The organism is Streptomyces sp. AC1-42W, from assembly GCF_003248355.1.
Lineage (GTDB): Bacteria > Actinomycetota > Actinomycetes > Streptomycetales > Streptomycetaceae > Streptomyces.
This window is the reverse complement of record NZ_QKWY01000001.1, coordinates 3,023,668-3,081,338: the sequence shown is the minus strand read 5'-3', so window position 1 is coordinate 3,081,338 and position 57,671 is coordinate 3,023,668. Positions and strand designations below refer to the sequence as shown.

43 protein-coding genes and 3 rRNA genes (1 of these 46 running past the window's edge) are annotated in these 57,671 nt (G+C 71.7%); 13 read left to right on the top strand and 33 right to left on the bottom strand.

The window, feature by feature from the left end:
- The 13 genes from DNK56_RS14250 to DNK56_RS14190 form a co-directional block, all read right to left on the bottom strand.
- On the bottom strand, positions 1-809 hold the 5' portion of the coding sequence (locus DNK56_RS14250; protein ID WP_111334051.1) for a DNA polymerase IV. 640 nt of this gene lie to the left of the window's left edge; only the first 809 of its 1,449 coding nucleotides appear in the window; its start codon is at positions 807-809; the stop codon falls past the left edge of the window.
- A gap of 81 nt (positions 810-890) precedes the next feature.
- Positions 891-1,511 (bottom strand): MerR family transcriptional regulator, encoded by a 621-nt coding sequence (locus DNK56_RS14245; RefSeq protein ID WP_111334049.1) that lies wholly within the window; start codon positions 1,509-1,511, stop codon positions 891-893.
- 170 nt (positions 1,512-1,681) lie between these two features.
- Positions 1,682-2,158: a bifunctional nuclease family protein gene (locus DNK56_RS14240; RefSeq protein ID WP_026171779.1), complete on the bottom strand. Its 477-nt coding sequence runs from the start codon at positions 2,156-2,158 to the stop codon at positions 1,682-1,684.
- Between the two features lie 53 nt (positions 2,159-2,211).
- Positions 2,212-2,952 (bottom strand): transcriptional regulator FtsR, encoded by a 741-nt coding sequence (ftsR, locus tag DNK56_RS14235; protein WP_111334047.1) that lies wholly within the window; start codon positions 2,950-2,952, stop codon positions 2,212-2,214.
- Positions 2,953-2,994: 42 nt separating this feature from the next.
- Positions 2,995-3,792, bottom strand: a complete 798-nt coding sequence (locus tag DNK56_RS14230) for an FHA domain-containing protein (protein WP_199563842.1) — start codon at positions 3,790-3,792, stop codon at positions 2,995-2,997.
- Positions 3,793-3,940: 148 nt separating this feature from the next.
- On the bottom strand, positions 3,941-4,729 hold the full coding sequence (locus DNK56_RS14225) for a DUF881 domain-containing protein (RefSeq protein ID WP_111334043.1): 789 nt from the start codon (positions 4,727-4,729) through the stop codon (positions 3,941-3,943).
- A 5-nt stretch (positions 4,730-4,734) separates the two neighbouring features.
- Complete coding sequence (locus DNK56_RS14220) at positions 4,735-5,067, bottom strand: small basic family protein (RefSeq protein WP_003970459.1); 333 nt, start codon at positions 5,065-5,067, stop codon at positions 4,735-4,737.
- Complete coding sequence (locus DNK56_RS14215) at positions 5,064-5,966, bottom strand: DUF881 domain-containing protein (protein ID WP_111334041.1); 903 nt, start codon at positions 5,964-5,966, stop codon at positions 5,064-5,066. Before DNK56_RS14215 ends, DNK56_RS14220 begins: the two co-directional genes overlap by 4 nt.
- A gap of 128 nt (positions 5,967-6,094) precedes the next feature.
- On the bottom strand, positions 6,095-8,590 hold the full coding sequence (locus DNK56_RS14210) for a mannose-1-phosphate guanyltransferase (protein ID WP_111334040.1): 2,496 nt from the start codon (positions 8,588-8,590) through the stop codon (positions 6,095-6,097).
- A gap of 112 nt (positions 8,591-8,702) precedes the next feature.
- A complete protein-coding gene (locus tag DNK56_RS14205) occupies positions 8,703-9,311 on the bottom strand; it encodes a CDP-alcohol phosphatidyltransferase family protein (protein ID WP_111334038.1) in 609 nt (202 codons plus the stop codon).
- Between the two features lie 147 nt (positions 9,312-9,458).
- A 5S ribosomal RNA gene (gene rrf / locus DNK56_RS14200) occupies positions 9,459-9,575 on the bottom strand.
- A gap of 81 nt (positions 9,576-9,656) precedes the next feature.
- Positions 9,657-12,780, bottom strand: a 23S ribosomal RNA gene (locus DNK56_RS14195).
- A gap of 301 nt (positions 12,781-13,081) precedes the next feature.
- Positions 13,082-14,607, bottom strand: a 16S ribosomal RNA gene (locus DNK56_RS14190).
- The 16S, 23S and 5S rRNA genes sit together here, the layout of an rRNA operon.
- A 704-nt stretch (positions 14,608-15,311) precedes the next feature.
- Between DNK56_RS14190 and DNK56_RS14185 the strand changes: the two genes are divergently transcribed.
- The gene (locus DNK56_RS14185) at positions 15,312-15,761 is read left to right on the top strand and encodes a PTS sugar transporter subunit IIA (protein ID WP_111334036.1); all 450 of its coding nucleotides are present in this window, start codon (positions 15,312-15,314) and stop codon (positions 15,759-15,761) included.
- 79 nt (positions 15,762-15,840) lie between these two features.
- On the top strand, positions 15,841-17,511 hold the full coding sequence (gene ptsP, locus DNK56_RS14180; protein WP_111334034.1) for a phosphoenolpyruvate--protein phosphotransferase: 1,671 nt from the start codon (positions 15,841-15,843) through the stop codon (positions 17,509-17,511).
- A 68-nt stretch (positions 17,512-17,579) separates the two neighbouring features.
- On the opposite strand, the gene DNK56_RS14175 is transcribed toward ptsP, so the two are convergent.
- Positions 17,580-18,527, bottom strand: a complete 948-nt coding sequence (locus DNK56_RS14175; protein ID WP_111334032.1) for a hypothetical protein — start codon at positions 18,525-18,527, stop codon at positions 17,580-17,582.
- Positions 18,528-18,567: 40 nt separating this feature from the next.
- A complete protein-coding gene (locus DNK56_RS14170) occupies positions 18,568-20,544 on the bottom strand; it encodes an acetoacetate--CoA ligase (RefSeq protein ID WP_111334030.1) in 1,977 nt (658 codons plus the stop codon).
- 229 nt (positions 20,545-20,773) lie between these two features.
- Between DNK56_RS14170 and DNK56_RS14165 the strand changes: the two genes are divergently transcribed.
- On the top strand, positions 20,774-23,134 hold the full coding sequence (locus DNK56_RS14165) for a glycoside hydrolase family 31 protein (protein WP_111334028.1): 2,361 nt from the start codon (positions 20,774-20,776) through the stop codon (positions 23,132-23,134).
- 179 nt (positions 23,135-23,313) lie between these two features.
- Here the strand turns inward: DNK56_RS14165 and DNK56_RS14160 are convergent, their stop codons facing one another.
- Complete coding sequence (locus tag DNK56_RS14160; protein WP_111334026.1) at positions 23,314-23,823, bottom strand: NUDIX domain-containing protein; 510 nt, start codon at positions 23,821-23,823, stop codon at positions 23,314-23,316.
- 103 nt (positions 23,824-23,926) lie between these two features.
- Between DNK56_RS14160 and DNK56_RS14155 the strand changes: the two genes are divergently transcribed.
- Together DNK56_RS14155 and DNK56_RS14150 are read left to right on the top strand one after the other, a co-directional pair.
- Positions 23,927-24,745: a M15 family metallopeptidase gene (locus tag DNK56_RS14155; protein ID WP_111334024.1), complete on the top strand. Its 819-nt coding sequence runs from the start codon at positions 23,927-23,929 to the stop codon at positions 24,743-24,745.
- A gap of 137 nt (positions 24,746-24,882) precedes the next feature.
- A complete protein-coding gene (locus tag DNK56_RS14150) occupies positions 24,883-25,236 on the top strand; it encodes a DUF962 domain-containing protein (RefSeq protein WP_111334022.1) in 354 nt (117 codons plus the stop codon).
- On the opposite strand, the gene DNK56_RS14145 is transcribed toward DNK56_RS14150, so the two are convergent.
- Genes DNK56_RS14145 through DNK56_RS14130 form a run of 4 tightly spaced genes read right to left on the bottom strand, consistent with a single transcriptional unit; the run spans position 25,233 to position 29,378 of the window.
- Positions 25,233-25,838: a GTP-binding protein gene (locus DNK56_RS14145; RefSeq protein ID WP_111334020.1), complete on the bottom strand. Its 606-nt coding sequence runs from the start codon at positions 25,836-25,838 to the stop codon at positions 25,233-25,235. The genes DNK56_RS14150 and DNK56_RS14145 overlap by 4 nt on opposite strands.
- Positions 25,819-26,241 (bottom strand): DUF742 domain-containing protein, encoded by a 423-nt coding sequence (locus DNK56_RS14140; protein ID WP_111334018.1) that lies wholly within the window; start codon positions 26,239-26,241, stop codon positions 25,819-25,821. Before DNK56_RS14140 ends, DNK56_RS14145 begins: the two co-directional genes overlap by 20 nt.
- Positions 26,242-26,250: 9 nt before the next feature.
- Positions 26,251-26,694, bottom strand: a complete 444-nt coding sequence (locus DNK56_RS14135) for a roadblock/LC7 domain-containing protein (protein ID WP_111334016.1) — start codon at positions 26,692-26,694, stop codon at positions 26,251-26,253.
- The gene (locus tag DNK56_RS14130; protein ID WP_199563760.1) at positions 26,691-29,378 is read right to left on the bottom strand and encodes a sensor histidine kinase; all 2,688 of its coding nucleotides are present in this window, start codon (positions 29,376-29,378) and stop codon (positions 26,691-26,693) included. The genes DNK56_RS14135 and DNK56_RS14130 overlap by 4 nt, the downstream gene beginning before the upstream one ends.
- A 427-nt stretch (positions 29,379-29,805) precedes the next feature.
- Here DNK56_RS14130 and DNK56_RS14125 point away from each other — a divergent pair, with 427 nt between their 5' ends.
- Positions 29,806-30,240, top strand: coding sequence for a hypothetical protein (locus tag DNK56_RS14125; RefSeq protein WP_241989866.1), 435 nt, complete (start codon positions 29,806-29,808; stop codon positions 30,238-30,240).
- A 7-nt stretch (positions 30,241-30,247) separates the two neighbouring features.
- Here the strand turns inward: DNK56_RS14125 and DNK56_RS14120 are convergent, their stop codons facing one another.
- The 6 genes from DNK56_RS14120 to DNK56_RS14095 form a co-directional block, all read right to left on the bottom strand.
- Positions 30,248-35,053: a hypothetical protein gene (locus DNK56_RS14120; protein ID WP_111334012.1), complete on the bottom strand. Its 4,806-nt coding sequence runs from the start codon at positions 35,051-35,053 to the stop codon at positions 30,248-30,250.
- Positions 35,054-35,119: 66 nt separating this feature from the next.
- The gene (locus tag DNK56_RS14115) at positions 35,120-36,034 is read right to left on the bottom strand and encodes a hypothetical protein (protein WP_111334010.1); all 915 of its coding nucleotides are present in this window, start codon (positions 36,032-36,034) and stop codon (positions 35,120-35,122) included.
- 115 nt (positions 36,035-36,149) lie between these two features.
- Positions 36,150-37,676 (bottom strand): hypothetical protein, encoded by a 1,527-nt coding sequence (locus DNK56_RS14110; RefSeq protein WP_111334007.1) that lies wholly within the window; start codon positions 37,674-37,676, stop codon positions 36,150-36,152.
- 10 nt (positions 37,677-37,686) lie between these two features.
- A complete protein-coding gene (locus DNK56_RS14105) occupies positions 37,687-41,343 on the bottom strand; it encodes a hydantoinase B/oxoprolinase family protein (protein WP_111334005.1) in 3,657 nt (1,218 codons plus the stop codon).
- 136 nt (positions 41,344-41,479) lie between these two features.
- Positions 41,480-42,901 carry a HEAT repeat domain-containing protein gene (locus tag DNK56_RS14100; RefSeq protein ID WP_111334003.1) on the bottom strand — a complete coding sequence of 474 codons (1,422 nt, stop codon included), beginning with the start codon at positions 42,899-42,901 and terminating at the stop codon, positions 41,480-41,482.
- Between the two features lie 231 nt (positions 42,902-43,132).
- Positions 43,133-43,525, bottom strand: coding sequence for an ankyrin repeat domain-containing protein (locus DNK56_RS14095; RefSeq protein ID WP_111334000.1), 393 nt, complete (start codon positions 43,523-43,525; stop codon positions 43,133-43,135).
- A 243-nt stretch (positions 43,526-43,768) separates the two neighbouring features.
- Between DNK56_RS14095 and DNK56_RS14090 the strand changes: the two genes are divergently transcribed.
- Together DNK56_RS14090 and DNK56_RS14085 are read left to right on the top strand one after the other, a co-directional pair.
- On the top strand, positions 43,769-43,963 hold the full coding sequence (locus DNK56_RS14090; RefSeq protein ID WP_018103962.1) for a hypothetical protein: 195 nt from the start codon (positions 43,769-43,771) through the stop codon (positions 43,961-43,963).
- A gap of 44 nt (positions 43,964-44,007) precedes the next feature.
- Positions 44,008-45,600, top strand: coding sequence for a hypothetical protein (locus DNK56_RS14085; protein WP_111333997.1), 1,593 nt, complete (start codon positions 44,008-44,010; stop codon positions 45,598-45,600).
- 101 nt (positions 45,601-45,701) lie between these two features.
- Here the strand turns inward: DNK56_RS14085 and DNK56_RS14080 are convergent, their stop codons facing one another.
- Positions 45,702-47,201, bottom strand: coding sequence for an SCO1417 family MocR-like transcription factor (locus tag DNK56_RS14080; RefSeq protein ID WP_111333995.1), 1,500 nt, complete (start codon positions 47,199-47,201; stop codon positions 45,702-45,704).
- Positions 47,202-47,302: 101 nt separating this feature from the next.
- On the opposite strand from DNK56_RS14080, the gene yczE reads away from it, so the two are divergent.
- From yczE to DNK56_RS14060, 4 genes are all read left to right on the top strand, one after another.
- A complete protein-coding gene (gene yczE, locus DNK56_RS14075; RefSeq protein ID WP_111333992.1) occupies positions 47,303-47,965 on the top strand; it encodes a membrane protein YczE in 663 nt (220 codons plus the stop codon).
- On the top strand, positions 47,962-48,726 hold the full coding sequence (locus DNK56_RS14070; protein WP_111333989.1) for a glycerophosphodiester phosphodiesterase: 765 nt from the start codon (positions 47,962-47,964) through the stop codon (positions 48,724-48,726). Before yczE ends, DNK56_RS14070 begins: the two co-directional genes overlap by 4 nt.
- Positions 48,727-48,782: 56 nt before the next feature.
- Positions 48,783-50,159, top strand: a complete 1,377-nt coding sequence (locus tag DNK56_RS14065; protein WP_111333986.1) for an MFS transporter — start codon at positions 48,783-48,785, stop codon at positions 50,157-50,159.
- A gap of 275 nt (positions 50,160-50,434) precedes the next feature.
- Entirely contained in the window at positions 50,435-50,809 is a 375-nt protein-coding gene (locus DNK56_RS14060; RefSeq protein WP_003959706.1) for an RNA polymerase-binding protein RbpA, read from the top strand.
- A 106-nt stretch (positions 50,810-50,915) separates the two neighbouring features.
- On the opposite strand, the gene fxsA is transcribed toward DNK56_RS14060, so the two are convergent.
- From fxsA to DNK56_RS14040, 4 genes are all read right to left on the bottom strand, one after another.
- The gene (fxsA, locus tag DNK56_RS14055) at positions 50,916-51,506 is read right to left on the bottom strand and encodes an FxsA family membrane protein (RefSeq protein WP_111333984.1); all 591 of its coding nucleotides are present in this window, start codon (positions 51,504-51,506) and stop codon (positions 50,916-50,918) included.
- A 61-nt stretch (positions 51,507-51,567) separates the two neighbouring features.
- Complete coding sequence (locus tag DNK56_RS14050) at positions 51,568-52,335, bottom strand: polyprenol monophosphomannose synthase (protein WP_111333981.1); 768 nt, start codon at positions 52,333-52,335, stop codon at positions 51,568-51,570.
- A gap of 527 nt (positions 52,336-52,862) precedes the next feature.
- On the bottom strand, positions 52,863-54,503 hold the full coding sequence (locus DNK56_RS14045) for an amidohydrolase (protein ID WP_111333979.1): 1,641 nt from the start codon (positions 54,501-54,503) through the stop codon (positions 52,863-52,865).
- Between the two features lie 68 nt (positions 54,504-54,571).
- Positions 54,572-55,012 (bottom strand): Lrp/AsnC family transcriptional regulator, encoded by a 441-nt coding sequence (locus DNK56_RS14040; RefSeq protein ID WP_018103953.1) that lies wholly within the window; start codon positions 55,010-55,012, stop codon positions 54,572-54,574.
- Between the two features lie 202 nt (positions 55,013-55,214).
- Here DNK56_RS14040 and DNK56_RS14035 point away from each other — a divergent pair, with 202 nt between their 5' ends.
- Complete coding sequence (locus tag DNK56_RS14035) at positions 55,215-55,610, top strand: hypothetical protein (protein ID WP_111333976.1); 396 nt, start codon at positions 55,215-55,217, stop codon at positions 55,608-55,610.
- Positions 55,611-56,006: 396 nt separating this feature from the next.
- On the opposite strand, the gene DNK56_RS14025 is transcribed toward DNK56_RS14035, so the two are convergent.
- Positions 56,007-57,179, bottom strand: a complete 1,173-nt coding sequence (locus tag DNK56_RS14025) for an acyl-CoA dehydrogenase family protein (RefSeq protein WP_111333972.1) — start codon at positions 57,177-57,179, stop codon at positions 56,007-56,009.
- A gap of 264 nt (positions 57,180-57,443) precedes the next feature.
- Complete coding sequence (locus DNK56_RS14020; protein WP_111333971.1) at positions 57,444-57,587, bottom strand: SCO1431 family membrane protein; 144 nt, start codon at positions 57,585-57,587, stop codon at positions 57,444-57,446.
- Positions 57,588-57,671 lie beyond the last annotated feature (84 nt).

The following is a 57,671-nucleotide window of genomic DNA, read 5'->3' as shown; positions in this document are numbered from 1 at the left end:
CGCTCCACCTCCGTGCGCACCCGGACCCGGTCGTGCAGGTCCATGTCGAAGGTGTCCTCGACGGATACGGACTTGGCGTCGCGCTCGGCGACCACGGGCCGGTCGTCGAAGCCCAGCGCCATGCGGTGCAGCGACGCGCCGTGCGCCTTGCCCAGCAGCCGGATCAGCTCCGCCTCGCCCGCCTCGGCGAGGTCGTCCACCGTCGTCATGCCGGCCCGGCGCAGATGGTCCGCGGTCGCCGGTCCGACGCCGGGCAGGGTGCGCACCGGCATGGGCGCGAGGTGCGCCCGCTCGGTGCCGGGCTCGATCAGCCATATGCCGTCGGGCTTGGCCTCCTCGGAGGCGATCTTGGCGAGCATCTTGGAGCCGGCGAGCCCGACCGAGCCGCTCAGCCCCGTCACCGCCTCGATCGCCTCGCGCAGCTGCCGGCCGATCTCCAGGGCCGACGCCGTGTCGTCGGCCGTGCCGCCCGCCTCCAGGTCCACGAAGGCCTCGTCCAGGCTGAGCGGCTCCACCAGCGGCGAGAGCCGGCGCAGCAGCTCCATGACCTGGTCGCTGACCGCGCGGTACAGCGAGAAGCGGGGCACCAGATAGGCGGCGTTCGGCGCGAGTCGTCTGGCCTGCGCCATCGGCATCGCCGAGTGCACCCCGAACCGCCGTGCCTCGTACGAGGCGGTCGCGACGACCCCTCGGGGCCCGAGCCCGCCCACCACGACGGGTTTGCCGCGCAGGCTCGGTTTGGCGGCCTGCTCCGCCGAGGCGTAGAAGGCATCCATGTCGAGATGCAGGATGGTGGGCGCGGCTCTCACATCTGACGATGCTGCCCTACGCCACTGACAATCGCCCCGCCGCCACGGGCCCGGCCCGCCGGGGACGGGCCCCGGCGCGGCTCAGACGGCCCTGTTGCGGCGCCGGGCGAGCTCGTCCGCCGGGTTGTGCCCGATGAGGGTCTCGCCCGTGTCCACGCGCTCGCCGTGCAGCTGGGACAGGGCCGCGTCCACGTCCCGCCACACCACTCCGACGGCGATACCGAAGACGCCCTGGCCGCCCTGGAGCAGATCGACGACCTCGGCGGGCGAGGAGCACTCGTAGACCGTGGCGCCGTCGCTCATCAGCGTCATGCGCTCCAGGTCCTGGAAGCCGCGGGCCCGCAGATGCTGGACGGTGGTGCGGATGTTCTGGAGCGCGACGCCCGTGTCGAGGAAGCGCTTCACGATCTTCAGCAGGACGACGTCCCGGAAGCTGTAGAGCCGCTGGGTGCCCGATCCGTACGCCGGACGGACGCTCGGCTCGACCAGGCCGGTACGCGCCCAGTAGTCCAGCTGGCGGTACGTGATCCCCGCCGCCGCGCACGCCGTGGGCCCGCGATAGCCGATGTCGTCGGCCGATGCCACGCCGCCCCCCGCCACCGCAGCCGGCGCGGCCGACTGCCTGATGGTTCGGTCGGCCGTACTCCCCTGCTGCGGGTACGCCGACGCACCCGCCGCCGTACCGTCGCCGCTGCTGCTCACGCCGACCTCCGTCCTTGACCTGCCCACTCGAAGGTAGGCAGTCACCTGGGGTGCGTCAACGATCGCCACACTCGGCACGCCGAGTGATAATCACCCCGAGGGTGGTTTCGCGTGACCGTTGACGGGGAATGGCTGACCGGTTGTACCGGCGGCGCCCCCTGCGGACGTCGTCACTGGCTGTTGTTCGTACCGAAATCCTCCGGAGAGATCTGGTCGAGGAACTCGCGGAACTTCTCCACCTCGTCCTCCTGCTCGTCGGGGATCGCGATCCCCGCGTCGTCGAGGACCCCGTCACTGCCGTAGATCGGCGTGCCGGTACGCAGGGCGAGGGCTATGGCGTCGGACGGCCGCGCGCTCACCTCGACACCACCGGCGAAGACCAGCTCCGCGTAGAAGACCCCTTCGCGCAGGTCCGTGATGCGGACCTCGGTCAGCTCCTGGCCGACGGCCTCGAGCACGTCCTTGAAGAGATCATGGGTCAGCGGCCTGGCCGGAGCCATGCCCTGCTGGGCGAAGGCGATCGCGGTCGCCTCGCCAGGACCGATCCAAATGGGGAGGTACCGGTCGCCTCCCACTTCACGCAGGAGCACGATCGGCTGGTTGGAGGGCATTTCCACCCGGACACCCACAACGTCGAGCTCGTTCACACAGCAACCCTAGGACCTGCTCGGCAGGTTTGGGTAGTCGGGCTGGTCCGGGTTCAGTGCGGCCGGACGTTCAGAGCGGTGTGCACCAGGGCGGAATGCAGCCGCACGGAAAGCTCCGCCAGCTCCCTCGCGGTCGCCTCGGCATGGGCTCTGGTCTGCGGATTACGGTGCCGGCGCAGCGGCGCGACCACCTGCTCGATGAGGCCCGCCTCCCGGTCTGCGGCGGCCCGCATGGCCCGCAGATGACGGGGTTCCAGACCGAATCGCCCCAGATCCGCCACAAGCCTGGCGACGGTCACCATCTCGGCGTCGTAGCCGCCGTCCGGCGCGGGCACGACGAGCCCGTACGACTCCCAGGTGTCGAGGTCGCTCTCGGTGACCTCGGCGGCGACCAGCAGCTCGGCGCGGCCGATGCGGGCGGCCGTGGCCCGGCCCGGCGGCCCGGGGCCGTCGTCCTCGCCGTCCCGCCGCTCTCCGTCGGCGGCGGGGAGCGGCACCTGCTCGCCGCGGGCGAGGGCGTCCAGGTGTTCGCGGATGACCTTGAGCGGCAGGTAGTGGTCGCGCTGCATGCGGAGCACCTGCGCCAGCCGCTCCACGTCGGCGGGGAGGAACTTCCGGTAGCCGGCGGGGGTCCGCTGGGGTTCGACGAGCCCCTCGGCCTCCAGGAAGCGGATCTTGGAGATGGTGACCTCGGGGAACTCCTCCCGCAGCTGCAGGAGCACCGTGCCGATGCTCATCGGCCGGTCGTCGGCGGCGATGCCGTGTCCGGCACCGCCGCTCGGTGTTCTCAGCATGGACCTTCCTGGGGGTCCCCCCGGACGGTGTCCGGGGGCGTGTCAGATGCCCCGCTGGCTCGCGTAGAAGACCAGCCGGTACTTGCCGATCTGCACTTCGTCGCCGTTGGACAGGGCGACGGAGTCGATCCGCTCGCGGTTGACGTAGGTGCCGTTGAGGCTGCCGACGTCCCCGACGGTGAAGCTGCCGTCCGCGTTGCGGCGGAACTCCACATGGCGGCGCGAGACCGTCACGTCGTCGAGGAAGATGTCGCTCTGCGGGTGGCGGCCGGCCGTGGTCAGCTCGCCGTCCAGAAGGAAGCGGCTGCCGGAGTTCGGGCCGCGCCGCACCACCAGGAGCGCCGAGCCGAGCGGCAGGGCGTCCACGGCGGCCTGTGCCTCGGGGGACAGCGACGGCAGGGCCGTCTGGCCGGTGGCCTCCGCCTCGTACGCCTCCAGGCCGGAGATGGAGATCGTCGACGTCGTCTCCGAGGCGCGCTCCGGCACGCCGCCCCGCAGCGGCGCACCGCAGTTGGAGCAGAACCGGCTGGCCTCGGCGTTGCGGTGGCCGCACCTCGTACACACCGGCATGGACGAAGCCTCCTGGCTCGGGGCTCCGAAACCTATGCCGCCCGCACCGGCGGGGTCAACGGACGACGCGCCGGGTCCACCCGGGTGGTCACCCCCCTGGCCCGCGACCTGGTCGCGGAAGAGCGGACGGTCCGCGCCCTGCTCGTCGGGCTGACCATGGCGCGGCGTGCGATGGCGCGCGGCCTCATCGCGAGCGCTCTTGCCGAACAACTTCCCAAACAACTTCACGGGCGATTCCCCTTGACCGAAACAGACCCGCCCGTGGGGCAGGACGAACCCTGAATGAACACACCTGCCGACCCGGACATCTGCACAACGTCCGTATGCACTCGACAGTTTCCACCACGTGCCACGATTACGATGCGGCGACCCCCCGCAACCGTCCGCTCGTGTTCCCCGGCGCACGGACGTCCGGGGATCACCGGCCCGACGACCGAGCGTAGTCAGGCTGCTCCGCTCGTCGCAAGGCGTCCACGACGATGTCGTCGGCGCGGGCCACATGTACCGTGGCCTGCTCCTTCTCCAGAGTCTGCACCACCCCGCCGGGGATGTTCAGCGCCGGTTCCAGATCCTGCGGCTTGCCGATGACCTTGAAGACGTACGGCGAGGAGATCTTGCGCCCGTCGACCTTGACGGCTCCGGCGTCCCCGGAGAAGTACGTGTTGGCCACCACGCGTACGCCGTTGACCTCCACGGCCTCCGCACCGGCCGCCCGCAGTTCCTGGAGGGCGTCGAGCAGCATGTCCGGCCGCACGGCGCCGCCGGGGTCGTTGACCGTCAGCGTGATCCCGGGCCCGTGGGCAGCCACGGTCCCGGCCAGCACGCCGAGTTGCCGCTCCTTCTCGACCGTCTGCTTCCGGGCCTCCTCGGCCTGGTCGGAGCTGTTCTCCAGCTCCGTGCGCTGGGCGTCGAGGCGCTGCTTCTCGTCCTCCAGGCGCTGGGTGCGGTCGTCCACCTCGTCGAGGATGCGTACCAGGTCCTCCTGACGGGCACCGCGCAGGGCGCTGTTGTCGCTGTTGGACCGCACCTGGATGGCGAGTCCCAGACCGAGGCCGAACAGCAGCAGCGCGACGATGAGTTGGGCTCGGGTGATCCGGGGCGGCCAGAGGCCGGCCATCAGCCGCTGACGCCCGCTGAGTTCCGGGGTGGCGTCCGCCGGCCGCTCGCCGGGCTGCTCGCCGCCGTCGTTGAACGTGTCGTTGCTCATCGGCGTCAGGCCCGGAAGACGTGTCGGCGGATCGCGGCGGCGTTGGAGAAGATCCGGATGCCCAGGACGACGACGACGCCCGTGGACAGCTGGGCACCGACGCCCAGCTTGTCGCCGAGGAAGACGATGAGGGCCGCCACGACCACGTTCGAGAGGAACGAGACCACGAAGACCTTGTCGACGAAGATGCCGTCGAGCATGGCCCGCAGCCCGCCGAACACCGCGTCGAGCGCGGCGACGACGGCGATGGGCAGATAGGGCTCGACCACCGCCGGAACTTCGGGCCGGACCAACAGTCCGACCACGACTCCCACGACGAGGCCCAGTACGGCGATCACGATGTGCCCTTCCCTGTGTCTGCGGCCCTGTAGGGCTCCGCTGTGCGTACGATCAGGCTCGGGGCGGCCGGCAGGTCCAGCTTCTCCTGCACGGAGATGCCGGTCCTGATGTCGAAGGTGTCCTTCAGCGCCTGCAGGTACCGGCCGTCGGCACTGTCCCGGAAGGCCGCGCCCAGCTTTTTGCCGTCCCCCACCGCGAGCACCGAGTACGGGGGCACGAGCGGTTTGTTGTCGACCAGTATGGCGTCGCCCGCGGCCCGGATCGCCGACAGGGCCGTCAGCCGCTGCCCGTTGATCGCGATGGCCTCGGCGCCGGACTCCCACAGGCCGTTGACGACGCGCTGCATGTCCCGGTCCCGGACCCGCCCGGTGTCGGAGAACCCGCTGGACTCACGGGGTCCGCCGCCGCCCTGGGCGCTGTCCTTCGCGTCGTCCACGACGACCTTCACGCCCGGCCCCTGCACGGGCGTCGCCCCGGAGAGCAGTGCCACCAGGCGGCCCTGGTCTCCCCCGTGTTCCTGCAATGCCTCGCGCTGGCGCCGGCTCACGTCGTCGCGGACCTTCTCCACCTGGGTCTCCAGGTCGTCCGCCGCCGATGTCTCCGCGTTGATCCGGTCGATGAGTTCCTGCCGCTCCTTGGCGAGGACCGGAGCGGTCACCCGTGCCTGGGCGGCGCCGAGCGTGACGACCAGGGCGGCCAGGACCAGGCAGGCCGCGAAGCCCAGCCGCGCCCTGAGCGTACGGGGTGTCCCGGCCCGCCCGTCCGCCGCCCGGCGCGCGGCCGCTTCGGCGTAGCCGTCGTCCAGGCTGTGCTCCATCACGTTGGTCAGCAGCAGCATGGACGCGTCGGGGCGCTTGGGCGGCGGGGCCGTGCTCCGACCGGGGGGCTGCTGCGACATGCCGCACATAGTCGCATGTCGCGGCGGCTTACGCCGAATGGCCCCACCGATGGTTCGCCGGACCGCGTCCGGGTGAACGGTGCGGCGCCGGGACGGGCGGTACGTTCACCCGTCCCGGCGCCCCGGACTCAGTTGCCCGCGCTGTCCACGACCGCCGCCCACTCGTCGAGCAGCGCCTGCGCGGACGCGTCGTCGGGTCCTTCGGCCCACAGATGGGTGACGGCTTCGGCCGGGTCGGGCAGCACCATGACCCAGCGCCCGTCCGCCTCCACGACCCGTACGCCGTCCGTCGTGTCCACGTCCCGGTCGCCGGCCGCCTCCACGACGCGGCGCATCACCAGGCCCTTGACGGCCCACGGGGTCGCCAGGTCGCGGCGCAGAACGTGGGCGTGCGGGATGCGGGCGTCGATCTGGCTGAGCGTGAGCTGCGTCCTGGCGACGAGCCCGATGAGCCGGACGAACGCGGCCGTTCCGTCGAAGACGCTCGCGAATTCGGGAACGATGAAGCCGCCGCGCCCGTCTCCACCGAAGATGGTGCCTTCCTCACGCCCCACCCGGGTCAGGTCGTCCGGCGACGTGGTCGTCCACTCGACCTGGGTGCCGTGGTACGCGGCGACCTGCTCGGCGACCCTGGTGGTGGTCACCGGCAGCGCCACCCGCCCGCTGCGGCGTTCGGCGGCGACGAGGTCCAGCATGACCAGCAGCGCCCGGTCGTCCTCCACGATCCGGCCCCGCTCGTCGACCAGCGAGAGCCGTTCGCCCACGGGGTCGAAGCGGACGCCGAAGGCCGCCCGAGCCGAGGAGACGATCTCGCCGAGGCGCACGAGGCCCTTGCGCCGGGTCTCGGCCGTCTCGGTCGGCCGGGATTCGTCGAGTCCGGGGTTGATGGTGAGCGCGTCCACGCCCAGCCGCCCCAACAGGCTCGGCAGCACGAGGCCCGCGCTGCCGTTGGAGGCGTCCACGACGACCTTGAGCTGGGCGTCGGCGATCCCGGTCGTGTCCACGTTCCGCAGGAGGGAGCCGGTGTACGAGTCGAAGACGCTGGACGGGAAGTAGATGTCGCCGATCTCGCCGGGAAACGCGCGCCGGTACTCCTGCCGGGCGTACACCCGGTCGAGCTTGCGCTGCCGGGCCTGGGAGAGGTCGGCTCCGCGCTCGTCGAAGAACATGATGTCGACGGAGTCGGGCACGCCCTGCGAGGTCCGGATCATGATGCCGCCCGCGCTTCCGCGCGCGGTCTGCTGCCGCGCCACCGGCAGCGGTACGTTCTCCAGGTCCCGTACGTCGATGGCGCTGGCCTGGAGCGCGGAGATCACGGCGCGTTTGAGGGCGCGGGCGCCGCGGGAGTGGTCGCGTGCGGTGGTGACCGTGGAGCCCTTCTTGAGGGTCGTGGCGTACGCGCCGGCCAGCCGGACGGCCAGTTCGGGGGTGATCTCGACGTTCAGGATGCCGGAGACGCCGCGGGCGCCGAAGAGGTGGGCCTGACCGCGGGACTCCCAGATCACCGAGGTGTTGACGAAGGCGCCGGCCTCGATGGTCTTGAAGGGGTAGACGCGGACGTTCCCCTGGATGATCGATTCTTCGCCGACGAGGCACTCGTCGCCGATGACCGCCCCGTCCTCGATCCGGGCGGCGCGCATGATGTCGGTGTTCTTGCCGACCACGCAGCCCCGCAGATTGCTGTGGTCCCCGATGTACACGTTGTCGTGGACCACGGCCTTGTGCAGGAAGGCGCCGCTCTTGACGACGACGTTGGAGCCGATGACGGTGTGCTCGCGGATCTCGACGCCGGCCTCGATCTTGGCGTAGTCGCCGATGTAGAGGGGGCCGCGCAGTACGGCATCGGGGTGCACGTCGGCACCTTCGGCCACCCAGACGCCGGGCGAGATCTCGAAGCCGTCGATCTCGACGTCGACCTTGCGCTCCAGCACGTCGGCCTGGGCCTTGACGTAGCTCTCGTGCGTACCGACGTCCTCCCAGTAGCCCTCGGCGACATAGCCGTAGATGGGCTTGCCTTCCTTCATGAGCTGCGGGAAGACGTCACCGGACCAGTCCACGGAGGCGTCGGCCTCGACGTACTTGAAGACCTCGGGCTCCATGACGTAGATGCCCGTGTTCACGGTATCGGAGAAGACCTGGCCCCAGGTGGGCTTCTCCAGGAAGCGCTCCACCTGGCCCTGCTCGTCGACGATCGTGATCCCGAATTCCAGCGGGTTGGGAACGCGGGTGAGGCAGACGGTGACCAGACCGCCCTTCTCCTTGTGGAACGCGATCAGGTCCGTGAGGTCGAAGTCCGTGAGCGCGTCACCGGAAATGACGAGGAAAGTGTCGTCCTTCAGTGCCTCTTCGGCATTCTTGACACTTCCGGCGGTCCCGAGCGGCTTCTCCTCGTTGGCATAGCTGAGCTCCATTCCGAGCTCTTCGCCGTCCCCGAAATAGTTCTTCACGAGGGAGGCGAGGAACTGGACGGTCACCACCGTCTCATTGAGTCCGTGCCGTTTCAGCAGCCGGAGCACATGCTCCATGATCGGCCGATTGGCGACGGGCAGAAGTGGCTTGGGCATGCTCGAGGTCATGGGGCGAAGGCGAGTGCCTTCGCCGCCAGCCATCACGACGGCCTTCATGTCGGAAACGTCCTCCTTGAGAGACGACGGTCAGCCGACTTCGCCCGTCAGGGGCAGCTTCTGTGTGATCAGCCGCGGGCCGGCGACGCTGCACGGCACCACATCAACGAGCTCAATCGGCTAGTGCATCCGCCTTGACGAGGCGGCGGACCTGAACCACGTACAAGATTCCTGCCCACCAATAGAGCGTTGTACCCCATCCTGCGAACGCCCATCCGAAAACGGTGGCCACCTCTGCCAGCCAACCATGCCCGTCGCTGAGCAGCAACAAGGGGAATGCGTACATGAGGTTGAACGTGGCCGCCTTGCCGAGGAAGTTCACCTGGGGCGGCGGATAGCCGTGCCGGCGCAGGATTCCCACCATCACGAGGAGCATCAGTTCGCGGGCGAGCAGGGCGATGGTGAGCCAGAGGGGCAGGATCTCGCGCCAGGTGAGGCCGACGAGCGTCGAAAGAATGTAGAGCCGGTCGGCGGCCGGGTCGAGCAGCCGGCCCAGGCTGCTGATCTGGTTCCAGCGTCGGGCCAGCTTGCCGTCGAGGTAGTCGCTGACCCCGCTGAACATCAGGACCAGCAGTGCCCAGCCGTCACTGTTGGGTCCGCCGAACTCGGGGCGGAGGATCAGCCACAGGAAGACAGGTACGCCCACCAGGCGCGCCATGCTGAGGATGTTGGGGATGGTGAGTACCCGGTCCGTCTGAACGCGGGTCTCCTGGACCTCCACCCGAGGGCCTCCTGTGTCAAGAACGTGCCAATGATGCCTCCTGACCCTACCCTCAGCCCCGGCCGGCGAACGCATCAGGGGTGCCGCGCGGGCCCGGAAACGCGAAAAAGCCCCGTGCCACAAGGGCACGGGGCTCTTCCAAAAGGAGTTCGGCGGCGTCCTACTCTCCCACAGGGTCCCCCCTGCAGTACCATCGGCGCTGAAAGGCTTAGCTTCCGGGTTCGGAATGTAACCGGGCGTTTCCCTAACGCAATGACCACCGAAACACTATGAAATTCTGAACAGAACCGGACATGGACACGGCTGTTCGTTATTTCAGAACCAACACAGTGGACGCGAGCAACTGAGGACAAGCCCTCGGCCTATTAGTACCAGTCAGCTCCACCCGTTACCGGGCTTCCACATCTGGCCTATCAACCCAGTCGTCTACTGGGAGCCTTAACCAATCAAGTTGGTGGGAATACTCATCTTGAAGCAGGCTTCCCGCTTAGATGCTTTCAGCGGTTATCCTTTCCGAACGTAGCCAACCAGCCATGCCCTTGGCAGAACAACTGGCACACCAGAGGTTCGTCCGTCCCGGTCCTCTCGTACTAGGGACAGCCCTTCTCAATATTCCTACGCGCACAGCGGATAGGGACCGAACTGTCTCACGACGTTCTAAACCCAGCTCGCGTACCGCTTTAATGGGCGAACAGCCCAACCCTTGGGACCGACTCCAGCCCCAGGATGCGACGAGCCGACATCGAGGTGCCAAACCATCCCGTCGATATGGACTCTTGGGGAAGATCAGCCTGTTATCCCCGGGGTACCTTTTATCCGTTGAGCGACAGCGCTTCCACAAGCCACTGCCGGATCACTAGTCCCGACTTTCGTCCCTGCTCGACCCGTCGGTCTCACAGTCAAGCTCCCTTGTGCACTTACACTCAACACCTGATTGCCAACCAGGCTGAGGGAACCTTTGGGCGCCTCCGTTACCCTTTAGGAGGCAACCGCCCCAGTTAAACTACCCATCAGACACTGTCCCTGATCCGGATCACGGACCCAGGTTAGACATCCAGCACGACCAGAGTGGTATTTCAACGACGACTCCACAACCACTGGCGTGGCCGCTTCAAAGTCTCCCACCTATCCTACACAAGCCGAACCGAACACCAATATCAAACTATAGTAAAGGTCCCGGGGTCTTTCCGTCCTGCTGCGCGAAACGAGCATCTTTACTCGTAGTGCAATTTCACCGGGCCTATGGTTGAGACAGTCGAGAAGTCGTTACGCCATTCGTGCAGGTCGGAACTTACCCGACAAGGAATTTCGCTACCTTAGGATGGTTATAGTTACCACCGCCGTTTACTGGCGCTTAAGTTCTCAGCTTCGCCACCCCGAAGAGCAGCTAACCGGTCCCCTTAACGTTCCAGCACCGGGCAGGCGTCAGTCCGTATACATCGCCTTACGGCTTCGCACGGACCTGTGTTTTTAGTAAACAGTCGCTTCTCGCTGGTCTCTGCGGCCACCCCCAGCTCAAGCAGCATGTGCTATCACCAGGAATGGCCCCCCTTCTCCCGAAGTTACGGGGGCATTTTGCCGAGTTCCTTAACCATAGTTCACCCGAACGCCTCGGTATTCTCTACCTGACCACCTGAGTCGGTTTAGGGTACGGGCCGCCATGAAACTCGCTAGAGGCTTTTCTCGACAGCATAGGATCATCCACTTCACCACAATCGGCTCGGCATCAGGTCTCAGACTTATATGCACGACGGATTTGCCTACCGTGCGTCCTACACCCTTACCCCAGGACAACCACCGCCTGGGCTGGACTACCTTCCTGCGTCACCCCATCGCTTACCTACTACCACCTTGGTTCGTCGGCTCCACCACTACCCTCAACTCCGAAGAGATCGGGCCGGCTTCACGGACTTAGCATTAATGGGCTCAGTACTGGGCGTTTCAAAGCGGGTACCGGAATATCAACCGGTTGTCCATCGACTACGCCTGTCGGCCTCGCCTTAGGTCCCGACTTACCCTGGGCAGATCAGCTTGACCCAGGAACCCTTAGTCAATCGGCGCACACGTTTCTCACGTGTGTATCGCTACTCATGCCTGCATTCTCACTCGTGAACCGTCCACAACTCGCTTCCACGGCTGCTTCACCCGGCACACGACGCTCCCCTACCCATCCCAGCCCCCGTTGGGGGTACATGCTGGAATGACACGACTTCGGCGGTACGCTTGAGCCCCGCTACATTGTCGGCGCGGAATCACTTGACCAGTGAGCTATTACGCACTCTTTCAAGGGTGGCTGCTTCTAAGCCAACCTCCTGGTTGTCTCTGCGACTCCACATCCTTTCCCACTTAGCGTACGCTTAGGGGCCTTAGTCGATGCTCTGGGCTGTTTCCCTCTCGACCATGGAGCTTATCCCCCACAGTCTCACTGCCGCGCTCTCACTTACCGGCATTCGGAGTTTGGCTAAGGTCAGTAACCCGGTAGGGCCCATCGCCTATCCAGTGCTCTACCTCCGGCAAGAAACACACGACGCTGCACCTAAATGCATTTCGGGGAGAACCAGCTATCACGGAGTTTGATTGGCCTTTCACCCCTAACCACAGGTCATCCCCCAGGTTTTCAACCCTGGTGGGTTCGGTCCTCCACGAAGTCTTACCTCCGCTTCAACCTGCCCATGGCTAGATCACTCCGCTTCGGGTCTAGAGCGTGCAACTCAATCGCCCTGTTCGGACTCGCTTTCGCTACGGCTTCCCCACACGGGTTAACCTCGCTACACACCGCTAACTCGCAGGCTCATTCTTCAAAAGGCACGCAGTCACGACATGCAAGCAAGCTTGCATGCGACGCTCCCACGGCTTGTAGGCACACGGTTTCAGGTACTATTTCACTCCGCTCCCGCGGTACTTTTCACCATTCCCTCACGGTACTATCCGCTATCGGTCACCAGGGAATATTTAGGCTTAACGGGTGGTCCCGCCAGATTCACACGGGATTTCTCGGGCCCCGTGCTACTTGGGTGTCTCTCAAACAAGCCGCTGATGTTTCAGCTACGGGGGTCTTACCCTCTACGCCGGACCTTTCGCATGTCCTTCGCCTACACCAACGGTTTCTGACTCGTCTCACAGCCGGCAGACCGTGAAAGAGAGATCCCACAACCCCGCATGCGCAACCCCTGCCGGGTATCACACGCATACGGTTTGGCCTGATCCAGTTTCGCTCGCCACTACTCCCGGAATCACGGTTGTTTTCTCTTCCTGCGGGTACTGAGATGTTTCACTTCCCCGCGTTCCCTCCACACTGCCTATGTGTTCAGCAGCGGGTGACAGCCCATGACGACTGCCGGGTTTCCCCATTCGGACACCCCCGGATCAAAGCTCGGTTGACAGCTCCCCGGGGCCTATCGCGGCCTCCCACGTCCTTCATCGGTTCCTGGTGCCAAGGCATCCACCGTGCGCCCTTAAAAACTTGGCCACAGATGCTCGCGTCCACTGTGCAGTTCTCAAACAACGACCAGCCACCCACCACCCCATCCCAACCGGGACGAGTTCACTGGGGCCGGCAACCGAAGGACGACCATGACGGCCGCACCTTCAGATACCCAACAGCGTGCCCGACCCGACCCGTTACTTGTTCACGTTCCACGCCGAAGCAGTACTAGTGACAACCAACTTGCCGTGCCGAGTAGTCAACGTTCCACCCATGAGCTGACCACCGTCGGACGTTTGCCGACGTAGTGGCTCTGGACCCCCGAGAGGGTCTAGATGCTCCTTAGAAAGGAGGTGATCCAGCCGCACCTTCCGGTACGGCTACCTTGTTACGACTTCGTCCCAATCGCCAGTCCCACCTTCGACAGCTCCCTCCCACAAGGGGTTGGGCCACCGGCTTCGGGTGTTACCGACTTTCGTGACGTGACGGGCGGTGTGTACAAGGCCCGGGAACGTATTCACCGCAGCAATGCTGATCTGCGATTACTAGCAACTCCGACTTCATGGGGTCGAGTTGCAGACCCCAATCCGAACTGAGACCGGCTTTTTGAGATTCGCTCCGCCTCACGGCATCGCAGCTCATTGTACCGGCCATTGTAGCACGTGTGCAGCCCAAGACATAAGGGGCATGATGACTTGACGTCGTCCCCACCTTCCTCCGAGTTGACCCCGGCAGTCTCCTGTGAGTCCCCATCACCCCGAAGGGCATGCTGGCAACACAGAACAAGGGTTGCGCTCGTTGCGGGACTTAACCCAACATCTCACGACACGAGCTGACGACAGCCATGCACCACCTGTACACCGACCACAAGGGGGGCACCATCTCTGATGCTTTCCGGTGTATGTCAAGCCTTGGTAAGGTTCTTCGCGTTGCGTCGAATTAAGCCACATGCTCCGCTGCTTGTGCGGGCCCCCGTCAATTCCTTTGAGTTTTAGCCTTGCGGCCGTACTCCCCAGGCGGGGAACTTAATGCGTTAGCTGCGGCACCGACGACGTGGAATGTCGCCAACACCTAGTTCCCAACGTTTACGGCGTGGACTACCAGGGTATCTAATCCTGTTCGCTCCCCACGCTTTCGCTCCTCAGCGTCAGTAATGGCCCAGAGATCCGCCTTCGCCACCGGTGTTCCTCCTGATATCTGCGCATTTCACCGCTACACCAGGAATTCCGATCTCCCCTACCACACTCTAGCCTGCCCGTATCGACTGCAGACCCGGAGTTAAGCTCCGGGCTTTCACAACCGACGCGACAAGCCGCCTACGAGCTCTTTACGCCCAATAATTCCGGACAACGCTTGCGCCCTACGTATTACCGCGGCTGCTGGCACGTAGTTAGCCGGCGCTTCTTCTGCAGGTACCGTCACTTTCGCTTCTTCCCTGCTGAAAGAGGTTTACAACCCGAAGGCCGTCATCCCTCACGCGGCGTCGCTGCATCAGGCTTTCGCCCATTGTGCAATATTCCCCACTGCTGCCTCCCGTAGGAGTCTGGGCCGTGTCTCAGTCCCAGTGTGGCCGGTCGCCCTCTCAGGCCGGCTACCCGTCGTCGCCTTGGTAGGCCATTACCCCACCAACTAGCTGATAGGCCGCGGGCTCATCCTTCACCGCCGGAGCTTTCAACCTTCTCCCAGGAGGGAGAAAGTGGTATCCGGTATTAGACCCCGTTTCCAGGGCTTGTCCCAGAGTGAAGGGCAGATTGCCCACGTGTTACTCACCCGTTCGCCACTAATCCACCCCGAAGGGCTTCATCGTTCGACTTGCATGTGTTAAGCACGCCGCCAGCGTTCGTCCTGAGCCAGGATCAAACTCTCCGTGAATGTTTTCCCGTAATCGGGACCACACATCACGAGAGCGGAACGAACCGGGTCGGAATATGACCCGTCGTCCACTGCGTCCTCGCTGTGTTTTTTGCCTGCCCGATCCACAGGGGATCGCACAGGGCTTTCAAAGGAACCTCCAACCTGCCGTAGCAGGCCGGGGTATCAACATATCTGGCGTTGACTTTTGGCACGCTGTTGAGTTCTCAAGGAACGGACGCTTCCTTTGTACTCACCCGCAGAACACTTTCTGGGGCTTTCCTCCGGGCGCTTCCCTTCGGTCTTGCGTTTCCGACTCTATCAGACTCTTTCGTGTCCGATTCCCGGTCGAAGCGGGTCAATCATTTTTCCGCTTTCCAGGTCTTCGCTTTCGCGCTTTCCCTTTCGGCGAGATCCGACTCTATCAAACCTTTTCGCTTCCCCTGACCGGCCCCCCGCAGACATGCGGGTGCCCGATTTCGGGTTAGGGTTTGGGCTCAAAAGCCGCCGCCGACCCCCGACTCAATGTCGCGTTGGGGCCAGGCAGGAGTACGACAGTACAGGCAACCGGGAGTCGAGGCAAATCGTTTCCGGTGCGCCCCTAGGTCCTCGAACCGTCAGGACTCGGGCGGAACCGTGACTTCTTATGTCTTACGCTGCTGAGCAGTACGCCGTCCTTCGACCCAGCCGCGGCGGCACCTTCGAAGCTCCACTGGGAGGCCCCCATGACCACCGTGACGTCCCCTCTTGCCGGACGCGCCATCGGGCTCGCCGCCGTACCCGACCCGGTCTTCTCCGGGGCGATGGTCGGCCCCGGCACCGCCATCGACCCCGTGCGCGAGCCCTCCGAGGCGGTCGCCCCCGTCGACGGGATCATCGTCTCCCTCCACCCGCACGCGTTCGTCGTGGTCGACAGCGAGGGCCACGGCGTGCTCACGCACCTCGGCATCGACACGGTCCAGCTCAACGGCGAGGGCTTCGAGCTGCTCGTGAGCAAGGGCGACACCGTCACCCGCGGTCAGGGCATCGTCCGCTGGAACCCCGCCGCCGTGGAGGAGGCCGGCAAGTCCCCGGTGTGCCCGATCGTGGCCCTGGAGGCGACGCCCGACTCCCTCGGCGAGGTCGTCGAGTCCGGCGATGTCGCGGTCGGCGCCACGCTGTTCGGTTGGCAGTAACGCGATCGGCGCAGTGAAGGCCGACTGGATATCCACCACCGCGGAGGCAACGGCCACCGCACGACCGGAGACGGGTGAAATGGAGACAACGCTGCGAGGCGTAGGCGTGAGCCACGGTGTGGCGATCGGCGAGGTACGGCACATGGGCACCGCGGTGCTCGAACCCCCGGCCAAGCAGATCCCGGCCGACGAGGCGGAACGCGAGCAGGGGCGGGCCCGCCAGGCCGTGGAGGCCGTGGCCGCCGACCTCGTCGCGCGCGGCAACCTGGCCGGTGGCGAGGCCCAGCACGTGCTGGAGGCCCAGGCCATGATGGCCCAGGACCCCGAGCTCATGGCCGATGTGGAGCGCCGCATCGCCGTCGGAAGCACGGCCGAGCGCGGTGTGTACGACGCGTTCGCCTCCTACCGCGCGCTGCTCGCCGGTGCCGGCGAGTACCTCGCGGGCCGGGTCGCCGACCTCGACGACGTCCGCAACCGGATCGTGGCGCGCCTGCTCGGTGTGCCGATGCCGGGCGTGCCGGACAGCGACGAGCCCTATGTACTGATCGCCCGCGACCTCGCCCCCGCCGACACGGCGCTGCTGGACCCCGCGCTGGTCCTCGGCTTCGTGACCGAGGAGGGCGGCCCGACCAGCCACAGCGCGATCCTGGCGCGGGCGCTCGGGGTGCCCGCCGTGGTGGCGCTGCCCGGAGCCGGTGAGCTGGCCGAGGGCACCACCGTGGCCGTGGACGGCAGCACCGGCGAGATCTTCGTCGAGCCGAGCGCCGAGAAGCGGGCGGAGCTGGAGAGCGCCGCCGCCGCGCGCAAGGCGGCGCTGTCCGCCTCGACCGGTCCCGGCGCCACGTCGGACGGTCACAAGGTGCCGCTGCTCGCCAATGTGGGCGGTCCCGGCGATGTGCCGGCGGCCGTCGAGGCCGGTGCGGAGGGCGTGGGGCTCTTCCGGACCGAGTTCCTCTTCCTGGACGACAGCAAGCAGGCGCCGTCCGAGGAGAAGCAGGTCGCCGCGTACCGGGCGGTCCTGGAGGCGTTCCCCGAGGGCCGGGTCGTCGTGCGGGTGCTGGACGCCGGGGCGGACAAGCCGCTCGACTTCCTCACCCCGGCCGACGAGCCCAACCCGGCGCTGGGTGTGCGCGGGCTGCGCAGTCTGCTGGACCACCCCGACGTGCTGCGTACCCAGCTGACCGCGCTGTCGAAGGCCGCCGAGGGGCTGCCCGTCTACCTCGAGGTCATGGCGCCCATGGTGGCCGACCGGTCGGACGCCAAGGCGTTCGCCGACGCCTGCCGTGCGGCCGGGCTGAACGCGAAGTTCGGCGCGATGGTCGAGATCCCGTCCGCGGCGCTGCGGGCGCGCTCGGTGCTCCAGGAGGTGGAGTTCCTGTCGCTGGGCACCAACGACCTGGCGCAGTACACCTTCGCCGCCGACCGTCAGGTGGGCGCGGTGTCCCGGCTCCAGGACCCGTGGCAGCCGGCTCTGCTGGATCTGGTCGCGCTGTCCGCCGAGGCGGCCAGGGCCGAGGGCAAGAGCTGTGGTGTGTGCGGTGAGGCGGCCTCCGATCCGCTGCTCGCGTGTGTGCTGACGGGGCTGGGTGTGACCTCGCTGTCGATGGGCGCGGCGTCGATTCCGTATGTGCGGGCCACGCTGGCCAAGTACACGCTCGCGCAGTGCGAGCGGGCCGCGTCCGCGGCGCGTGCGGCGGACACCGCCGACGAAGCGCGCCGGGCCGCGCAGGCGGTGCTGTCGGGCGAGTAGTCCGCGGCCGGACGATGTGGGGTGAAGGGGCTTTCCGCCGGTGACCGGCGGGAAGCCCCTTCGTCCTGTCAGCGGTGCTGTTCGGGTGCGTCGGCTCCGATGTCGAATCCGGCGCGGTACTCCACTCCGGATTCGGGGGCGACGGGTTCGCCCGTGTCGGCGTCGGTGCAGTAGGCGCTGAACACCTCGGCCTCGGTGAGCGGGACGAGGCTGCCCCGGCTGAGCCGCCAGCCGTGGACGCGGTCCGGGGCGCCCGGGGTGCTGGTGCGCAGGACGACTCCGCCGTGGCTCTCCAGGGCGATGCCGACCGCGAGCACGCTCACGAACTCGGCGCCCTCCCCCGTGTCGAGCCGGGCGGGGCCGTGCGTGGCCCGGTCGGTGTGCAGGGCGGCGAGCAGCTGTTCGTGTTCCGTGGGGGTGCTGCACACCAGGTGGTGGGTGCCGGGGCCGGCCGCTTCCAGGGTGCGTTGCAGGAGGTGGGCGGCGCGGTCGAAGGCGGCGCAGCCGATGTCCTGGCCGCAGTCGGCGCAGTCGCCGAGGCCGGCCAGGAGCATCGTGGCGTACTCCCAGGTGGCGCGGCGGGCCGCCCGGCCGATGAGCAGCGGGATCAGCGCCTTCAGGGGTTGTCCGTCGTAGGTGACGGTGGCTCCGCAGGCGGCGATCTCGGCGGTGAAGCGGCTGCGGGCGGCCGGGGTGTCCGGGGCGATGCCGGCTTCCGCGCAGTACTGCGCGTACTCCTGCGGGTCGAAGAGGGCGAGCGTGGTGTGCACGCCCTGGGCGGTGAGGGTCCGGAGCAGGGCTTCCACCTGTTCCAGGTAGACCCGGTGGTCGTCGAAAACGAAGGTGCGGTAGCGGCGCATGGCCGCGAAGTCCTGTTCGTCGGCCAGCAGGCCGATGGTGGTGGGTGCTTCGCGGCGCAGCGTGCGTCGCATGGTGAGGGTCGGGGTCCGTCCGTGGACGGTGGTCCGCTTGTTGCCGGTCTGCGCCATGATCTCCCCCAGTGCGCTGTCGAACATTGCTCACTCAGAGTAATCACGACCACTGACAGTGGTGGGGTCAGCGGCGTCGGCGGGCCAGTTCGGCGTAGAAGCGGAGGAGGTCGAGGTTGTCGACCGAGCCGGGGTTGACCGCCTTTTCCAGGGCGGTTCCCTGGAGGAGGCGCTTGACCGGAACCTCGATGCGTTTGCCGGTGAGGGTGTGCGGGATGCCGGGGACCTCGATGACCTCGTCCGGGACGTGGCGCGGCGAGAGGTTCTCGCGGATGGTGCGCTTGATGCTGTCGCGGAGTGCGTCGTCGAGGGTGGCGCCTTCGGCGAGGTGGACGAAGAGGGGCATCCAGTAGCCGCCGTCCGGTTCCTCCAGGCCGATGACGAGGGATTCGCGGATCTCGGGGAGGCGTTCGACGGCTTCGTAGATGTCGGCGGAGCCCATGCGGACGCCCTGCCGGTTGAGGGTGGAGTCGGAGCGGCCGTGGATGACGACGGAGCCGTGGTCGGTGAGGGTGATCCAGTCGCCGTGGCGCCAGACTCCGGGGTACACGTCGAAGTAGCTGTCGTGGTAGCGGCTGCCGTCGGGGTCGTTCCAGAAGCGGACCGGCATGGAGGGCATCGGCTGGGTGACGACGAGTTCGCCGACCTCGCCGGTGAGCGGTTTGCCGGCCGGGTCCCAGGATTGGAGGTCGGTGCCGAGGCAGGCGGCCTGGAGTTCGCCGATGTGGACGGGAAGGGTGGGCACCGCGCCGGCGAAGCAGCTGCAGACGTCGGTGCCGCCGCTGACGGAGGCGATCCACAGGTCGTGGGCGAACTCGTCGTGGAGCCAGCGGAAGCCGTCCGGCGGGAGGGGCGAGCCGGTGGTGGCGACGCACTGGACGCGGGAGAGGTCGAGGTCGCGTCCCGGGTGGATGCCGGCCTTGCGGCAGGCCATGACGTAGGCGGCGGAGGTGCCGAAGAGGGTGGCGCCGGTCTGTTCGGCGACGCGCCACTGGGCGCTGATGTCGGGGTGGCCGGGGCTTCCGTCGTACAGCACGAGGGTGGTGCCGGTGAGGAGGCCGGAGACGAGGAAGTTCCACATCATCCAGCCGGTGGAGGTGTACCAGAAGAAGCGGTCCTCGGGGCCGAGGTCGCAGTGGAGACCGATCTGCTTGAAGTGTTCGAGGAGGATGCCGCCCTGGGACTGGACGATGGCCTTGGGCAGGCCGGTGGTGCCCGAGGAGTAGAGGACCCAGAGCGGGTGCTCGAAGGGGACCTGCTCGAAGACCGGTTCGGTGTCGGCGGCGGTGAGGGCGGCCCATTCGAGGGTGCCTTCGGGGGCGTCGGTGCCCAGCAGCGGGATGTGGACGACGGCGCGGAGGGTGGGCAGTTCGCGGCGGAGTTCGGCGACGGTGTCGGCGCGGTGGTGTTCCTTGCCGCCGTAGCGGTAGCCGTCGACGGTGAACAGGACGACGGGTTCGACCTGCTGGAAGCGGTCGAGGACGCTGCGGGCGCCGAAGTCGGGGGCGCAGGAGGTCCAGACGCCGCCGACGGCCGCGGTGGCGAGGAAGGCGACGACGGCCTGCGGGATGTTGGGGAGGTAGCCGCTGACGCGGTCGCCGGGGGTGACGCCGAGGGCGCGCAGTTCGGCGGCGAGCGAGCCGACCTGGCGGCGCAGTTCGGACCAGGAGGTGGCGGCCTGGGTGTGGGTCTCGTCGACGTGGAGCAGGGCGGGGGCGCCGGCGCGCAGGGGGTCCTCGGCGGCGCGCAGCGCGTGTTCGGCGTAGTTGAGGGTGGCGCCGGGGAACCAGGTGGCGCCGGGCATCGAGCGGTCGCCGATGACCTGCTGGTACGGGGTGGAGAAGCGTACGTCGAACCATTCGGCGACGGCTTTCCAGAAGGTGTCGAGTTCGTCGACGGACCAGCGGTGCAGACTCGCGTAGCCGCCCTCGGCCGGGGCTCCGTGGTGTGCGGCCGCCCAGCTCTGGAATCGGGTGACGGCGGCGGCCGCGACGCGGTCGGGGCCGGGCTGCCACAGGGGGGCTTCGTCGGCTGCTGAGGTCATGGGGGCGACTCCTGGTGTGACGGGTACGCGGTGTGTGCGCAGGTCGCGCGCACGGGCGGGGTGTGCGCGTGAGGCGATGCAACGGACGATGCCACGTGATCGTCTTTCGCACCAGGGTGGCCCGTACATGGTTCGGTGCCCGAGCAGGTGGGCCGGCCATGTGCGACGCGGGGTGAACGGGAGTTGAACGGCGCCTGTCGGCGGCCGGGCGGGTGGCAGGGTGAGCGGCATGAACGGTCGTGACCTGGTGCGCTCGGTGAAACTGATGGGTTCGAGGCGGGGGCTGCGTACGGTGCGCTCGGCGTGGCGCCGGGCGCGCGCGGACGCGCGGGCGCTGCCGGGGCGCGGGGCGGAGCGGGCGCGGGTGCCGGGTCCGGTGACGGGGGCGGAGCCGGGGCCGGGGGGCGGGGTGGTGCGGTTCGCCCGTTCGGAGCTGCGTATCCGGGTGGCCGTGGGCGGGGCGGTGTTCTGGGGGTGGGACGGGGCGGAGCCGCTGCCGTCGTACGCGTTGCCGGGCGAGGCGCCGGACGCCGATCCGCGGGCGGTGCTGGAACCGGGTACGGACGGTGGCTGGCAGGTGGTGTCGGAGCGGCTGACGGTGGCGGTGTCGCGGCACGGGGCGGTGGAGCTGCGGACGCCGGGCGGGGTGGTGCTGCGCCGGGAGCTGCCGCCGCGCTGGTGGGAGCCGGTGGGGGGCGGGGCGGCGCGGTGGGTGCAGCGTGCGGAGGTGCCGGCGGACGCGCGGTTCTTCGGTCTGGGCGGGCGGGCGGCGGGGCCGCGGCTGCGGGACGGGTCGTACGCGCTGTGGAACACCGATCCGGGCGGGCGGTTCGGGCCGGGTGACGATCCGCTGTATCTGACGATGCCGGTGCAGGTGGTGGTGTCGGACGCGGGGACGCTGCTGGTCTTCCACGACAACACGTGGGCGGGCCGGGTTTCGCTGCGGGAGGGGTCGGAGGGCGCGGGTTCGGGGCATGACCGGCCGGGCGTGTCGGAGGTGCGGATGGAGGGGGGTCCGCTGCGCTGCTGGGCGGTGGCGGGGACGCCGGCGCGGGTGCTGGCGGGGTGGTCGGCGCTGACGGGGGCGGCGGCGGTGCCGCCGTCCTGGGCGCTGGGGCCGCAGCACGCGCGGTGGGGTTTCGGGTCGGCGGAGGCGGTGCGTTCCATTGCGGCGGGGTATCGGGAGCGGGGGCTTCCGCTGTCGGTGCTGCATCTGGACATCGACCACTACGACGGGCACCGGGTGTTCACGGTGGACCGGGAGCGGTTCCCGGATCTGCCGGGTCTGGCGCGGGAGCTGCGCGGGTACGGGGTGCGGCTGGTGTCGATCGTGGACCCGGCGGTCGCGGTGGCCGGGGGGAACGAGGTCTACGAGGCGGGGCTGTCGGTGGGCGGTTCGGGGGCGTTCGTCCGGGACGCGCGGGGGCGTGCGGTGCGCGGGGAGGTGTGGCCGGGGGTGTGCGTGTATCCGGACTTCACCGATCCGGATGTGCGGGTGTGGTGGGGAGAGTGGTACGCGGAGCGGCTGGCTCAGGGGTTCTCCGGGGTGTGGCACGACATGAACGAACCGGTGTCGTTCGCGGCGTTCGGTGATCCTTCGCTGCCGCGTTCGGCGCGGCACTGCCTGGAAGGGCGGGGCGGGGATCACCGCGAGGCGCACAACGTGTACGGGCTGGCGATGGCGCGGGCCGGTTACGAGGGCCTGGCCCGGCTGCGCCCCGAGGAGCGGCCGTTCCTGTTCTCGCGGTCGGGGTGGGCGGGGATGCAGCGGTACGGGGGTACCTGGTCGGGTGATGTGGCGACGGGCTGGCCGGGGCTGCGGGCGTCGCTGGCGCTGGTGTTGGGGCTCGGATTGTGCGGGGTGCCGTATTCCGGGCCGGATGTGGGCGGGTTCGACGGGTCGCCGTCGCCGGAGCTGTATCTGCGGTGGTTCCAGCTGGGCGCGTATCTGCCGCTGTTCCGTACGCATGCGGCGATCGACGCGGGGCGCCGGGAGCCGTGGGAGTTCGGGGAGCCGGTGCTGTCGGCCGCGCGGGAGGCGCTGGTGGAGCGGGAGCGGCTGCGCCCGTACTGGGTGACGCTGGCGCGGCTGGCCGCGTCGACGGGGGCGCCGTACGCGCGTCCGGTGTGGTGGTCGGAGCCGGGTGACCGGGCGTTGCGGGACTGCGAGGACGCGTTTTTGCTGGGCGAGGCGCTGCTGGTGGCCCCGGTGCTGGAGCCCGGGGTGGTGCGGCGCGCGGTGCCGCTGCCGCCGGGGCACTGGTACGACACGGTGAGCGGGGCGGTGTACGAGGGGCCGGGGCAGGTGGTGGTGGAGGCGCCGCTGTCGCGGGTGCCGGTGCTGGCGCGGGCGGGGTCGGTGATTCCGGTGCGGGGTGCGGACGGCGGGGTGGAGCTGGAGGTGTGGGCTCCGGTGGAGGGGCGCGGCGGGGGCGGGGTGGTGGTTCCGGACCCGGGTGACGGCTGGGAGCCGGTGGTGGTCGAGCGGTATGTGACCCGGCTGGAGGGCGGCCGCGTCGTGGTGGAGCGGGAGGGCGGGGGCGAGGCGGACCGCCCGGTGCGGGTACGGGGCGGGGTGGCCGAGCGGTAGGGGGCGGCTCGGCGGAGGCCGGGGGCTCGTGGGAAGCCGGGGGCGCCGAGCAGAAGCCGGGTGCGCTGGGCAGAAACCGGGTGCGCTGGGCAGAAGCCGGGGGCGCCGGCGTAAGCCGGGAGGTCCGGCGGAAGCTGTGACATCCGGCGGAAGCCGGTTGCTCGTGGGAAGCCGGGGGCTCAGTTGTAGTGGCCCGTGAACCAGCGGTGTGCGGCCTCGGTGTGGAGGGGGAAGGCGAGCGTGGCGGGGGCGGTCAGCAGGGTGTGGCCGGAGGTCTCGTCGGTGGGGGCGGACGGCGGGAGGGTGTCGGCCGGGCGCTCGGGAAGCAGGCCGAACAGCAGGAGGTGTCCGTCGGGCGAGCTGAGGGCGTCGGCGAGGCGGACGTCCTCGGCGCTGGCCGCGATGCCGGTCTCCTCGCGCAGTTCGCGGACGACGGCGTGCCGCCAGTCCTCGGCGTGGTCGATGAAGCCGCCGGGCAGGGCGAGGCCGCCGCGCGCGGGTTCGATGGTGCGGGTGATGACGACGAGGCCGGTGGTGTCGCCCCGGCGCACGGGGAGCAGGGCGACGGCGACCGGGAGCGGGTTGCGGTAGGCGGTCCGGCCGCAGGCGGCGCAGGTGCGGGGCCAGGTGTCGGGGGTGGGGAGCCGGGTGTACGGGGCTCCGCAGCCGGGGCAGTGGGAGTGGGTCACGGGCTGCTCCGTCTCCTCGGGGGCGCCGGGTGGCCGGGCGCGGACACGCGCGGACTGTACCGGATCGCCCGCCGGGCTCCCCCGCGCATTGGAAGATGTGCACATGACAGGTATCGCGACCGCTCTCCGTGCCCCGGCGGCCAGTGCCGCCGCCCTGCTCGCCCTCACCGCCACCGCTCCGGCGGCGCACGCGAAGCCCGAACCGAAGGCGCCGGAAGCCTTCGTGTCGCTGCGCTCGGTGGACCCCACGATCATCCAGGAGATGCGCTACCCCACCGCCCACACCTTCATGGGCGGGCCCGTGGACGGCTACCGCCAGCCCCTCTGCATCCTGACCCGGCCGGCCGCCGAGGCCCTGCGCCGCGCCCAGCGGGAACTGCTCCGGCAGGGCTACTCGCTGAAGGTGTACGACTGCTACCGCCCGCAGCGGGCCGTGGACCACTTCGTGCGGTGGGCGAAGGATCTGGACGACGAGACGGTGAAGGCCGAGTTCTACCCGCGCGTGGACAAGTCCCGGCTGTTCGCGGACGGGTACATCGCGGAGCGGTCCGGGCACAGCCGGGGCAGCACGGTGGACCTCACGCTCGTACGGCTGCCGGCCGCGCCGACCCGGGCGTACCGTCCGGGCGAGCCGCTGGTGCCGTGCTACGCGCCGCAGACGGAGCGCTTCCCGGACAACTCGGTGGACATGGGCACCGGCTACGACTGCTTCGACACCCTCTCGCACACGGACGACCCGCGTGTGGGCGGGGTTCAGCGCGCCAACCGGCAGTTCCTCAAGAAGACGCTCACCGGCGCCGGCTTCGTGAACCTGGCCGAGGAGTGGTGGCACTACACGTTCCGGCCCGAGGCGTTCCCCGACACCTACTTCGACTTCCCGGTGGCCCGCAGGTCCGTCGCCGGACACGGAACGGGGCACTGAGCCGGCCGCCGCGCACGGAACGCGCCGTGCGCGGAACGAGCGGCCGGGACCACCCCCGTGGGTTCCGGCCACCCGTTCTCCCTCTCGGACGCCGCACGGCCGTTTCCGGTTGCGGGGCGAGCGATTACGGTGCCGGTATGTCACAGCAGACGTTCGAGTCGTACGAAGAGTTCTGGCCGTACTACGTCGCCATGCACTCGCGGGCCGCGACGCGCTGGGTGCACCTCACCGGCACGCTGACGGGGCTCGCCCTATCCGCGTACGGGCTGGCGCGCGGCCGCAAGCGGTATCTGGCCGCGCTGCCGCTCATCGGCTACGGCACGGCCTGGCCCGCGCACTTCCTGATCGAGAAGAACAATCCGGCCACCTTCGGACACCCGGCCTGGTCGCTGCGCGGCGATGCCCAGATGATCCGGATGATGCTGGCCGGGCGGGACCACGAACTGGCGCGGACCGCCGAGAAGTGGCTCGCGGAGAACGGGGGACTCTAGGTCGTCACCGGCTCGCGGGGGCGGTCGGCGCGGGCCAGGGCGTGTTCGACGACGGACACCAGCACGTCCCGCGCCGAGGAGCGGTTCCGCGCGTCGCACATCAGGACCGGCACCTCCGGGTCCAGGTCGAGCGCCGCCCGTACCGTCGCCTCCGGGAACCGTTCGGCGCCCTCGAAGCAGTTGACGGCGACCGCGAACGGGATCGCGCGGCGCTCGAAGTAGTCGACGGCGGCGAAGCAGTCCCGCAACCGCCGGGTGTCCGCGAGCACCACCGCTCCCAGCGCGCCCTGGGCCAGCTCGTCCCAGAGGAACCAGAACCGGTCCTGGCCCGGTGTGCCGAACAGGTACAGCACCAGGTCCTCGCGGAGCGTGATCCGGCCGAAGTCCATGGCGACGGTCGTCGTGGTCTTCGCCTCGACGCCGTCCAGGTCGTCCACCGGACGCCCCGCCTCGGTCAGCCGCTCCTCCGTGCGCAGCGGCCGGATCTCGCTGACCGCGCCGACCAGGGTGGTCTTGCCCACGCCGAAGCCGCCCGCCACCAGGATCTTGAGGGTGACGGGCTCCACGGGCCGCCTGCCGCGGCTAGAGCGCCCGAAGGCCATTGATCACCTCACGGAGAATGTTCACGTCCGGCAGCTCGGCCGGCGGAACGGGACGGGTCACGTGCACCAGTTCGTCGTCGACGAGATCGCCCACCAGGACCCGCACCACCCCGACGGGGAGGTCCAGGGAGGAGGCGAGTTCGGCGATCGACTGCGGCAGCGCACCGCAGAGTTCGAGGATCTCGACGTGTTCCGGGGAGAGCAGCTGGTCGCTGTCCGGATCGTCGGCCGCGGGTTCGGGGACGACGATCGCGATCAGGTCGAGCCGGTGGCGCGACCCGCTGCCGGTGCGTCCGCGGGTCATCGCGTAGGGGCGGACGACGGGCCCCGCGTCGTCGTCGTACCAGTGGGGGGTTCGCGGGCTTTCCGGGGTCTGCGGTGAACCGGGCGACGCGGCGCTCATGGCGTCCGCTCACCCCCCGGAGGGCAGACCGGTCGTCCGGGGCGCGTTGGCCAGGTGGGCGCCGACCCGCTTGACCATGAGCGTCATCTCGTACGCCACCTGCCCCACGTCCGACTCGGACTCGGCCAGGACCGCGAGACAGCTGCCGTCGCCGGCGGCGGTGACGAAGAGGAACGCCTCGTCCAGTTCCACGACGGTCTGGCGGACCCTGCCCACCTCGAAGTGGCGTCCGACGCCCTTGGCCAGGCTGTGGAAGCCGGAGGCGACGGCGGCCAGGTGCTCGCCGTCCTCGCGCGTCAGGTCCTTGGACGCGCCGGTGGGCAGGCCGTCGCTGGAGAGCACCAGCGCCTTGCGGATGCTGGCGACGCGCTCGACGAGTTCGTCGAGGAGCCAGTTCAGTTCGCCGGACCCCTGGCGTGCGGAGCCGGATGCGGTGGCGTTCGGTGCGGTCATGGACCGTCCCCTCCCGGAGTGGTTCCTGGTGCTGTGTCGCCGGGGCCGGTCAGGTCCTCGGCGTTCTGCAGGCGGCCGCGCTGCCAGCCGCGCTGGAGCGAAGCCATACGGCTGCGTACCTCGTCCGCGTCCCGCTCGATGTCGTCGTCGCCCCCGGCGGGGGCGGGTCGCGTCGTACGGGTGTCCGGCGCGTCGCGCAGTTGCGGGACGAGGCTGGCCTGCCGGACGCGGCGGGGCAGGCCGCCCACGGTGTCCGGGGCGGGTTCGGGCCTGCGGGGCGCTTCCGGTTGCTCGGAGCCGGGGTGGGCGCGGCCGCCCCGGTCCACGCGGCGGCCGTGGTCGGCGACGAGGGTGGGCGGGCGGCGGCGCCGGGGCAGCGGCCCGGCCCCGGCCGGGTGCAGGGCCCGTACACCGTCGTCGTCGGCCTGCTGGTGCTGTTCGCGGTCGCCGTCGCGGCGCAGCGCGCGGGCGCGGAAGATGCCGCCGCGTTCGCTCTCGGTGTCCTCCAGGTCGGGCACGCCGTCGAGTACGGGGTCGAGCCCGGAGCCGGTGACCGCTTCGAGGAGCGGGTCGCGGGTGAAGTCCAGCGGCTCGTCGCCCTCCAGCTCGACGGGGCCGTTCAGCAGGGCGGGGTCCATCAGCCCGGTCGGGACCGGGGAGAGTCCGCCCGGCCGGCCGGGCACGGTGTCCGGGCCCGTCTCGGGGCGGCCCGCCGCCGCGCCGGGCCTGCTGCTGGCGATGGCCTTCTCGGACCGGCGGTCCAGGCGGAAGCCCGTACCGTGCGATTCGGGGGCGTCGGTGAGGAGCGTCGCGGGGATGAACACGACGGCGGTGGTGCCGCCGTACGGGGAGGGCTGGAGGGAGACGCGGACGTTCTGGCGCTGGGCGAGCCGGCTGACGACGAAGAGGCCGAGGCGGTCGGTGTCGGACAGCTCGAACTCGGGGGTCTCGGCGAGCCGGAGGTTGGCGTCCAGGAGGACGTCCGGGGCCATGCCGAGTCCGCGGTCGTGGATCTCCAGCGTGAAGCCGTTGGCGACGCGTTCGCCGTGCACCTGGACGGCGGTGTGTGGCGGCGAGAACACCGTGGCGTTCTCCAGGAGTTCGGCGATCAGGTGGGTGAGGTCGGCGACGGCGGGGCCGCCCACGCCGATGCGGGGCAGCCTGCGGACCTCGATGCGCTCGTAGTCCTCGACCTCGGCGACGGCGGCGCGCACCACGTCCATCAGTTGGATGGGCTTGCGCCACTGCCGGGAGGGGGCCGCGCCGGAGAGGATCACCAGGCCCTCGGCGTGCCGGCGCATGCGGGTGGTGAGGTGGTCGAGGCGGAAGAGGTCGGCGAGTTCGTCGGTGTTCTCGGTGCGTCGCTCCATGGCGTCCAGGAGCGTCAGCTGGCGGTGCAGCAGGACCTGGTTGCGGCGGGCGAGGTTGACGAAGACCTCGGAGACGCCGCGGCGCATGTCGGCCTGCTTGACGGCGGCCTCGACGGCGGCGCGCTGGAGGGTGTTGAGGGCCTGGCCGACCTGGCCGATCTCGTCCCGCTCGTACTGGAGGTGCGGGGACTCGGTCTCGACGTCGATCTGTTCGCCCGCGGCGAGGCGGCGCATCACGCTCGGGAGGCGTACGCCGGAGACCTCGTGGGCGTCCTTGCGGAGCCGGGAGAGGTCGCGGACGAGTTCCCGGCCGATGCGTACGGAGACGAAGACGGAGACGAGGAGGGCCAGGAAGCCGAGGACGCCGGCGATGCCCGCCTTGATGAGGACGCCGTAGCCGGCCGGTTTGCCCCGGTCCCGGAGGCGGTTGTTCATCTCGGTGGAGTCGTTGGCCAGCCGGTCCAGGGCGGCCGGGGCGACTTCCTGCCAGCGGGCCGCGTCGGCGGTGCGGGGGCCGGTGGTGGGCCCCTTGCCGATGATCTTCTCCTCGGCGGAGCGCAGCGGTTCGCTGTCGGGGCCCTGCCAGTACTCCTGGACGCGGCGGCGCTCGGCGGCCGGGAGGGGGTCGAGGTTGGTCTCGTAGAGCATGCCGCGCTGGGCGACGAGGTCGGATATCCGGCGCAGCTCCGGGGCGGTGAGCCGGCCGGCCAGCAGGCCCGAGGCGACCAGGGCGTCCTCGCGGGCGAGCATTTCGCGGGCGCGCGATAATCCGGTCAGGGCGCGGAACTGCTGGTCCATGGAGGCGTTCCCCATGGTGCGCAGGCCGGACAGGAATCGGTAGGTCGGGTCGATCAGCCGGTTGTAGTAGGCCATGGCCTTGAGCCGGTCGATGGTGCGTTTGTCGACGGAGTCGCGCAGCGCGCCGAGCCCTTCGGCGGCGCCGAGAATGGTGTTGAGCTGGTTCTCGGCGGTGGTGCCGAGCGCGTCGCGGATGTCCTTCTCCTTGGCGCTCCTGCTGACTTCGGCCACGACGCGGTCGGTGGCGGCGCGCCGGCGGCGCAGTTCGGGCAGGGCGTCGGACGCGCGCGGGTCGGCGAGGAAGACCAGGGTCTGGCGGCGCTCGCTCTGGATGACCCGGACGGTGTCCTCCAGGGGGTGGCCCACCTTCTCCACCACGGCGCTCGCGCTCAGCAGCTTCCCGGCCTCGCGGCCGGTGAGATAGGTGGTGAATCCCCAGAGGGCGGTGAGGGAGACGAGCGGCACCACGAGCAATGCCACGATCTTCCTGCGGATGGACTTTCCGCGAAAGCGCATGGCCTCTCCCAGGTCATCCCCTCCGGGTCGGGGATGGGCTTCGTCAACAAACGGCGCGAGCCTACTACTGACGCACAGACAACTCGAAGACGTGTCCGGACGATTTTCGGCCGCCTTACCGGGAGTTGACCATGGCTTGTCCCGGTATTCCAGGAGATGAAATTCACGAAAGCGACAGAAGAGCCCCCGAGGAGTGGCACGTTCCTTCACATCCCGGTTGGCTGGAATTCTTCGTTTCGTGACGGGTGTGCGGAATCTTCCCCACCGGTCACTCGTCTGTCTGTACGGGGGTAGAGGGGCTGACGGGGCACGCTCGGGCGGACGGGACGGACCGTCCGCGTAAAAAGGGTGTATGCCGGGCAGCAACCCTGAAGTAGGACAGCGGTGGGAGTGAAGGGTCTTGGACACACAGGAGCGTGGGGGCGCGGTGGACCGCACGGGGGATGTGGGCGAGCGGGAGCGGGCCGTGCCGCGGCAGCCGCTCTGGATCGAGGAGCCCGCGCTGCGGCGGCGGATGCCGGACCCGGTGCGGACGGCGGCCGTGCGCGCGGTGCTCGTCATGGCGCTGACGATGATTCTGGCGATGGTGGCGTTCCTCACCGCGCTCGCCGGGTCCTGGCTCTCCTTCCCGATGGTGCTGAGCGGGGTGGCGAGCACGGTGGTGGCGACCTGGGCGGTGCTGGACGTCTGGATCACCCGCCAGGTGTGGAACCAGCGCAACGGCGTGGTCTCCGAGCCCAGCAGTTCGGCCCGTGCCCTGCGCCGCGAGCGGCGCAGGGCGAAGCGGGCGGCCCGCGCCGCGCGGCGGGACGCGGGGCGGATAGGCCGGGGCGGCGGCGCGGAGCGCCTCTCGCGGGCCTGACGCGCCGCTAGGGAGCCGTACGGGGCTCCGCCGCGGTCTCGGCCGCGTCCGGGGTTCTGGGGGCCGGGGTGGCCCGCTTGAACATGCGGGTGGCGGTGATCTCGCCGTGCACCGTATCGCCGCCGGGGTCCTGCTGCGGCAGTCCGGGGCGCAGGTGCTCCTCGACGCTGATGTACTTCAGTCCGGCCCGCAGGTCCGCGTCGTTGCGCAGCCGGATGACGAGCGGGAACTCCGCGAGGGCCGTCGTGTCGAACAGGCCGGTGGTGTACAGCAGCTGTACGCCGAGCGCGTCGGCCACCGCACGCTGGAGTTCCAGCAGATAGGTGGCGTTGGCCCGGCCGATCGGGTTGTCCAGGAAGAGCGTGCCCGCGTGGCGGTGCTGGGCCCGGTCGCGGCCCCGGTCGTTGCTGCGCAGGGCGGCCATCGTGCAGTACAGGGCGATGGCGGCGGTGAGGAGCTGGCCTCCGGAGAAGACGTCGCCCATCTGCCCCACGGGTACGCGCTCGGCCCGCAGCACGGCGTCCGGCTTGAGGATCTCCACGGCGATGCCCTTGGGTTCGAGGGCGGCCTGCACACCGCGCAGGAGCAGCGCCATGCCGTCCCGGCGCAGGTCGGAGTTCTTCCGCAGGGCGGCCCTGGTGGCCTCGTCGATGACGACGCCGAGCCGTTCGGTGAGGGTGGCCTGGTCGGGCTCCTCGAAGCGGATGCGGAGGAACTCCTGCCCGGACCACTCCCCCAGGCCCTCGGGGAGCCGGGAGAGCCGCTGGGCGGAGCGGAGCGTGGTGAGCGCGGACTCCACCAGGCCGCGCAGCCGGTCCACGATGGAGTCGCGGTTGCGTTCCAGCTGGGCGAGCTCGTCGGTGAGGACCCGCAGCCGGGGCGCGAAGGCGGCGGCCCACTTCTGCGCGTGCTCGGGGAGCGCGGCGGCGGGCAGTTCGCGGATCTGCTGCCGGGCGGGGGTGCGGACCTGCTCGTAGCGGGTGGAGTTGGCGTGCCGTACGAGGACGTCGCTCGCCTCCCGTACGGCCGCTTCGGCGGCGGACAGGTCGGCGGCGCAGCCGCGCAGGGAGCGGCGGGCCTCGGCGGCGGACCGGCGGGCCTCCTCCAGGCTGCCGGGGTACGGCTCGGGGTCCTCCGGGTCGTCCTCGGCGCCGTGGTCCCTGAGCAGGTCGCGCAGCAGGGCGGCGGTCTCGTCGAAGCCGCCCGCCGCGTCCTCGGCGGCGCGGTGGGCGTGCAGCAGTTCGGCGTGGGCGGCGCGGGCGGTGTCCAGCGCGGCGGTCGCGGCGGCCAGTTCGGCGGTGGCGGTGCGCAGGAGGGCCTGGGCCTGTTCGGCGTCGGCGGGCACCCGGTCGTCGGGCAGTTCGGTGTGCAGGCTCTCGCCGTCCGCGGGGGCCAGGCGTTCGGCCTCGCCGCGCAGCCGGCCGAGCTGCTCGCTGGCGGTGGAGGCGCGGGTCTCCAGGAGCTGGACGAGGGATTCGGCGCGGGCGGCGGCGGCCTGCCGGGAGGGGCCGTCCGCGCCGTCGGTGCCCTCCAGGAGCTGGGCGGCGCGGGTGCGGACCTTGTTGGTGAGGCGGTCCAGTTCGGCGAGGGCGGCGCTCTCGTCGCTCTCGGCGCGGGCCTGTTCGGCGCGCAGGTCGGCGCCGACGCCGACCTTCTCGTACAGCTGGGAGGCCGCCCGGTAGGCCTCGCGCAGGGTGGGCAGGGCCTGGCGGGGGGCTTCTCCGTCCGGCTCCGGGAGGTGTTCGGGGGCGCCGGCGATCTCGGCGCGTTCGGCGCGCAGGGCGCGGGCGGTGCGGCGGGCGTCGTCGGCGGCGCGCTGGGCGGCGCGGCGGTCCTCGTCGGCGGCGCGGGCGCGCTCCAGGCAGACGGTGGCGCGGGCCTCGCACTCGGCGGCCTCGTCGGTCAGTTCGCGGAGCTTGGCCTGCCAGCCGGCCCGTTCCCGCAGCCGGAAGGCGAGTCCGGCGAGGGCGTCGGCCACCCGGCGGGCGCGCTGGGCGGCCTCCTGGCGCTCGTCGCGGACGCGGGCGGTGTCGGCGGCGGCCTCGTCGGCCTCGGCGCGGACCGTGCGGGCCTCGGCGAGCGCGGCTTCGGCGGTCTCGGCGGCGAGGCGGGCGGTGTCGGCGGCCCCGGCCAGTTCGGCGAGCATGCCGGGCGGGCAGTCGGCGCGCCAGGACCCGATCCGGGCGGCCAGCGCGCGGTCGGCGGCGAGGCGGGCGGCGAGCACCCGGATGTCCTCGTCGCGGGCGGCGGCCCGGCTGCGCAGGGCGTGGCGCTCCTCGTCGGCGGCGTGTTCGTCGTGCATGGCCGGGTTGGGCGGTACGAGGAACACGTCCTCGGCGCCGCCGCCGCTCGCGCCGGTGTCGGGGACGGGGGCGAGGAGGGCCGCGGCGGTGCCCACGGCGACGGCGGAGCGGGGCAGCAGGGCGGCGGCGCCGAGCACCTCGCGGGCGCGGGCGTGGGCGCCGGGGTCGGTGATGACGACGCCGTCGACGAGTTCGGGGCGGGCGGCGAGGACGGCGGCGTGGTCGGCGGGGGCCACGGCCTGGGCGAGGTAGCGCCAGCCGGGCAGGGCGGGGATGCCCTGTTCGCCGAGGTACTCCACGGTGGCCAGGACGTCGGGGCCGGGGGGCAGGAGGCCGCCGTCGCCGAGGGCGCCGAGGATGCGGGCGTCGTCGGCGGCGGCCGTACGCAGTTCGAACAGGCGTCGTTCGGCGGTGGCGACGCTCTGGTCGAGGAGGTCGCGCAGTTCGTCGGCGCCGCGGTCGAAGTCGTCGGCGGCCAGCGGTCCTCCCCCGTCGCGGGGGTGGGCGGCGGTCGTGGTGGGGGCGCTCTGTGCGGCCGGTTCGGTGCCGTCCGGGGCGGCGGGTCCGGTGCCGGGGGCCTCGTCGCCGCGGTGCGGGTCGTCGTCGGGGCGGTGCCGGTCGTCGGCGGCGGCCTGGCGGGGCCGGGGGACGCCGCCCGTGGGGGCGGCGGGCAGTCCGAGGAGTTCGGCGAGCCGGGGTTCGGCGGCGATCGACTCGGCGGCCCTCAGTTCGGCCTCGTACGCCTGCTCGGCGGCGCGGGCGGCGTCCGCGGCGCGGGCGGCGGCGAGTTCGGCGCGGCTCTCGTCGGCGGTGGCCTGCCTGGCCCGGTCGGTGGCGGCCCCGGCGGCCTCGCGGGCGGTGTCCCAGGCGGCGACGGCGGCCTGTTCGGCGTCGTTGGCGGCGAGGGCGGCCCTGGCCGGGTCGGCGTGCGGGGCTGTGTCGTCGAGCCAGCCGGCCCGGACGGCTTCGGCGGTCTCCTGCTCGACCTCGGCCAGGCGCTGGCGCAGATGGCCGGCCTCGCTGCGGGCGCGCTGGGCCTCGGTGGCCGCGGTGGTGGCGTCGCGGTGGGCGGTCTCGCCGGCGTGCTGGAGGGCGTCGGAGCGCTCCTCCTCCTCGTTGGCCCGGTTCTCGCCGGCTTCGGCGGCCTCGTGCAGGGCGCGTACCAGGTCGGCGGCGGCGCGGGCGCGGGCGGCGAGGGCGGGGGCGGCGTCGCGTTCGGCCTCGCGGATGGCGACGGCGACGCGGGCGGAGCGGTCGGCTGCGGCGCGGTGGCGCAGGACGGCTTCGGCGGCCTGCCAGGCGGCGTGCAGGGTGCGGGCGTCGCCCAGTTCGCGGCGCTGGGCGGCGGCGCTCTTCTCGGCGGCGGTCAGGGCCAGCGACGCGTGCCGGTAGGCGAGTTCGGCGGAGATCAGCGCGTTGTGCCCGCGGGTCTCCTCGGCGCCGGTGACGGTGTGGGCGGCGCCGGTGACCTGCTGGGCCAGTTCGGCGGCGCGGCCGCGTTCCTCGCCGGCGCGGGCGGAGAGGCGGCGGGCGAGGGTGCGGGTGCGGCGTTCGGCTCCGGCGTGGATGTCGCGGGCGCGGGCGCGGCCGGTGGCGGCCTCGACGATGCGGCCGAGGAGGTCGACGGAGCCGGCGGTGAAGTCGCGTTCGGCGGTGAGTTCGGCGCGGCGGCCGAGCTTGTTGCCGAAGCCGCTGACGAGGTCGGCGAGGCCGTCCGTGTCGCGGGTGTCGGTGACGGCGCGCAGCAGCAGGTCGGTGAAGTCGGAGTCCTTCTTGACCGCGAAGAGGCCGGCGGCCTCGCCCTCGTCGGCGTTCATCTCGCGCTGGTAGCGGAAGAGTTCGGGGTCGAGGCCCAGTTCGCCGAGGTGTTCGTTCCAGCGGTCGTGGATCTCCTCCCAGTGCACGTCGAGGTGCTGGTAGAACTTCCCGGCCTCGGTGAGGGCGTCGCGGAAGCCCTTCATGGTGCGGCGCCTGCCGCGGGCGCCGGAGGCTCCTTCGGCGGGGCGGCCGACGGCGGTGGACTCGGCGACGGGCAGCGAGTCGAGCCCGAGTCCGGGGCCGGGCCGGAAGGAGTACCAGGCCTCGGCGAACTTGCGGGGGTCGTTGGAGACCTGGCGGCCGCGCCACTCGCTGACCTTGCCGACGACGACGCACTCGCCGGTCAGGGTGTGCTGCCACTCCAGGGCGACGTGGCCGCAGTCGTCGGCGAGCAGGAACTTGCGCAGGACGCCGGAGCTGGCGCCGCCGAGGGTGTTGCGGTGGCCCGGCAGCATCACCGAGAAGATCAGTTTCAGCAGGACGGACTTGCCGCCGCCGTTCTCCAGGAAGAGGACGCCCGCGGGGGCGGGGCGCCTGGGCGGGCCGACCGGCTCCTCCTCGAAGAACTCCGCCTGCGCCGGAGCCGGGCGGGGCACGGGTTCGCCGACGCCGCGCAGGTCGAGCACGGTGTCGGCGTAGCGTGCGCCGGCCGGTCCGATGGAGTAGAGGCGGACGCGGGACAGCTCGTACATGGCGGCGGACTCTCGTCGTTCGGGAAGCGGTGGGAAGACGTCGGTGGGGGTCGGGCCCGGCGGCGGTCAGCCGTGGAAGGGCAGGCCCGCGTCGGCGGCCAGTTCCAGGTCGTCGGGGTCGGGGGGCGGCAGCAGGGTGGCGCTGCCGTCGGTGACGGGGACGACGCCCAGCTCCAGGAGTTCGGCCATGGCGGCGCCGCCGGCCATGTCCCGGACCTGGAGCTGGTAGCGGGCGGTGGTGCGGTACGTGCCTCCGGCGTCGTCGCCGGTGCGCTGGAGGAAGCCGGAGTCGGTGAGGAAGGCGACGGCCTTGCCGATGATGCCGGTGGTGGAGCCGGCGAGCCGGCGGGCGTCCTTGGTGGCGCCGGTGGCGCTGCGCCGGGCGTAGACGCGCCAGCCGGCTTCCAGGCCCGGTGCGTCGCTGGCCGGGTCGGTGTTGTCGCCCTGCTGCTCGGCGCGCTCCTCCAGGCGGTGGCAGGCCTGGCGGACGAAGGCGTCGACGCCGTTGACGGTGATCCGCCCGATGTAGGCGTCGTCGGCGAGGTCCTCGGGGCGCGGGAAGGCCATGGCGGCGACGGCCAGATGGGCGAGGCCGTGCAGGAAGCGGTCGGCGCTGTCCGACGAGGCGCGTCGCGCGTAGTCGCCCATGCGGACGGCGAACACGGAGTCCTCGCCGGCGGTGACGGCCATGCCGGCCCGGGGGGAGACCTCCAGGACGATGAGGCCGAGGCCGGTGGCGACGGCGTCGGCGAGCCGGGCGAAGGCGGGGTCCTCGCGGTAGCGGCGCAGGAGTTCGGCGTACTCGGCGTCGCGGGCGGGCAGCAGCTTGGGCTGGAGGCCGAAGGCGACGAGCCTGGCGGCGTCGGCCGCGTCGGCCGGGGTGACGGCGGCGGTCGCGGGCGCGGGCCGGTCGGGTGCGTGGGCGGGCCGGTCGGCGGGCTCGCTCCACGCGTCGGTGTGCTCTGCGCGGTGGTCGCTCACGACACGGGCTCCTCGGTGCGGAAGGTGCGGACGGTGCTGCGGGAAGTGCTGGGCGAAGCAGGACGAATGGGTCCGCGGAGGGCGGCTGCGGTCCGGGGGACGCGGGGCGCGGGGGTCACGGCGCCTCCGAGCGGTCCGCGGCCATTCCGGCGGCGTCGAGCAGGGCGGTGCCGACGATCAGGTCGGCGCCGCCGAACTCCTCGTCGTCGAGGGGGGTTCCGTCGTCCACGGAGAACAGCAGGCGGCGCTCCCCCTGGCGGTAGGCGGTGCCGACCGGCGGGCTCGCCGCGTGGACGGCGAGCAGGGCGACCAGGTAGGGCAGGTCGGGGTCGCTGCGGCGGGCGTCGGCCAGCAGGCCGGACAGCCGGCGCGGCGCGTCGTGCTCCAGGTCGAGCAGTTCCATGGCGGCGGCCAGCTGTTCCTCGCTGAACCGGCTGTCGTCCGGGGTGGCGATGAGGTCGGGCTCGGGCATCTCGGCGCCGAGGTGCTCGCGGGCCGGCGGCGGGCTGAGCAGCAGGTCGACCAGGTCGCCCACCCGGACGGACGCCGGGGTGCGCAGGCCGGTGCCGTGGGCGAAGAAGGCGTCGGTGGCGCGGCCGGCCTGTTCGACGGGGAGCGGCAGCAGCGGACCGAGGAGCTGCCCGTACAGGTCGAGTCCGGTGCGGGCGGTGGGTGTGGCGAACGCCTGCCGGTCCTGTTCGGCGCGGAAGAGGGGGCCGGCCTCCAGCAGCCGGGACTGGAGCTGGGTGTGGCGGCGGATGCAGTCCTTGACGATGTCCACGAGTTCGGCGGCGCGGCGCTTGTGCTCGGGGTCCTCGGCCTCGTCGCGGGCCTTGCGGATGTTGGTGAGGATCGCGTTCTCGTGGCGGTAGCGGTCGGCGACGTGGTCGAGCGCTTCGGCGATCATGTCGGGAACGGCGTTGAGCCAGTCGACGGCGCGGACGTTGCGCCGGGTGGCGTCGAGGGTCTTGCGCAGTGTTTCGGCGTACTGGACGGTCCGGTAGCGGGCCTGTTCGGCGGCGAGCTGGGCGTCGGCCAGCCTGCCCCGGCTGATCAGGACCTCCAGTTTGACCTCGGCGGCGATCTGGGCGCTGGTGACGTCCGTGTCGAGGGCGCCGACCAGGACGTTGACGGCCTCGTCGGTGGCGCGGAGGTAGACGCTGCCGCCGTGTCCGGGGACCTCCTCGATCAGCTTGAAGTCGTAGTCGCGGCGGATGTAGACGCCGTCGGGGCCGAAGGTGCCGTAGACGGCGCGGAATCCCCGGTCCACGCTGCCGACGTTGATCAGGTTCTCCAGGACCCAGCGGGCGACCCGTTCGTGCTCGGCGGCGGGGCGGGCGGGGGCCTGGGCGGCGACGCGCGGGAGCAGCCTGGTCACTATCTGGTCGTGGTCCGCGCCGGTGTCGAAGTCCATGTTCAGTGTGACGTGGTCGATCGCGGCGAGGGCGACCTCGGCCATCGCGTAGCCGCTGTACTCACCGGCCAGGTTCGCCTTGCGGACGTCCAGGTCGTGCAGCGGCGCCGTGCAGGCGAGCGCGCGCAGCCGGCGGGACAGCCCCTCGTCGGCGGCCGGGCCCGGTGCGGGCCGCGGCCCCGCGCTGAGCTGGGGCGCAGCGTTGTCCGTGTAGGCAGGCGAAGTCACGGTGCACAGATTAGGTCCTCGGACTGACAACGGTCGAAACGGCGCAGAAGGGCCGTTCGGCCGGCTCGCCGTATCCGCCGCCGCCCGGCGTGCGCAGGACCAGTACGTCGCCCGCGCCGGCGTCCGCGCTGTCGCAGCCGGCCAGTTCCGTGACGCTGCCGTCCGCGCGTTCGATGTGCTGGCTGCCGAGGGCGCCCGGTTCGCCGCCGGCCATGCCGTACGGGGGCACCCGGCGGTGTCCGGTGAGCAGGGCGAGGGTGACCGGTTCGAGGAAGCGGATGCGGCGTTCCACCCCGCATCCGCCGCGGTGCCGGCCCGCTCCCCCGCTGTCCGCGCGGATGCCGAAGCTCTCCAGCAGGACGGGGTAGCGCCACTCCAGGATCTCGGGGTCGGTGAGGCGGGAGTTGGTCATGTGGGTCTGGACGGCGTCGGTGCCGTCGAAGTCCTCGCCGGCGCCGGAGCCGCTGGCCACGGTCTCGTAGTACTGCACCCGGTCGTTGCCGAAGGTGAGGTTGTTCATGGTGCCGGAGCCCTCGGCCTGGACGCCCAGGGCCGCGTAGAGGGCGCCGGTGACGGCCTGGGAGGTCTCGACGTTGCCGGCGACCGTGGCGGCGGGCGGGGCGGGTGCCAGCATGGAGCCGTCCGGCACCCTGATCTCCAGCGGGGTGAGGCAGCCGCTGTTGAGCGGGATGTCGTCGGCGACCAGGGTGCGGAAGACGTAGAGCACGGCGGCCATGACGACGGACTTCGGGGCGTTGAAGTTGCCCGGCTGCTGGGGCGAGGTGCCGGTGAAGTCGATGACGGCGCTGCGGGCTGCCCGGTCCACCGTGAGGGTCACCTCGATCACGGCGCCGTTGTCCGTCTCGTACCGGTAGTGGCCGTCGTCCAGTCCGGCGATGATGCGGCGTACCGACTCCTCGGCGTTGTCCTGGACGTGTCCCATGTAGGCGTCCACCGCCTCGGGGCCGAACTGGTCGGTCATGGCGCGCAGTTCGGCGATGCCCTTCTCGTTGGCGGCGATCTGGGCGCGCAGGTCGGCGAGGTTGGTGTCGGGGTCGCGGGAGGGGTACGGGGCGGTGGTGAGCAGGGCGCGGGTCTCGTCCTCGCGCAGAGTGCCGTCCCGGACCAGGAGCCAGTTGTCGAAGAGGACGCCCTCCTCCTCGACGGTCCGGCTGAAGGCGGGCATGGAGCCGGGGGTGATGCCGCCGATCTCGGCGTGGTGGCCGCGCGAGGCGACCAGGAATCTCAGCGCGGGCGCCTCGCCGCCCTCGTCGAACACCGGGGTGACGACGGTGACGTCGGGCAGGTGGGTGCCGCCGTGGTACGGGTCGTTGATGGCGTAGACGTCGCCGGGGCGCATGGTGCCGGCGTTGCGGTGGAGGACCTCCTTGATGGACTCGCCCATGGAGCCGAGGTGGACCGGGATGTGCGGCGCGTTGGCGATGAGGTTGCCGCGGGCGTCGAACAGGGCGCAGGAGAAGTCGAGGCGCTCCTTGATGTTGACGGAGCGGGCGGTGTTCTCCAGGGTGACGCCCATCTGCTCGGCGATGGACATGAAGAGGTTGTTGAAGACTTCGAGCATCACGGGGTCGACGCGGGTGCCGACGGCCTGCCGGGCGGGGCGGGGGCGGGCGCGGGTGAGGACGAGGTGCCCGGTGGGGGCGAGTTCGGCCTGCCAGCCGGGGTCCACGACGGTGGTGGCGTCGGCCTCGGCGACGACGGCGGGTCCGGTGACGACGTCGGTGGCGCGCAGGTCCGTGCGGCGGTGGAGCGGGGCGTCCTGCCACCGGCCGTCCGCGAACATGCGGGTGGTGGCGTAGGGGCGCGGTGTGGTGGCGGTGCCGGTCTCCCGTTCGGGCGGCCGGTTCTCGGCGTGGCCGCCGGCCGTTCCGGTGGCCTCGACGGAGGCCGTCTCGACGACGAGGCGCCGGTCGGCGGTGAAGCCGTAGCGGGCGCGGTGCTCGCGGGTGAACGCCTCGGTCATGGCGGCGGCCGTGTCCAGGGGTACGGGCAGGCTCGCGTCGGTGCCCTCGTAGCGCAGCAGGACGCGGGCGCGGGTGGAGACGGCGTCCTCGGGGATGCCGTCGGCGCGCAGGTCGGCGCTCGTCCGGGCGGCGAGTTCGTCGCACAGCCGCCGTACGCGCTGTTCGGTGCCGGTGTCCAGGACGGCTTCGACGGACTGTTCGCGCATGGCGGTGGCGTCGGCGAGCCCGATGCCGTACGCGGAGAGCACCCCGGCCAGCGGGGGGACGAGGACGGTGTCGATGCCGAGGGCGTCGGCGACGGCGCAGACGGCCTGGCCGCCGGCGCCGCCGAAGCCGGTGAGGGCGTAACGGGTGATGTCGTGTCCGCGCTGGACGGAGATCTTCTTGACGGCGCCGGCCATGGCGAGGACGGCGATCTCCAGGAAGCCGGCGGCGGTCTCGGCGGCGGTGCGGCGGGTGCCGGTGGCGCGGGCGGCCTCGTCGGCGAGTTCCTCGAAGCGTTCGCGTACGACGTCGGCGTCCAGCGGCTGGTCGCCGTCCGGTCCGAAGACGGCGGGGAAGTGTTCGGGGCTGATGCGGCCCAGCATGACCTGGGCGTCGGTGACGGTCAGCGGGCCGCCCCTGCGGTAGCAGGCCGGGCCGGGTACCGCTCCGGCGGAGTCGGGTCCGACCCGGTAGCGCCGGCCGTCGAAGTGCAGGACGGAGCCGCCGCCGGCCGCGACGGTGTGGATGTTCATCATGGGCACCCGCATCCGCGCGCCCGCGACCTCGGCGCCGAGTTCGCGCTCGAACTCGCCGGCGTAGTGCGAGACGTCCGTGGAGGTGCCGCCCATGTCGAAGCCGATGACCCGGTCGTGGCCGGCCCGGGCGGAGGTGCGGACCATGCCGACGACGCCGCCGGCGGGTCCGGAGAGGACGGCGTCCTTGCCCCGGAAGTGGGCGGCCTCGCGCAGGCCGCCGTTGGACTGCATGAACATGAGCCGGATGCCGGGGAGTTCGGCGGCGACCGATTCGACGTACCGGCGCAGGATGGGTGAGAGGTAGGCGTCGACGACGGTGGTGTCGCCGCGCGGGACGAGTTTGATCAGCGGGCTGACCTCGTGGGAGCAGCTGATCTGGGTGAATCCGGCGGCCCGTGCCTCGGTGGCGACCGCCTGTTCGTGGGCGGGGTGGCGGTAGCCGTGCATCAGGACGACGGCGGCGCTGCCCAGTCCGTCGGCGCGGGCCTCGCGCAGCCGGGCGGCGACGGCCTCGCGGTCGAGCGGGGTGAGGGTGCGGCCCCGGGCGTCGATGCGTTCGGGGACCTCGATGACCCGGTCGTAGACGGCTTCGGGGAGGAGGATGCGCCGGTCGAAGAGGCGGGGGCGGTTCTGGTAGGCGATGCGCAGGGCGTCGCGGAAGCCCTCGGTGATCACCAGGACGGTCGGTTCGCCGCGCCGTTCGAGGAGGGCGTTGGTGGCGACGGTGGTGCCCATCTTCACTGCGGCGACGCGGTCGGCGGGGACCGGTTCGCCGGGTGCGAGGTCGAGCATCAGCCGGATTCCGGCGACGGCCGCGTCGCGGTAGCGGTCCGGGTCGTGCGAGAGGAGTTTGCGGGTGACGAGTCGCCCGTCGGGGCGGCGGCCCACCACATCGGTGAAGGTGCCGCCACGGTCGATCCAGAACTCCCAGCGCCCGGTCATGCCCCCATACTGGCCTGCCGCCGGTGATCACGGAACCGGGGCGCGGCGCGGGGCTGCGGGCCGGAGCGGCGCGCCCCCGACGCGCTGCACTCCTGCGGGGCCGGACGGGCCCCTCGTACGGACGGTGTCCGGCGGTTCAGACCGCCGGGGCGTCCGGGCCGATCCTGCTGCGTACGGCCGACTGGACCTCGGCCTCCTCGGCGGGGTCGGCGGCGAGCCGGCGCAGCCGTTCGGCCACCCGGAGGTCTCCGGTCTCGGCGTGCAGCGCGGCGACCTCGCGGGTCGTCTCCTCGCAGTCCCAGAGGCACTCGACGGCGAATCCGGTGGCGAAGGAGGGGTCGGTGGCGGCGAGGGCGAGGGCGGTCCTGCCGCGCAGCTGCGAGGAGGAGGTCTCGCGGTAGACGTGGCGCAGTACGGGGGCGGCGCAGGCGATGCCGAGCCGGCCGGCGCCGTCGACCAGGGCCCACAGGCGGGGGGCGTCCGGTCCGTCGCCGCGTACGGCGTCGCGCAGGGCGCCGAGCACCGCGGGGGCGTCCTGCGGGCCGCCGCGTCCGGCGAGCACCCCGGCCGCGGAGGCGCCGAGCGCGTCGGGCCGGCGGGCCCAGCGGCGGGCGCGGTCCACGGCCTCCTCGCCGCACATGCGCTCGAAGGCGGCGACGGCCGCGTCGGCGACGGTGCCCTCGTGGCCGGTGGCGGCGGTCTCGATCAGGTCGAGGACGACGGGGTCGCGGACCTCGGCGGCCAGGTAGTGGAGGGCGGCGCAGCGGGCGGCGTCGGGTCCGCTGCGGGCGGCCTCGACGATCTCGGCGCGGTCCTCGGGCCCGGCGACGGCGGCGAGGCAGCGGGCGGCCGGTACGTGCAGGGCGGTGCCGCGTTCGAGGCCGTGGCGGGCCCAGTCGAAGACCGCCTGGACGCTCCAGCCGGGGCGGGGGCCGCCGGGGCGCATCTGGCGCTGCCAGCGGTCGAAGGAGCCCTGTTCGGACGCGGCCCGGACGCGGGCGCCGACGGCCGGTCGCGGGTCGTCGGCCCACAGCCGCCAGGGGCGGGGCTCGTAGGCGTCGCGCACGGTGGCGGCCAGTTCGGCGCGGCCCCCGGCGTCGTCGGGGAAGCGGGCGAGCACGGGTTCGGCGAGGGAGCGCAGGCCCGTGTCGTCGTCGCGCAGCGCCAGCTCGTCCAGGGCCCAGGCCCAGTTGGAGCCGGTCGCGGCGTAGCGGCGCAGAAGGGCGAGGGCGTCGCCGCGGCCGTAGGAGGCGAGGTGGCCGAGGACGGAAAGGGCGAGGCCGGTCCGTGAGTCGTCCGTGTCGAGGTGGTCCTCGGGGTCGGTGAGGTGCCGCTCGATCTCCTCGATGCCGCCGTCGAGGTCGAGGTAGAGGCGTGCGTAGTAGAGGGAGCGGTTCTCCGCCTGCCAGTCGTGGCGCGGGTCGCTCAGGACGCAGTGGTTGAGCGCCGCCAGGGCCTCGGGGCGCGGGGCGGCGAGCGCGTGGAGCGTGCCGTCGCCGCGGCCTCTCTGCAGCAGGCCGAGCAGGGTGCCGCTCGGCGCTATGAACGGATCGAACATGGGGAAAGCCTCACATCAAGCTGTCGACGCAACCGGGACTGTGCAGTTCCACGCGCTCCGGGAATGAGCGCTGGGGCCCTAGGCCGCGCAGCAACATGTTTCGCCGACCGCCGTCTTCTGCCTGGTGTAGAGCATCTTCCTCTGCCTCTCGTCGGGTGGCCCGGATCGGGCCCGCGACGTCATGATGACCCAGCCATTTCGCCACCGCGACCACATTTACGACGAACCCGTTCAGTGGGCGCCGAAGAGTTCCAGCAGGTCGGCCTTGCCGAACATGCGTGCGGTGTCCACGGCGGAGGGTGTTCCGGTGGCCGGATTCGCACCCGCGTCGAGCAGGGCGCGGACCACGTCCGCCTCGCCCTTGAAGACCGCGCCGGCGAGCGGGGTCTGGCCGCGGTCGTTGGCCCGGTCCGGGTCGGCGCCGCGGGTGGCGAGGGCCGTGACGGCGGCGGTGTGCCCGTGGTAGGCGGCGAGCATCAGCAGCGTGTCGCCCCGGTCGTTGGTGAGGTCGGCGGGCACTCCGGCGTCCACGTAGGCGGCGAGGGCCTCGGCGTCGCCGCCGCGCGCCAGGTCGAACACCTTGGAGGCCAGCGCCACCACCTCGGGATCGGGGGTTTCGCTCATCGCGGGGCCGCCTTCCTTCGCTGTTCGGGCCGCCGCGGGCGGCCGGGAGGTGCACGGCGGGGGCCGTGCGAGTGAACCGACAGGGTACTGCCCGGACGGGCGTGCGGACCGGCACGGGCTCCGCGTCCGCCGGTCGAGTGGATAATCCGCCTTTTCACCTGAATGCGCCTTTTATCCTACGGACACTTGGGGTGAGCCTGGAAGGACTCATGGTGACCGTCCCCCCGACCAGGAGAACCACTCATGATTCTTTCCATGTCCGGCGTCGTCATCCTCGGCATCATCGTCTTCCTGTTCTTCAGGAAGGACGGGCTCAAGGCGTCGCACGCCCTCGTCACCGCCCTGTTCGGCTTCTACCTGGCCGGCACCGCCATCGCACCGAGCATCACCGCGGGCGGCGCGAGCCTGGCCGGCCTCCTGGGCGGAATCAAGTTCTGACCGTCCGCCCCCGCACCGGCCTTCGCGAGACACAGGAGACAGATGTGGCCCGGCGACCACTCCCCCGCATTCTGAGCAGCGGCGGCGCTTCGATCACTCGCGGTCGCGAGTTCGCGCGCACGGCCGCCGACAGCGCCACCGACGTACTCCATCCGCTGATCACGCTCACGCGCGGTCTGCGGCTGCTGGCCGGCGCGGGACGGCAGAAATGGGCCGCGACGCCCAAGGACCGGCGTGGTCCCACGCTGTTCCTCGTCGCGGCCTGCGTCCTCGTGGTGGCGCTCGCACCGTACGGGCCGCTGCTGGCCCTGGTCGCGGTGATGGGCGCCGCCGCCTGGACGGGACGGGACCGCACCCCCGTCCGGACGGGCCCCGACGAGGCGGAGACCGCCCGGCTGCGGGCCCTGTACGAGGCGCTCGTGCCGTACTTCGCCGCGACCGAGGACCCCGATCCGCTGTACCGCCGCGGCGGCGAGTGGGAGAAGGTCTTCAGCGACTTCGCGTTCGACGGCGACGGCCGGGTCTCACGGCTCCGGGTCGCCTACCCCGCGTACTTCACCGACAGCGAGCCCGAGTCCCGGTCCCGGATCGAGCAGTTGCTGCACGCCAAGTCCGGGCGCGGCCGGGAGTACCACTTCGGCTGGGACGAGGAGGGCAACCGGCTCCTGATGAGCGTGCTCGACGCGCTGCCCACCTCGCTGTCCGCCCAGCGCTTCGTCACCGCCCCCGGCGAGACGGTCCTCGGTTTCACGGACGAGGACGCCGTACGCCGCACCGTCCCGGTGAGCGACGGCGCCGGCAGCCGCGACGCGCCCGGCGTCGTCTGGCGCACCGGCGCCCGCTCCACCGAACCGCATCTGCTCGTCGCGGGGCAGCCCGGCAGCGGCACCACCACTCTGCTGCGGTCCATCGCCCTGCAGGCCCTCCAGCACGGCGACGTCCTGATCGTCGAGGGCAGCGGCACCGGCGAGTACGCCTGCTTCACCGGGCGCGAGGGCGTCCTGGCCGTCGAGTGCGGGCCGGCCGGCGCGCTGTCCACGCTGGAGTGGGCGGCCAACGAGACGGAGCGCCGGCTGATCGAGGCCAACCGGGCCCGGCAGGCCGGCGACCCGGTCCCCGAGGACTGCCTGCGGCCGCTGTGGATTCTGCTGGACCGGCCCAGCGCGCTCGCCCGGCCGGCCGGTGACGGCGCGCCCGGCCCGCAGGAACTCCTCCAGATCCCGCTGCGGCACGGCCGGGCGGCCGGTGTCGTCGTGGTGCTGGCCGAGGCGTTCGACCAGCTCGGCGGTCTCGGCGAGTCCGTCAGGACGCACACCAGGGCGCGGGTGGTCCTGGGCCACTGCTCCGCCGAGCAGATCGCCTCGGTGCTCGGCACCGGACCGCACACCACCCCGCCGCCGGACGCCCCGCCCGGCCGCGGCTACGCCCGCTTCGGCACCGGCCCGGTCCTGCGCATCCAGGTCCCGGCCACGCCCGACCCGTACGACGACGCCACCAGCGAGGCGCAGCGCGCGGCGGTGCTGAGCCTGCTGCCCGAGCGGCGCACGGCGTTCGAGGCGGGGGCGCCGCAGGAGCCGGCCCCGGTCGAGATGGCGGCGGCGCCCGCCGGGGTGGAGGCGGTGGCCTTCGGCGACTGAGCCGCCGCGGGCCCGCCGCCGTCCCCCCGCGCCCCGTCCCCCCGCGCCCCGTCTTCGCGGCTCCGCGTCCCCGCGGCTCCCCAGCTCCCCGGCTCCGCGGCTCAGGCGACGAACGTGCGGGGGGCCTCGGCGCCCGCGCCCGCTCCCGCGCCGACCAGGCGGGCGGCCTGGGCGAGCCGCTGGGCCGCCTCGTCCGCCACCGGGCCGCCCACCGTGAACGGCAGCCGCACGTACCCCTCGAATGCCCCGTCCACGCCGAACCGGGGCCCGGAGGGCACCCGTACGCCGACGCCCTCGCCGGCCACCGCGAGGCGCGAGCCGGAGAGGCCACCCGTGCGCACCCAGAGGGTCAGCCCGCCGTCCGGCACCGAGAACTCCCACTCCGGCAGCTCCCGGCGCACCGCCGCCACCAGCGCGTCGCGGTTGTCGCGGGCCTGCTCGCGGCGCAGCCGGACCGCGTCCTGCCAGCCCCCGGAGCGCATCAGCCAGTTGACCGCGAGCTGTTCGAGGACGGGGGTGCCCATGTCGGCGTACGCGCGGGCGGCGACCAGGCTGCGGATCACGTCGGGTGCGGCTCGTACCCAGCCGATCCGCATGCCCGCCCAGAACGCCTTGCTGGCCGAGCCCACGGTCAGGACCGTGCTGCCGGCCGGGTCGAACGCGCAGACCGGGCGCGGCATCTCCAGGTCCTCGTCGAGGTGCAGTTCGCGCATCGTCTCGTCCACCACCAGGACGGTGCCGGCCGCGCGCGCGGCGTCCACCAGCGCCCGGCGGCGGTCCTCGTCGGCCAGCGCCCCGGTGGGATTGTGGAAGTCGGCGACGACGTAGCCGAGGCGGGGCGCGGCATCGCGCAGCACCTGGCGCCAGCGGCCCAGGTCCCAGCCGCCGAGCCCCTCCTCCATGGCCACCGGCACCAGCCGGGCGCCCGCCTCGCGCATCAGCTGGAGGATGTTGGCGTAGCTCGGGGACTCCACCGCGATGCGCTCGCCGCGCCCGGCGAAGAGGTGGCAGATGGCGTCGATGGCGCCCATGGCGCCGGTGGTGACCATGATCTGCTCGGGCATGGTGGGGATGCCCTGGGCGGTGTACCGGTCGGCGATCATCTGCCGCAGGGCGGGCAGTCCGGCCGGGTAGTCGCCGTGCGTGTGGGCGTACGGCGGCAGCTCCTCCAGGGCGCCCTGGACGGCGCGGGTGAGCCAGGGTTCGGGGGCCGGCAGCGAGGCGCAGCCCAGGTCGATCATGGAGCCCAGCGCCTCGGGCGGCAGCGGTTCCAGGCCGCGCGCGGGCAGCGGGTTGCCCGCCGGGACGGCCGTCCAGCTGCCGGCGCCGCGCCGGGACTCCAGGAAGCCCTCGGCGCGCAGCGCCTCGTAGGCGGCGGCGACGGTGGTGCGGCTGACGGAGAGGGACAGGGCCAGTTCGCGTTCGGCGGGGAGGCGGGCGGCGACCGCGACCCGGCCCTCCAGGACGAGCAGCCGGATACCGTCGGCGAGGGCGCGGTAGGCGGGCGGGCGGCGGCTGCCGGGGCCGGCCGGCCGCTGCTGCTGGGCCTGGAGCTGCCGGGCCAGCTGGGCCGCCCCCACCGCCGAAGTCCACTGCGCCATGAGAATCAGTCCACCTTCCTTGAATTGGCCATGGTTGGTGGCCGATCACCTGCCACAGAGTGACATGGAGCAGTCCACAACCACCACTCCAGGGGGACCCCTTGTCCGAGACCGCCGTTCCGCAGGGGGCGCACCTCGTCCGACGGCTGGTCCAGCTGTACGCGGGGCTCGCCCTGTACGGGGCCAGTTCGGCGCTGCTGGTCGTCGCCGGTCTCGGTCTGGAGCCGTGGGGCGTGCTGCACCAGGGGCTCGCGGAGCTGACCGGCATCAGCATCGGCGTGGTGTCGATCATCATCGGCGCGATCGTGCTGCTGCTGTGGATACCGCTGCGCCAGCGGCCGGGTCTCGGCACGGTCTCCAACGTGTTCGCGGTGGGGCTCGCGATGGACGCGACGCTGGCGCTCGTCCCGGAGGCGCACGGTCTCGCGGTGCGGGCCGGGGTGATGGCGGCGGGGATCGTCCTGAACGGGGTGGCGACGGGCCTCTACATCAGCGCCCGGTTCGGGCCGGGCCCCCGCGACGGCCTGATGACCGGGATGCACCGGCGGACCGGCCGGTCGATCCGGCTGGTGCGCACGGCGCTGGAGGTGGCGGTCGTGGTCAGCGGGTTCCTGCTCGGCGGTTCGGTCGGGGCGGGCACGGTCCTGTACGCCCTGGCCATCGGCCCGCTCGCGCAGGTCTTCCTCCGTGTCTTCGCGATCCCGGAGCAGGGCTCCCCCGCGGCCGCCGGCTCCGGGCGCCGGCGGTCCATACTGCGTCGGTGACTTCCGAACGCCACCCCTACCTGGACCATCCCGCTCCGCTCGCCTTCGCCCACCGGGGCGGCGCGGCGGACGGCATCGAGAACACGGCGGCCGCCTTCCGCCGGGCCGCCGACGCCGGGTACCGCTACTTCGAGACCGATGTGCACACCTCGGCGGACGGCCGCCTGGTGGCCTTCCACGACGCCACGCTGGACCGGGTGACGGACGCCCGGGGCCGGCTGGCGGAGCTGCCGTGGAGCGAGATACGGCGGGCCCGGGTCGGCGGGCGCGAGCCGCTGCCGCTGTTCGAGGAGTTGCTGGAGGCGTTTCCGCAGGCCCGGTGGAACGTGGACGTCAAGGCGGAGGCCGCTCTGGAGCCGCTGCTGGCGCTGATCCGGGCGACGGACTCCTGGGACCGGGTGTGCGTCGGCTCGTTCTCGGAGGCGCGGGTCGCCCGGGCCCAGCGGCTGGCCGGGCCGCGCCTGGCGACATCGTACGGGGTGCGCGGGGTCCTCGGGCTGCGGCTGCGCTCGTACGGAATCCCGGCGGCGCTGCGGTCCGGGGCGGTGTGCGCGCAGGTGCCGGAGCGCCAGAACGGCATCCGGGTGGTGGACCGGCGCTTCGTGCGGGAGGCCCATGCGCGGGGGCTCCAGGTGCATGTGTGGACGGTGAACGAACCGGAACGGATGGCCGCGCTCCTGGACCTCGGCGTGGATGGCATCATGACCGATCACATCGGGACGCTGCGCACGGTGCTGAGCGAGCGGGGGGCCTGGGTCTGACCCGCCGGCCGCCGCCGTGCGGCCGGCGTCCGCACGGGGACATTCCAGGGGGCACCATGACGGCCGGGACCGCAGACACCACCGAGCCGGCCGACGGCGGGTCCGGCCCGGACGACGCGGCCGGGCGGCGCCGGGAGCAGCGCGGCTGGTACTTCTACGACTTCGCGTGCTCCGTCTACTCCACGAGCGTCCTCACGGTGTTCCTGGGCCCGTATCTGACGTCGGTCGCGAAGGCGGCGGCGGACGCGGACGGTTTCGTGCACCCGCTGGGCATCCCGGTCCGCGCCGGGTCGCTGTTCGCCTACTCGGTGTCGGCCTCGCTCGTCCTGGCGATCGTCCTGATGCCCGTGGTGGGCGCGGCGGCCGACCGTACGGGGCGCAAGAAGCCGCTGCTCGCGGTGGCGGCGTACACCGGGGCCGCCGCGACGGCGGCGATGTTCTTCCTGGACGGCCACCGCTATCTGCTCGGGGCCTTCCTGCTCATCGTGGCGAATGCCGCGACGGCGGTGGCGATGATGCTCTACAACGCCTATCTGCCGCAGATCGCGGAGCCCGACGAGCGCGACGACGTCTCCTCGCGGGGCTGGGCGTTCGGCTACACCTCCGGGGCGCTGGTCCTCGTCCTCAACCTGGTGCTGTATTCGGGCCACGACTCCTTCGGCCTCTCCGAGTCCGAGGCGGTCCGGATCTGCCTGGCGTCGGCGGGTGTGTGGTGGGGCGTGTTCACGGTGATCCCGCTGCGCCGGCTGCGCGACCGGAAGGTGGCGGCGGGGGGCCGGGGCGCGCCGGTGGGCTCGGGGTGGCGGCAGTTGCGGGCCACGCTGGCCGATATGCGGCGCCATCCGCTGACCCTGTCCTTCCTGCTCGCGTACCTGGTGTACAACGACGGCGTGCAGACGGTGATCTCGCAGGCGTCGGTGTACGGCTCCGAGGAACTGGGCCTGGGCCAGACGACGCTGATCACGGCGGTGCTGCTGGTGCAGGTGCTGGCGGTGGCCGGGGCGCTGGCGATGGGGCGGCTGGCCCGGGTGTACGGCGCGAAGCGCACGATCCTGGGCTCGCTGGTGGTGTGGACGCTGATCCTGGTCGCCGGGTACTTCCTGCCGGCCGGTTCGCCGGCCTTCTTCTATGTGCTGGCGGCGGCGATCGGGCTGGTGCTGGGCGGGAGCCAGGCGCTGTCGCGGTCGCTGTTCTCGCATCTGGTGCCGCGCGGCAAGGAGGCCGAGTACTTCTCGGCGTACGAGATGAGCGACCGGGGGCTGAGCTGGCTGGGGCCCCTGGTGTTCGGTCTCGCCTACCAGCTGACCGGCAGCTACCGGGACGCGATCATCTCGCTGGTGGTGTTCTTCGTGGTCGGTTCGGTGCTGCTGGCGCGGGTTCCGCTGGAGCGTGCGGTGGCGGCGGCGGGAAACCCCGTACCCGAGCGGATTTAGACGTTGAAGTGAAAGGCCGGTAGTGTACGCCTTTGGCCTGCCCCGGATGACCGTTGCTTCGCACGGAAGCCACCGAATCGTTGGGTGACATCCTCCGTCAAATGTGACAAACCGGGTAAGGGCGGGTACTTGAACCCTGGGAAACCTGAAAATCAGCGGCACGACGGGCGACGCATGACCGGTAACGGGAATCTTTGCCGGCGACCGGACGTTGACCGATTTGACGACGACAGCGACACCTGTCCTGTGGGCGACCAGCCCGGGAGGCACGATTCATGAGTGAGCGAGCTCTCCGCGGCACGCGACTCGTGGTTACCAGCTACGAGACGGACCGCGGCATCGATCTGGCCCCGCGCCAGGCGGTGGAGTACGCATGCCAGAACGGACATCGATTCGAGATGCCGTTCTCGGTTGAGGCGGAAATTCCGCCGGAGTGGGAGTGCAAGGCGTGTGGCGCCCAGGCACTCCTGGTGGACGGGGACGGCCCCGAGGAGAAGAAGGGCAAGCCTGCGCGTACGCACTGGGACATGCTCATGGAGCGGCGCACGCGTGAGGAGCTGGAGGAGGTGCTGGCCGAGCGGCTGGCCGTCCTTCGCTCCGGGGCGATGAACATCGCCGTGCACCCCCGGGACAGCAGGAAGTCTGCTTGACCGGGTAGGTACGGCACAGCGACAGAACCGCGGGCCGCGACACACGCACTGTGTGTCGCGGCCCGCGGTTCTGTGCTGCTACGGCCGGGGGCGGGCCCGGCCCCGCTCACGGGGCCAGCGGGGGGCGCGGCTCGTCCTCGGGGCCGGTGTCGCGGCGGGGCGGCTCGTCGCGGATGACCTCGCCCTGGACGACCTTGCCGTCCGGGCGGTGGATACGGGCCTGCTGGAAGGCGTCCGAGAAGCCGCCGGGGGCGGCCTCGCGCATGCGCCGGTCCAGGGAGCGTTCCGCGTACCGGCTGAGGGCCGTGCGGACGGGCGGCACCAGGAGCAGCAGTCCGGCCACGTCCGAGAGCGGCCCCGGGATCATGATCAGCAGCCCGCCGAGCATCAGGAAACCGTTGCCCCGGCCACTCTCCGGGGTGGTGGGGGCGGAGCCGTCCGCGCCCGGCTGTCCGGGCATCCGCTGGAGCGTCTCGGTGAGGTTGGCGAAGGCGCGGCGGCCGGCCCGCTTGATCACGGCGCCGCCGAAGACGATCCCGGCGGCCAGCAGGATCACGACGGCCAGTCCGCCGGCGGCGTCGGCCACCAGGATCAGCAGCCAGATCTCCAGCACCGCCCAGGCGGCGACGGCGAGGGGTACGAAGGTCCGGGCGCGCGAGCGCCTGCGGGCGGTCGGAGGCGGTGTGCCGGTCGTCATGCCCCCAGTGTGCCTGGCGCCGCGTCCGTACGCCGTAAGGGGGTGACCGGCGGAGCCGGGCTCAGGGGGTGCGGCGGCCCAGCACCTTGTTGGTGCGGGTGGTGACACCCCAGGCGGTGACGCGCCACAGCGCCTCGACGAGGATGTCCCGGCTCATCTTGGAGTCGCCGATCTCGCGGTCCACGAAGGTGATCGGGACCTCGACGACGTGGAAGCCGGCCTCGACCGCGCGGCGGGCCAGGTCGACCTGGAAGCAGTAGCCCTGCGAGGCGACCTCGTCCAGGCCGATGCCCTTGAGGGTCTCGGTGCGGAAGGCGCGGTAGCCGCCGGTGACGTCGCGGGTGCGCAGGCCGAGCATGAGCCGGGAGTAGGTGCTGCCGCCGCGCGAGATGAACTCGCGGGACTTGGGCCAGTTCACCACCCGGCCGCCGGGCACCCAGCGGGAGCCCAGGACCAGGTCCGCGCCCTTGAGCGCGGTGAGCAGCCGGGGCAGTTCCTCGGGCTGGTGGGAGCCGTCCGCGTCCATCTCGACGAGGACGCCGTAGTCGTGCTCCATGCCCCAGCGGAAACCGGCGAGGTAGGCGGCGCCGAGCCCTTCCTTGCCCTTGCGGTGCAGGACGTGCACCTGGTCGTCGGCGGCGGCCAGTTCGTCGGCGAGCTTGCCGGTGCCGTCGGGGCTGTTGTCGTCGGCGACCAGCACATGGGCCTCCGGCACGGCGGCGCGCACCCGGCTCACGATCGGCTTGATGTTCTCGGCCTCGTTGTAGGTCGGGATGATCACCAAGACACTGCCGAGCGGACCGAATTGCCGCTGACCGCCGTCGTTCACTTACTGCCCCTCACGTCCGTACACAGGTACACACCATATCGAGCGCGGCGGCGCGGAACGCCGACCCGGTGGGGGTGGCGCGGGCGTCACGGCGGACAGAAGAGCGGAATCGGGGACAGAAGTGCGGATCGGGGCCCGGTGTCCTTCGGGCCGACCTGGGACCCGCTGGCTGCGGGTCGACCTAGAGCCGTTGTCTACTGAACGTCCGGGCCCCACCCGGGTCACACCCTCCGACCGGCTGGGACCTTCCCTCGCCCCCGAGGCGCGGGCGCTGAACCTGGCTGTCAGTGGTGGTGCGCCGGTGCGGCACACCACCCCGTGACCCAGCGGCGTTCGACGACTGCGTGGAGGTCCAACCGGTCGGACGTCCTGTGGTGGACTCGGCCGAACCTACCGGCCGATGGGCGCATTCTGTCAATAGCCGCCTGACCTGCGATGATTTCCGAAATGCCCTGGTCAGTCCGGAAGATCCCCTGGTAGCGGGAGAACCGACCCGCCTTCGATCGGCTCAGCGGAACATCCGCACGTCACTCGTTCGGCCGTACGTAGACAGTGTGTCCGAACACCACCGTGCGCAGGCAGACCGGCAGGTCGGCGCCCGGACTGAGGTCGGGCAGCCCCGGCGTACCCGACCGGGGGTCGGTGGACCAGCGCGCGACCCGGTCGTCCGGCGCCTGGACCACCAGCTCGTCGGTGCGCCAGACCGCGTAGTCGGCCGGGGCGCCGGGCACCAGCGTCCCCGCGTCGTCCCGGCCCACGGCCCGCCAGCCGCCCCGGGTGTGCGCGGTGAAGCCCGCCCGCACGGAGACGCGGTGCTCGGGCGTCCGGTGGAAGGCGGCGGCCCGTACGGTCCCCCAGGGGTCGAGCGGGGTCACCGGGCTGTCCGAGCCGAAGGCCAGCGGCACCCCGGCCCGCAGGAGCGCCGCGTACGGGTTGAGGGTGGCGGCCCGGCCGGCGCCGAGCCGCTGGGCGTACATGCCGTCCTCGCCGCCCCACGCGGCGTCGAAGGCGGGCTGCACCGAGGCGGTGAGACCCAGCTCGGCGAAGGCGGCGATGGTCTCGGGGGTCAGCATCTCCGCGTGCTCGACGCGGTGCCGGGCGGCGCGCACCCGGCCGAGGCCCACCTTCTCGGCGGCGGCCCGCACGCCCTCGACGACCGCGGTCAGGGCGGCGTCGCCGATGGCGTGGAAACCGGCCTGGAGCCCCGCCTCGGTGCAGGCGGCGACATGGGCGGCGATCCTCGCGGCGTCCAGGTGGGCGGTGCCCGAGTGCGGGGCGTCGGCGTACGGCTGGTGCAGGCAGGCGGTGTGGGAGCCCAGCGAGCCGTCCACGAAGAGGTCGCCGGCCGCGCCGACGGCACCGAGTTCGCGGACGCGCCGGGCGTCCTTCTCGTCGGCCACCTCGGCGGCCCAGTAGCCGAAGACGCGCGGGCCGGGCCGCTCCGCCGCCAGCTTCAGGAGCCCGGTGAAGTCGTTCTCGTCGGAGATGTCGGGGCCGCCGCACTCGTGGAGCGTGCCGATGCCCAGGGACGCGGCGTGGCGCAGCGCGGCCCGCTGGGCCTCGGCGCGCTGGGCGGGCGGGACGGCGTCGTGGGCGGCGGCGCGCACCGCGTGGTGGGCGGCGGCGGTCAGCGGGCCGTCGGGGTGGTAGCCGGCCATCGCGGTGACGCCGGGGACCAGGTCGAGCAGGGCGGTGCTGACGACGGCGGAGTGCACGTCGATCCGGGGCAGGTAGACGGGCCGGCCGCCCGCCGCCGCGTCCAGTTCGGCGCGCGAGGGCGGGCGCCGCTCGGGCCAGCGGGTGGCGTCCCAGCCGTGGCCGAGGACGACCCGGTCGGCGGGGCGGGCGGCGACGTGGGCGCGGACGAGGTCCAGGGCGTCGGCGAGGGTGCGGGCGCCGGAGAGGTCGAGTCCGGTGAGGGCCAGGCCGGTGGAGGTGGTGTGCACATGGGCGTCGGTGAACGCGGGGGTGACCAGCGCGCCTTCGAGGTCGATCACCTCGTCCACGCCGCTCGCGAAGGCGTCGGCGGCCCCTTCGGAGCCCACCCAGGCGACATGGCCGCGTTCGACCACCATGGCGGTGGCGAAGGGGTCGGCGGGGCTGTGGACGTCTCCACCGCGCAGCAGCACGGTGCGGTGGTCGCTCTGGGGGGCGGTGCTCTCGGTCATGGGGACCAGTCTCCCGCGCGCCGGGCGCCGCCCCGTGCGCGCCCCCTCCGGACCGGCGCGGGTGTCGCTCAGATCTGCGGCGGGCGCGCCTCGTACGGGGTGGAGAGGACGACCGTGGTGCGGGTGGACACGCCGGCGAGCGAGCGGATGCGGGTCAGCAGGTTCTCCAGCTCCAGCGGGGTCGCCACGCGCACCTTGAGGATGTAGTTCTCGTCGCCCGCCACGCTGTGGCACGCCTCCAGCTCGGGTACGCCCGCGAGCCGTTCGGCGATGTCGTCCGGGGCGCTCGGGTCGAAGGGTTTGACCGAGATGAACGCGGTCAGCGGCAGGCCGACCGCCTCCGGGTCGACGACCGCGGCGTAGCCGCGGATCACCCCGCGCTGCTCCAGCCTGCGGACGCGCTGATGAACCGCCGAGGTGGACAGGCCGGTGGCCTTGCCCAGGTCGGTGTAGCTCATCCGCCCGTCCTTGACGAGCAACTCCACGATGTGACGGTCCAGCTCCTCCATACGGATCAATCTATGGCCATGAGTCGTTCCCGGCACAGCTGCCCAGCCCTTGGGACAGCACCTGCACCCGGCATGTGACCAACGCCACATGTTTACGGGCCAGTAGTCGGACACGGAACGGTTACGGCCGAGTGGTGGCGGGAAGTGCTTGCTGTGGCCGAGGCCACAGTGTCGCTGCGGCCCATCCGAGGGGGGATTTCCCATGCCGAACCTGAAACTCACCGGACGTACCGAACCGGAACCCGTCGATCCGTTCGACGACGACGCTCCCGACGCGTACGACACCCTGGAGATGCGCCGGGTCGTCTGCGCGGACTGCGCGCAGCCCATCGCGCTCCTCGCGGACGAGAAGGTGCTTCCGGAGCACGCGCTGTGCCCGTCCCCGTGGAATCCGTTCGTGCTGACGGTGTGCCCCGGTACGGGTCGCGCCGCCGGTGACCGTCCGGCCGAGGCGGACGGGACGCAGGAGCAGGAGACCGCGCTGCTGCTGACGCTGCCGCAGGGCCTCGACTGGCGTACGCAGCCCTTCTCGCACGCCGGGGGCGCCGGTTCGCGCCCGATCCGGGTGCCGCGCCAGCCCCGGCGCGAGGCGGCCTGAGCCCCTCCTCCCACAGGTGCGGCCGGGGTGCGCGAGCGGCCCGGCAGCCGGAGCGACCGGGTGAACAAGCGCCCTAATCGAACAACCAGTGACCCCGCCGCGCGGCGGGGCGTTGGGCGGGTATGACCCCGCTGCATTCCACGGCAGGCCCAGGTCGCCGCCGTCTTGTCGCCCCGCCTCCCGAAGAATCGGTTCCGCAGCCCGGTTCCGTACCGGCGTCGCGGTCCGAAGCTCCCTGTTCCGCGCCGCGCGCGGTGCCGCAGTCGAGCGATCCGCCCATCTACCGGGCGCTGCTGCGGCACTGGGAGAGCACCGGCCGGACCCTGCCGGGCCGCCATGACCAGGACTGGAACCGGATCATGACGACACCCGTGTGGTCGGACCGGCCGCCGCGGGTCAGCGGGACTCGGGGCCCGCGAGGTGGCGGGCGATGACCATCCGCTGGATCTGATTGGTGCCCTCGACGATCTGCAGCACCTTGGCCTCGCGCATCAGGCGCTCGACGGGGAAGTCCTGCGTGTAGCCGTAGCCGCCGAGCACCTGGACGGCGTCGACGGTCACCTGCATCGCGGCGTCCGTGCAGAAGAGCTTGGCCATGGCGGCCTGGCGCGAGAACGGGCGGCCGGCGTCCCGCAGCCGGGCGGCCGCCAGGTAGAGCGCGCGGCCCGCCTCGATCCGGGTGGCCATGTCGGCGAGCATGAAGCGCAGGCCCTGGAAGTCCGCGATGGGGCGGCCGAACTGCTTGCGGCCGGTGGCGTAGTCGAGGGACGCGTTCAGCGCGGCCTGGGCGACGCCGATGGCGCAGGCGGCGATGCCGAGCCGGCCGGAGTCCAGCGCGGACAGCGCGATCGCGAAGCCCTGGCCCTCGTCGCCGATCCGGCGGGAGTCGGGGATGCGCACCCCGTCGAAGTTCAGCTGGGCGGTGGGCGAGCCCTTCATGCCCATCTTCTTCTCGGGGGCGGCGGCGCTCAGCCCGGCCGTGTCGCCGGGGACGAGGAAGGCGGTGATGCCGCGGGCGCCCTCGACGCCGGTGCGGGCCAGGACGGTGTAGAAGTCGGCGATCCCGCCGTGGGTGATCCACGCCTTGGTGCCGGTGAGGACCCAGTCGTCGCCGTCCCGTACGGCCTTGGTGCGCAGCGAGGCGGCGTCGGAGCCGGACGCGGGCTCGGAGAGGCAGTAGGCGCCGAGCAGGCCGCCGGAGAGCATCGCCCGCAGGTGTTCGCCGCGCTGGTCCTCGGTGCCGTAGCCGGCGAGCGCGTGGCAGGCCAGGGAGTGGACGCTGACGCCGAGGCCGACGGTGAGCCGGGCGGCGGCGAGCTCTTCCAGGACCTGGAGGTAGACCTCGTACGGCTGGTCGCCGCCGCCGTGCTCGGAGTCGTAGGGCAGTCCGAGCAGACCGGATTCGGAGAGCAGGGCGAAGACCTCGCGGGGGAACCGGCCCGATTCCTCCTCCTCGGCCGCGTACGGCGCGATCTCCCGCTGGGCGATGTCGCGGACGAGCGCGATGAGCTCGCGGGACTCCTCGGTGGGCAGACTGCGTTCGACCCACTGCGGTGCTCGGTCGGACATGACGGCGCTCTCCTCCCTGTCGGGCGTTGCGGCGGTCGCGCGCGCGGGGTGTGAGCGGCGCCGCCGGGGGGATCTCCGGGCGATGCCCGAAATCACTGCACTCCAGCCGATGTTGCCCTCCCGGATTACGAGAGACGCAGGCAGACGGCTGTGGCGGGTCGAGTATGCCCGATCGGATGGCGTCCGTCACCGGTTGACCGAACATACGATCAGCCGGGTCCGCGGGTGGCGGAGTTCGCCGGGCCGGGCGGGGAGGGGTACGGCTCAGAGCAGGCCGAGCCGGGTGATGAGCATGGCGACGACGACCACGAGCGTCCAGCCGGCGAGGTGCTCCAGGAGCTTGGGGCCGTCGTCGGGGCCTCCGGTACGGGAGCGGCGGCGGGCGGCGGTGGCGGTGTGTGCGGTCATGGCATCTCGTTCGGTCGGCCGGTGGGGCGGTGCCCGGCACGCGGCCGGACCCGACCACAGTGCCAGCCCGGCGGGCCCGTCGGG

Excerpts from the sequence above, each read along its gene's own strand:
- DNK56_RS14060 (WP_003959706.1), top strand. The coding sequence starts at position 50,435 with ATGAGTGAGCGAGCTCTCCGCGGCACGCGACTCGTGGTTACCAGCTAC.
- DNK56_RS14040 (WP_018103953.1), bottom strand. The coding sequence starts at position 55,012 with ATGGAGGAGCTGGACCGTCACATCGTGGAGTTGCTCGTCAAGGACGGG.
- DNK56_RS14130 (WP_199563760.1), bottom strand. The coding sequence starts at position 29,378 with ATGCGCTTTCGCGGAAAGTCCATCCGCAGGAAGATCGTGGCATTGCTC.
- DNK56_RS14225 (WP_111334043.1), bottom strand. The coding sequence starts at position 4,729 with ATGAGCAACGACACGTTCAACGACGGCGGCGAGCAGCCCGGCGAGCGG.
- DNK56_RS14025 (WP_111333972.1), bottom strand. The coding sequence starts at position 57,179 with ATGTCCGACCGAGCACCGCAGTGGGTCGAACGCAGTCTGCCCACCGAG.
- DNK56_RS14045 (WP_111333979.1), bottom strand. The coding sequence starts at position 54,503 with ATGACCGAGAGCACCGCCCCCCAGAGCGACCACCGCACCGTGCTGCTG.
- DNK56_RS14175 (WP_111334032.1), bottom strand. The coding sequence starts at position 18,527 with ATGTTCGACAGCGCACTGGGGGAGATCATGGCGCAGACCGGCAACAAG.
- DNK56_RS14140 (WP_111334018.1), bottom strand. The coding sequence starts at position 26,241 with ATGAGCGCCGCGTCGCCCGGTTCACCGCAGACCCCGGAAAGCCCGCGA.
- DNK56_RS14120 (WP_111334012.1), bottom strand. The coding sequence starts at position 35,053 with ATGTACGAGCTGTCCCGCGTCCGCCTCTACTCCATCGGACCGGCCGGC.
- DNK56_RS14080 (WP_111333995.1), bottom strand. The coding sequence starts at position 47,201 with ATGGCGCAGTGGACTTCGGCGGTGGGGGCGGCCCAGCTGGCCCGGCAG.
- DNK56_RS14150 (WP_111334022.1), top strand. The coding sequence starts at position 24,883 with ATGTCACAGCAGACGTTCGAGTCGTACGAAGAGTTCTGGCCGTACTAC.
- DNK56_RS14100 (WP_111334003.1), bottom strand. The coding sequence starts at position 42,901 with ATGTTCGATCCGTTCATAGCGCCGAGCGGCACCCTGCTCGGCCTGCTG.
- DNK56_RS14155 (WP_111334024.1), top strand. The coding sequence starts at position 23,927 with ATGACAGGTATCGCGACCGCTCTCCGTGCCCCGGCGGCCAGTGCCGCC.
- DNK56_RS14105 (WP_111334005.1), bottom strand. The coding sequence starts at position 41,343 with ATGACCGGGCGCTGGGAGTTCTGGATCGACCGTGGCGGCACCTTCACC.
- DNK56_RS14095 (WP_111334000.1), bottom strand. The coding sequence starts at position 43,525 with ATGAGCGAAACCCCCGATCCCGAGGTGGTGGCGCTGGCCTCCAAGGTG.
- DNK56_RS14185 (WP_111334036.1), top strand. The coding sequence starts at position 15,312 with ATGACCACCGTGACGTCCCCTCTTGCCGGACGCGCCATCGGGCTCGCC.
- DNK56_RS14210 (WP_111334040.1), bottom strand. The coding sequence starts at position 8,590 with ATGAAGGCCGTCGTGATGGCTGGCGGCGAAGGCACTCGCCTTCGCCCC.
- ftsR (WP_111334047.1), bottom strand. The coding sequence starts at position 2,952 with ATGCTGAGAACACCGAGCGGCGGTGCCGGACACGGCATCGCCGCCGAC.
- DNK56_RS14020 (WP_111333971.1), bottom strand. The coding sequence starts at position 57,587 with ATGACCGCACACACCGCCACCGCCGCCCGCCGCCGCTCCCGTACCGGA.
- DNK56_RS14135 (WP_111334016.1), bottom strand. The coding sequence starts at position 26,694 with ATGACCGCACCGAACGCCACCGCATCCGGCTCCGCACGCCAGGGGTCC.
- DNK56_RS14145 (WP_111334020.1), bottom strand. The coding sequence starts at position 25,838 with ATGGCCTTCGGGCGCTCTAGCCGCGGCAGGCGGCCCGTGGAGCCCGTC.
- DNK56_RS14035 (WP_111333976.1), top strand. The coding sequence starts at position 55,215 with ATGCCGAACCTGAAACTCACCGGACGTACCGAACCGGAACCCGTCGAT.
- DNK56_RS14170 (WP_111334030.1), bottom strand. The coding sequence starts at position 20,544 with ATGACCTCAGCAGCCGACGAAGCCCCCCTGTGGCAGCCCGGCCCCGAC.
- ptsP (WP_111334034.1), top strand. The coding sequence starts at position 15,841 with ATGGAGACAACGCTGCGAGGCGTAGGCGTGAGCCACGGTGTGGCGATC.
- DNK56_RS14090 (WP_018103962.1), top strand. The coding sequence starts at position 43,769 with ATGATTCTTTCCATGTCCGGCGTCGTCATCCTCGGCATCATCGTCTTC.
- DNK56_RS14065 (WP_111333986.1), top strand. The coding sequence starts at position 48,783 with ATGACGGCCGGGACCGCAGACACCACCGAGCCGGCCGACGGCGGGTCC.
- DNK56_RS14215 (WP_111334041.1), bottom strand. The coding sequence starts at position 5,966 with ATGTCGCAGCAGCCCCCCGGTCGGAGCACGGCCCCGCCGCCCAAGCGC.
- DNK56_RS14165 (WP_111334028.1), top strand. The coding sequence starts at position 20,774 with ATGAACGGTCGTGACCTGGTGCGCTCGGTGAAACTGATGGGTTCGAGG.
- fxsA (WP_111333984.1), bottom strand. The coding sequence starts at position 51,506 with ATGACGACCGGCACACCGCCTCCGACCGCCCGCAGGCGCTCGCGCGCC.